General features: G+C 59.2%; 63 protein-coding genes, 2 tRNA genes and 1 riboswitch (1 of these 66 running past the window's edge). Of the genes, 32 read left to right on the top strand and 33 right to left on the bottom strand.

Features of this window, described 5'->3' with window-relative positions; all coding sequences use genetic code 11:
- Window positions 1-179: 179 nt before the first annotated feature.
- Complete coding sequence (locus tag HY36_RS13935; RefSeq protein ID WP_035554143.1) at window positions 180-500, bottom strand: YkgJ family cysteine cluster protein; 321 nt, start codon at window positions 498-500, stop codon at window positions 180-182.
- Between the two features lie 180 nt (window positions 501-680).
- On the opposite strand from HY36_RS13935, the gene HY36_RS13940 reads away from it, so the two are divergent.
- The 8 genes from HY36_RS13940 (at window position 681) to HY36_RS13970 (ending at window position 4,769) form a co-directional block, all read left to right on the top strand.
- Window positions 681-899, top strand: a complete 219-nt coding sequence (locus tag HY36_RS13940) for a hypothetical protein (RefSeq protein WP_035554145.1) — start codon at window positions 681-683, stop codon at window positions 897-899.
- An 88-nt stretch (window positions 900-987) separates the two neighbouring features.
- Window positions 988-1,626, top strand: a complete 639-nt coding sequence (locus HY36_RS13945; protein WP_051602817.1) for a fasciclin domain-containing protein — start codon at window positions 988-990, stop codon at window positions 1,624-1,626.
- Window positions 1,627-1,707: 81 nt separating this feature from the next.
- The gene (ruvC, locus tag HY36_RS13950) at window positions 1,708-2,211 is read left to right on the top strand and encodes a crossover junction endodeoxyribonuclease RuvC (RefSeq protein ID WP_035554146.1); all 504 of its coding nucleotides are present in this window, start codon (window positions 1,708-1,710) and stop codon (window positions 2,209-2,211) included.
- The gene (gene ruvA, locus HY36_RS13955) at window positions 2,211-2,831 is read left to right on the top strand and encodes a Holliday junction branch migration protein RuvA (protein WP_035554528.1); all 621 of its coding nucleotides are present in this window, start codon (window positions 2,211-2,213) and stop codon (window positions 2,829-2,831) included. Before ruvC ends, ruvA begins: the two co-directional genes overlap by 1 nt.
- Complete coding sequence (ruvB, locus tag HY36_RS13960; RefSeq protein ID WP_035554147.1) at window positions 2,828-3,856, top strand: Holliday junction branch migration DNA helicase RuvB; 1,029 nt, start codon at window positions 2,828-2,830, stop codon at window positions 3,854-3,856. Before ruvA ends, ruvB begins: the two co-directional genes overlap by 4 nt.
- Window positions 3,857-3,961: 105 nt before the next feature.
- On the top strand, window positions 3,962-4,204 hold the full coding sequence (locus HY36_RS13965; RefSeq protein WP_035554149.1) for a YdcH family protein: 243 nt from the start codon (window positions 3,962-3,964) through the stop codon (window positions 4,202-4,204).
- Window positions 4,205-4,226: 22 nt separating this feature from the next.
- Window positions 4,227-4,355: a hypothetical protein gene (locus tag HY36_RS18830; protein ID WP_272982692.1), complete on the top strand. Its 129-nt coding sequence runs from the start codon at window positions 4,227-4,229 to the stop codon at window positions 4,353-4,355.
- A gap of 102 nt (window positions 4,356-4,457) precedes the next feature.
- Window positions 4,458-4,769, top strand: coding sequence for a hypothetical protein (locus HY36_RS13970; protein ID WP_035554151.1), 312 nt, complete (start codon window positions 4,458-4,460; stop codon window positions 4,767-4,769).
- A 78-nt stretch (window positions 4,770-4,847) separates the two neighbouring features.
- On the opposite strand, the gene HY36_RS13975 is transcribed toward HY36_RS13970, so the two are convergent.
- The 3 genes from HY36_RS13975 to HY36_RS13985 all read right to left on the bottom strand — a co-directional run bounded on the left by HY36_RS13975 (window position 4,848) and on the right by HY36_RS13985 (window position 6,352).
- Entirely contained in the window at window positions 4,848-5,207 is a 360-nt protein-coding gene (locus tag HY36_RS13975; protein ID WP_035554153.1) for a hypothetical protein, read from the bottom strand.
- 48 nt (window positions 5,208-5,255) lie between these two features.
- Complete coding sequence (locus HY36_RS13980; protein WP_035554155.1) at window positions 5,256-5,717, bottom strand: phage tail protein; 462 nt, start codon at window positions 5,715-5,717, stop codon at window positions 5,256-5,258.
- 413 nt (window positions 5,718-6,130) lie between these two features.
- The gene (locus HY36_RS13985; protein ID WP_035554157.1) at window positions 6,131-6,352 is read right to left on the bottom strand and encodes a SlyX family protein; all 222 of its coding nucleotides are present in this window, start codon (window positions 6,350-6,352) and stop codon (window positions 6,131-6,133) included.
- Window positions 6,353-6,555: 203 nt separating this feature from the next.
- Between HY36_RS13985 and HY36_RS13990 the strand changes: the two genes are divergently transcribed.
- Entirely contained in the window at window positions 6,556-7,365 is an 810-nt protein-coding gene (locus HY36_RS13990; RefSeq protein WP_155841940.1) for a hypothetical protein, read from the top strand.
- Between the two features lie 10 nt (window positions 7,366-7,375).
- Here HY36_RS13990 and HY36_RS13995 read toward each other — a convergent pair whose 3' ends face one another.
- The 3 genes from HY36_RS13995 to HY36_RS14005 all read right to left on the bottom strand — a co-directional run bounded on the left by HY36_RS13995 (window position 7,376) and on the right by HY36_RS14005 (window position 10,811).
- Window positions 7,376-7,627 (bottom strand): hypothetical protein, encoded by a 252-nt coding sequence (locus HY36_RS13995; RefSeq protein WP_155841942.1) that lies wholly within the window; start codon window positions 7,625-7,627, stop codon window positions 7,376-7,378.
- Window positions 7,628-7,696: 69 nt separating this feature from the next.
- Window positions 7,697-9,574, bottom strand: a complete 1,878-nt coding sequence (thiC, locus tag HY36_RS14000; RefSeq protein ID WP_035554163.1) for a phosphomethylpyrimidine synthase ThiC — start codon at window positions 9,572-9,574, stop codon at window positions 7,697-7,699.
- A gap of 63 nt (window positions 9,575-9,637) precedes the next feature.
- Window positions 9,638-9,749, bottom strand: a riboswitch (TPP riboswitch).
- A gap of 63 nt (window positions 9,750-9,812) precedes the next feature.
- Window positions 9,813-10,811, bottom strand: a complete 999-nt coding sequence (locus HY36_RS14005; RefSeq protein WP_035554165.1) for a hypothetical protein — start codon at window positions 10,809-10,811, stop codon at window positions 9,813-9,815.
- A gap of 167 nt (window positions 10,812-10,978) precedes the next feature.
- Here HY36_RS14005 and HY36_RS14010 point away from each other — a divergent pair, with 167 nt between their 5' ends.
- The 4 genes from HY36_RS14010 to HY36_RS14025 all read left to right on the top strand — a co-directional run bounded on the left by HY36_RS14010 (window position 10,979) and on the right by HY36_RS14025 (window position 13,538).
- Entirely contained in the window at window positions 10,979-11,332 is a 354-nt protein-coding gene (locus HY36_RS14010) for an ArsR/SmtB family transcription factor (RefSeq protein ID WP_035554168.1), read from the top strand.
- Window position 11,333: 1 nt separating this feature from the next.
- A complete protein-coding gene (locus HY36_RS14015; protein ID WP_035554170.1) occupies window positions 11,334-11,795 on the top strand; it encodes an SRPBCC domain-containing protein in 462 nt (153 codons plus the stop codon).
- Between the two features lie 66 nt (window positions 11,796-11,861).
- Complete coding sequence (locus HY36_RS14020; protein ID WP_035554172.1) at window positions 11,862-12,620, top strand: SDR family NAD(P)-dependent oxidoreductase; 759 nt, start codon at window positions 11,862-11,864, stop codon at window positions 12,618-12,620.
- A gap of 114 nt (window positions 12,621-12,734) precedes the next feature.
- Entirely contained in the window at window positions 12,735-13,538 is an 804-nt protein-coding gene (locus HY36_RS14025; RefSeq protein WP_155841944.1) for a hypothetical protein, read from the top strand.
- A gap of 4 nt (window positions 13,539-13,542) precedes the next feature.
- Here HY36_RS14025 and HY36_RS14030 read toward each other — a convergent pair whose 3' ends face one another.
- The 5 genes from HY36_RS14030 to HY36_RS14050 all read right to left on the bottom strand — a co-directional run bounded on the left by HY36_RS14030 (window position 13,543) and on the right by HY36_RS14050 (window position 16,256).
- Complete coding sequence (locus HY36_RS14030) at window positions 13,543-14,253, bottom strand: hypothetical protein (RefSeq protein ID WP_035554175.1); 711 nt, start codon at window positions 14,251-14,253, stop codon at window positions 13,543-13,545.
- 67 nt (window positions 14,254-14,320) lie between these two features.
- Entirely contained in the window at window positions 14,321-14,683 is a 363-nt protein-coding gene (locus HY36_RS14035) for an MmcQ/YjbR family DNA-binding protein (RefSeq protein ID WP_035554176.1), read from the bottom strand.
- Entirely contained in the window at window positions 14,680-15,036 is a 357-nt protein-coding gene (locus HY36_RS14040; protein WP_035554179.1) for an ArsC/Spx/MgsR family protein, read from the bottom strand. Before HY36_RS14040 ends, HY36_RS14035 begins: the two co-directional genes overlap by 4 nt.
- 33 nt (window positions 15,037-15,069) lie before the next feature.
- Complete coding sequence (locus HY36_RS14045; RefSeq protein ID WP_035554181.1) at window positions 15,070-15,450, bottom strand: hypothetical protein; 381 nt, start codon at window positions 15,448-15,450, stop codon at window positions 15,070-15,072.
- Between the two features lie 53 nt (window positions 15,451-15,503).
- Window positions 15,504-16,256: a phosphodiester glycosidase family protein gene (locus HY36_RS14050; protein ID WP_035554183.1), complete on the bottom strand. Its 753-nt coding sequence runs from the start codon at window positions 16,254-16,256 to the stop codon at window positions 15,504-15,506.
- A 228-nt stretch (window positions 16,257-16,484) separates the two neighbouring features.
- On the opposite strand from HY36_RS14050, the gene HY36_RS18225 reads away from it, so the two are divergent.
- A complete protein-coding gene (locus tag HY36_RS18225) occupies window positions 16,485-16,994 on the top strand; it encodes a PadR family transcriptional regulator (protein WP_162176004.1) in 510 nt (169 codons plus the stop codon).
- Between the two features lie 48 nt (window positions 16,995-17,042).
- Here HY36_RS18225 and rlmN read toward each other — a convergent pair whose 3' ends face one another.
- The gene (rlmN, locus tag HY36_RS14060) at window positions 17,043-18,203 is read right to left on the bottom strand and encodes a 23S rRNA (adenine(2503)-C(2))-methyltransferase RlmN (RefSeq protein WP_035554185.1); all 1,161 of its coding nucleotides are present in this window, start codon (window positions 18,201-18,203) and stop codon (window positions 17,043-17,045) included.
- A gap of 174 nt (window positions 18,204-18,377) precedes the next feature.
- On the opposite strand from rlmN, the gene HY36_RS18835 reads away from it, so the two are divergent.
- A complete protein-coding gene (locus tag HY36_RS18835; RefSeq protein WP_035554187.1) occupies window positions 18,378-19,022 on the top strand; it encodes an OmpA family protein in 645 nt (214 codons plus the stop codon).
- A gap of 86 nt (window positions 19,023-19,108) precedes the next feature.
- Here the strand turns inward: HY36_RS18835 and HY36_RS14070 are convergent, their stop codons facing one another.
- On the bottom strand, window positions 19,109-19,624 hold the full coding sequence (locus HY36_RS14070; RefSeq protein ID WP_035554190.1) for an invasion associated locus B family protein: 516 nt from the start codon (window positions 19,622-19,624) through the stop codon (window positions 19,109-19,111).
- Window positions 19,625-19,861: 237 nt separating this feature from the next.
- Here HY36_RS14070 and HY36_RS14075 point away from each other — a divergent pair, with 237 nt between their 5' ends.
- Window positions 19,862-20,392 (top strand): sigma-70 family RNA polymerase sigma factor, encoded by a 531-nt coding sequence (locus HY36_RS14075; protein WP_035554192.1) that lies wholly within the window; start codon window positions 19,862-19,864, stop codon window positions 20,390-20,392.
- A 9-nt stretch (window positions 20,393-20,401) separates the two neighbouring features.
- A complete protein-coding gene (locus HY36_RS17905) occupies window positions 20,402-21,076 on the top strand; it encodes a cupin domain-containing protein (RefSeq protein WP_051602820.1) in 675 nt (224 codons plus the stop codon).
- Here HY36_RS17905 and HY36_RS14085 read toward each other — a convergent pair whose 3' ends face one another.
- The 3 genes from HY36_RS14085 to HY36_RS14095 are packed head-to-tail and all read right to left on the bottom strand — an operon-like array spanning window position 21,077 to window position 22,795.
- Window positions 21,077-21,601, bottom strand: coding sequence for an RNA methyltransferase (locus HY36_RS14085; RefSeq protein ID WP_035554193.1), 525 nt, complete (start codon window positions 21,599-21,601; stop codon window positions 21,077-21,079).
- 1 nt (window position 21,602) lies between these two features.
- Window positions 21,603-21,923, bottom strand: coding sequence for a hypothetical protein (locus HY36_RS14090; RefSeq protein ID WP_035554195.1), 321 nt, complete (start codon window positions 21,921-21,923; stop codon window positions 21,603-21,605).
- Window positions 21,923-22,795 (bottom strand): isoaspartyl peptidase/L-asparaginase family protein, encoded by an 873-nt coding sequence (locus HY36_RS14095; RefSeq protein WP_035554197.1) that lies wholly within the window; start codon window positions 22,793-22,795, stop codon window positions 21,923-21,925. Before HY36_RS14095 ends, HY36_RS14090 begins: the two co-directional genes overlap by 1 nt.
- Window positions 22,796-22,894: 99 nt before the next feature.
- Between HY36_RS14095 and HY36_RS14100 the strand changes: the two genes are divergently transcribed.
- Window positions 22,895-23,884: an NADPH:quinone oxidoreductase family protein gene (locus HY36_RS14100; RefSeq protein ID WP_035554199.1), complete on the top strand. Its 990-nt coding sequence runs from the start codon at window positions 22,895-22,897 to the stop codon at window positions 23,882-23,884.
- A gap of 70 nt (window positions 23,885-23,954) precedes the next feature.
- Window positions 23,955-24,248, top strand: a complete 294-nt coding sequence (locus HY36_RS14105; RefSeq protein WP_051602821.1) for a PilZ domain-containing protein — start codon at window positions 23,955-23,957, stop codon at window positions 24,246-24,248.
- Window positions 24,249-24,336: 88 nt separating this feature from the next.
- Here the strand turns inward: HY36_RS14105 and dnaK are convergent, their stop codons facing one another.
- Entirely contained in the window at window positions 24,337-26,250 is a 1,914-nt protein-coding gene (gene dnaK / locus HY36_RS14110; RefSeq protein ID WP_035554202.1) for a molecular chaperone DnaK, read from the bottom strand.
- 304 nt (window positions 26,251-26,554) lie between these two features.
- Here dnaK and HY36_RS14115 point away from each other — a divergent pair, with 304 nt between their 5' ends.
- Window positions 26,555-26,767, top strand: a complete 213-nt coding sequence (locus HY36_RS14115) for a DUF2061 domain-containing protein (RefSeq protein ID WP_035554539.1) — start codon at window positions 26,555-26,557, stop codon at window positions 26,765-26,767.
- 78 nt (window positions 26,768-26,845) lie between these two features.
- Complete coding sequence (locus HY36_RS17910) at window positions 26,846-27,691, top strand: hypothetical protein (RefSeq protein WP_051602822.1); 846 nt, start codon at window positions 26,846-26,848, stop codon at window positions 27,689-27,691.
- Here the strand turns inward: HY36_RS17910 and HY36_RS14125 are convergent.
- The 3 genes from HY36_RS14125 to HY36_RS14135 form a co-directional block, all read right to left on the bottom strand.
- A complete protein-coding gene (locus HY36_RS14125) occupies window positions 27,688-28,296 on the bottom strand; it encodes a nucleotide exchange factor GrpE (protein ID WP_035554204.1) in 609 nt (202 codons plus the stop codon). The genes HY36_RS17910 and HY36_RS14125 overlap by 4 nt on opposite strands.
- Entirely contained in the window at window positions 28,293-29,384 is a 1,092-nt protein-coding gene (hrcA, locus tag HY36_RS14130) for a heat-inducible transcriptional repressor HrcA (RefSeq protein WP_035554205.1), read from the bottom strand. The genes HY36_RS14125 and hrcA overlap by 4 nt, the downstream gene beginning before the upstream one ends.
- A 63-nt stretch (window positions 29,385-29,447) precedes the next feature.
- On the bottom strand, window positions 29,448-31,118 hold the full coding sequence (locus HY36_RS14135; protein WP_035554207.1) for a formate--tetrahydrofolate ligase: 1,671 nt from the start codon (window positions 31,116-31,118) through the stop codon (window positions 29,448-29,450).
- 90 nt (window positions 31,119-31,208) lie between these two features.
- Here HY36_RS14135 and rph point away from each other — a divergent pair, with 90 nt between their 5' ends.
- Window positions 31,209-31,934, top strand: a complete 726-nt coding sequence (rph, locus tag HY36_RS14140) for a ribonuclease PH (protein WP_206741208.1) — start codon at window positions 31,209-31,211, stop codon at window positions 31,932-31,934.
- Here the strand turns inward: rph and HY36_RS14145 are convergent.
- The 5 genes from HY36_RS14145 to HY36_RS14165 are packed head-to-tail and all read right to left on the bottom strand — an operon-like array spanning window position 31,931 to window position 34,117.
- Window positions 31,931-32,359 (bottom strand): group III truncated hemoglobin, encoded by a 429-nt coding sequence (locus HY36_RS14145; protein ID WP_035554210.1) that lies wholly within the window; start codon window positions 32,357-32,359, stop codon window positions 31,931-31,933. The two genes, rph and HY36_RS14145, sit on opposite strands and share 4 nt — an antisense overlap.
- A 57-nt stretch (window positions 32,360-32,416) precedes the next feature.
- A complete protein-coding gene (locus tag HY36_RS14150) occupies window positions 32,417-32,914 on the bottom strand; it encodes a CreA family protein (protein WP_035554211.1) in 498 nt (165 codons plus the stop codon).
- Window positions 32,915-32,957: 43 nt separating this feature from the next.
- A complete protein-coding gene (locus HY36_RS14155) occupies window positions 32,958-33,344 on the bottom strand; it encodes a hypothetical protein (protein WP_035554213.1) in 387 nt (128 codons plus the stop codon).
- A complete protein-coding gene (locus HY36_RS14160) occupies window positions 33,345-33,584 on the bottom strand; it encodes a helix-turn-helix domain-containing protein (RefSeq protein ID WP_035554215.1) in 240 nt (79 codons plus the stop codon).
- Window positions 33,585-33,595: 11 nt separating this feature from the next.
- Complete coding sequence (locus HY36_RS14165) at window positions 33,596-34,117, bottom strand: DUF2975 domain-containing protein (protein WP_241764216.1); 522 nt, start codon at window positions 34,115-34,117, stop codon at window positions 33,596-33,598.
- 140 nt (window positions 34,118-34,257) lie between these two features.
- Here HY36_RS14165 and rdgB point away from each other — a divergent pair, with 140 nt between their 5' ends.
- Window positions 34,258-34,860: an RdgB/HAM1 family non-canonical purine NTP pyrophosphatase gene (gene rdgB, locus HY36_RS14170; protein WP_081806222.1), complete on the top strand. Its 603-nt coding sequence runs from the start codon at window positions 34,258-34,260 to the stop codon at window positions 34,858-34,860.
- Window positions 34,857-36,029, top strand: a complete 1,173-nt coding sequence (gene hemW, locus HY36_RS14175) for a radical SAM family heme chaperone HemW (protein WP_051602823.1) — start codon at window positions 34,857-34,859, stop codon at window positions 36,027-36,029. Before rdgB ends, hemW begins: the two co-directional genes overlap by 4 nt.
- Here hemW and HY36_RS14180 read toward each other — a convergent pair.
- On the bottom strand, window positions 36,018-36,620 hold the full coding sequence (locus HY36_RS14180) for a thymidine kinase (RefSeq protein WP_035554219.1): 603 nt from the start codon (window positions 36,618-36,620) through the stop codon (window positions 36,018-36,020). The genes hemW and HY36_RS14180 overlap by 12 nt on opposite strands.
- Before the next feature lie 5 nt (window positions 36,621-36,625).
- The gene (gene ggt, locus HY36_RS14185) at window positions 36,626-38,446 is read right to left on the bottom strand and encodes a gamma-glutamyltransferase (RefSeq protein ID WP_035554221.1); all 1,821 of its coding nucleotides are present in this window, start codon (window positions 38,444-38,446) and stop codon (window positions 36,626-36,628) included.
- Between the two features lie 47 nt (window positions 38,447-38,493).
- Here ggt and HY36_RS14190 point away from each other — a divergent pair, with 47 nt between their 5' ends.
- From HY36_RS14190 to HY36_RS14200, 3 genes are all read left to right on the top strand, one after another.
- A complete protein-coding gene (locus tag HY36_RS14190) occupies window positions 38,494-39,507 on the top strand; it encodes a P1 family peptidase (protein WP_241764217.1) in 1,014 nt (337 codons plus the stop codon).
- Between the two features lie 167 nt (window positions 39,508-39,674).
- A tRNA-Arg gene (locus tag HY36_RS14195) sits at window positions 39,675-39,751 on the top strand.
- A gap of 119 nt (window positions 39,752-39,870) precedes the next feature.
- Complete coding sequence (locus HY36_RS14200; protein WP_035554225.1) at window positions 39,871-41,160, top strand: hypothetical protein; 1,290 nt, start codon at window positions 39,871-39,873, stop codon at window positions 41,158-41,160.
- A 19-nt stretch (window positions 41,161-41,179) separates the two neighbouring features.
- Here the strand turns inward: HY36_RS14200 and HY36_RS14205 are convergent, their stop codons facing one another.
- Window positions 41,180-42,814, bottom strand: a complete 1,635-nt coding sequence (locus HY36_RS14205) for a BCCT family transporter (RefSeq protein WP_081806207.1) — start codon at window positions 42,812-42,814, stop codon at window positions 41,180-41,182.
- Between the two features lie 250 nt (window positions 42,815-43,064).
- Here HY36_RS14205 and HY36_RS14215 point away from each other — a divergent pair, with 250 nt between their 5' ends.
- The 4 genes from HY36_RS14215 to HY36_RS14230 all read left to right on the top strand — a co-directional run bounded on the left by HY36_RS14215 (window position 43,065) and on the right by HY36_RS14230 (window position 49,343).
- The gene (locus tag HY36_RS14215; RefSeq protein ID WP_035554230.1) at window positions 43,065-45,635 is read left to right on the top strand and encodes a TonB-dependent receptor; all 2,571 of its coding nucleotides are present in this window, start codon (window positions 43,065-43,067) and stop codon (window positions 45,633-45,635) included.
- Between the two features lie 84 nt (window positions 45,636-45,719).
- A complete protein-coding gene (locus HY36_RS14220; protein ID WP_035554232.1) occupies window positions 45,720-47,717 on the top strand; it encodes a tetratricopeptide repeat-containing sulfotransferase family protein in 1,998 nt (665 codons plus the stop codon).
- A 4-nt stretch (window positions 47,718-47,721) separates the two neighbouring features.
- On the top strand, window positions 47,722-48,192 hold the full coding sequence (locus HY36_RS14225; protein WP_035554234.1) for a MarR family winged helix-turn-helix transcriptional regulator: 471 nt from the start codon (window positions 47,722-47,724) through the stop codon (window positions 48,190-48,192).
- Window positions 48,193-48,284: 92 nt separating this feature from the next.
- A complete protein-coding gene (locus HY36_RS14230; protein WP_155841946.1) occupies window positions 48,285-49,343 on the top strand; it encodes a DUF6607 family protein in 1,059 nt (352 codons plus the stop codon).
- A 19-nt stretch (window positions 49,344-49,362) separates the two neighbouring features.
- Here the strand turns inward: HY36_RS14230 and arsH are convergent, their stop codons facing one another.
- Both arsH and HY36_RS14240 read right to left on the bottom strand, forming a co-directional pair.
- Window positions 49,363-50,082 carry an arsenical resistance protein ArsH gene (gene arsH / locus HY36_RS14235; RefSeq protein ID WP_035554236.1) on the bottom strand — a complete coding sequence of 240 codons (720 nt, stop codon included), beginning with the start codon at window positions 50,080-50,082 and terminating at the stop codon, window positions 49,363-49,365.
- A gap of 141 nt (window positions 50,083-50,223) precedes the next feature.
- Window positions 50,224-50,300 (bottom strand) — tRNA-Arg (locus tag HY36_RS14240).
- Between the two features lie 131 nt (window positions 50,301-50,431).
- On the opposite strand from HY36_RS14240, the gene HY36_RS14245 reads away from it, so the two are divergent.
- Window positions 50,432-51,433, top strand: a complete 1,002-nt coding sequence (locus HY36_RS14245) for a TraB/GumN family protein (protein WP_081806208.1) — start codon at window positions 50,432-50,434, stop codon at window positions 51,431-51,433.
- A gap of 3 nt (window positions 51,434-51,436) precedes the next feature.
- On the opposite strand, the gene hisN is transcribed toward HY36_RS14245, so the two are convergent.
- Window positions 51,437-52,252, bottom strand: a complete 816-nt coding sequence (gene hisN, locus HY36_RS14250; RefSeq protein ID WP_035554238.1) for a histidinol-phosphatase — start codon at window positions 52,250-52,252, stop codon at window positions 51,437-51,439.
- A 33-nt stretch (window positions 52,253-52,285) separates the two neighbouring features.
- Window positions 52,286-52,616: the 3' portion of a helix-turn-helix domain-containing protein gene (locus tag HY36_RS14255; protein ID WP_035554240.1), read on the bottom strand. 65 nt of this gene lie beyond the right edge of the window; the window shows 331 of its 396 coding nt (coding positions 66-396); its start codon lies beyond the right edge, outside the window — the gene reads right to left on this strand; its stop codon occupies window positions 52,286-52,288.

The following is a 52,616-nucleotide window of genomic DNA, read 5'->3' on the forward strand; positions in this document are numbered from 1 at the left end:
AAATCATCAGGCGGAGCGCCACGGCGCCCGCTGCGCCAGGCTCTTTGAGCCAAAAAGAGATACCCGGATGGTTTCGGCCAGTCCGGATGTTTGTGCTGGAGGGAACATCGCAGGCCCCCACCTGTCCTCCCCCTTGCAAAGGGGGAGCTAGAGGGGGATCGCGATGGCATGGCCATCGCCTAGGCCGCGACGAGGCGGACGCGTTCGCCCATGATGCCATTGGCGCGGCGGGCCTTGACGCATTCAAAGCTCCCCGCACGGAAGGCCCGGCAGGCTTCCGGCCGGTCTTCATAGATTCCGCAGGCCGCCTTGCCGTTCGACAGGTCCAGATGCACGCAATGGCCGCACTCGAACTTTACAAAGGTCTGGCCCTGTTCGGAAAACAGGCTGTCCGCGGGCAGGCTGCGCCCGGCATCCCACGGCAGCAGGGAGAGATAGCGGGGGTTCCGGCTGAAACAGCAGGCGCCGCAGGACACACAGTCGAACGACGAATCTGACATGGAATATTTCTGGCTCCACCGCCTGGCCCGCGCCTGTCGCAGCTCCCGGCGGCGGCGCGATATGCGCCCGAATGCGGCGTCTGGCAAGCGGGAATTTTTTGCGCGTGGGAGGCTCGCGCCGCGCAACCTTTGTCGCGCGCTGGCGTTTGTCTCACAACTCAATCCTGAAAGTCTCAACCCATGTTCACCCAGCTCAATCCGCCCATCCCCCTGACTGTGAAAGATCGCGGTGAGGGCTATGCCATCGGCGTCATCGATTATGGCCAGGAGCACAATCTCATCTGGGTCACGATCATTACCGAAACGGGCGAGATCTGGTGCGCGCCCAATCCTTCTGTGCGCGGCGTGGTCAACTGGACCATGAACCGCCCGCGTCCGGCCATGGAAAGTCCTCATTGAGCGCGTGAATTGCGTCTCGCCCTGATGAACCAAATCGCAAGGTACGCGTTATCTGAAGACTGCTTGCCGGAGGAAAGGATCCCCGCTGATGAAACGTCAATTGATTGTCCCTGCTGTTGCCGCCCTCATGCTCGCCGCCTGTTCGGGTGACGCGCCAGATACACCAACGCCGCAAGACCCAGTGCAGCCCTATGCGGATGATGTCGATATTACGCCGCCCGTAGAGGCTGACTCCGATATGGATGACAGCGAGAGCTATACCGAGACAATGGACCGGGACCAGATGGTGACCTCCGGCCCGAACGTCGTGGACACGCTGGCCGCAGATCCGCGTCTGTCTACGCTCTATGGTGCGGTTGAAGCCGCGGGCCTGGACGAGACGCTCGCAACCGGCGGGCCCTATACCGTGTTCGCGCCTACCAATGAGGCCTTCGACGCGCTGCCCGAAGGCCAGCTGGAGGATTATCTCCGCCCTGAGAAAGTCGATCGTCTGGTCCGCATGCTGGAATATCATATTGTGGACGGCGATCTCCGCGCCTCCAACGTGCCCGCAGAGGAAGACGGCGTGCCGACGCCCAGCCTGAACGGGCTCGACCTGTCCCTGCGCGACATGGGCGGCGGCGAGCTGATGATCAATCAGGCAAGCATACTGGAAAGCGATATCGAGGGCGGCAACGGCGTCGTTCACGTGATCGACTCCGTGCTGGTTCCCCGGGAAAGCGAATAGGGAAACGCCATTGCAGCGGATGTGAACAAATAGCGAAAACGCAAGCTGTTCTTAACCCTCCATCCTGATAGGGTGGAGGGCATGACAGCGACGATTCGAATTCTGGGGATTGATCCCGGCCTGCGCCATACGGGCTGGGGCGTTATCGAGCAGACCGGCGCACGGCTTGCCCATATCGCACATGGGGTGATCTCGGTGGACCCGAGTCTTGCCATGTCAGAACGGCTTGGCGGCATATTCGAGGCCGTCGGCGAACTGGCCCGGCATTATGGTCCTCATGCCTCCGGCGTTGAGGAAACGCTCGTCAACGCCAACCCGCGCTCGGCGCTGAAACTTGGCCAGGCGCGCGGCGCGGCAATGGCGGCGCTGTCCATGGCGGGGGTGCCGGTCGCGGAATTCGCCCCACGCAAGATCAAGCTGGCGATTGTCGGCACGGGCACGGCAGACAAGGATCAGGTGGCCTTCATGGTCAAGCGCCTGTTGCCCCGGGCGGGGGAGATGAAATCGGATTCGGCGGATGCGCTGGCCTGTGCGATCTGCACGGCGCACCATCTGCCGCTGGATGTGAAGCGGGGCGCGGCATGATTATTGGCAGGTTGACTGGCACCGTCGCCGCCCTCGGCGCGGATCATGTTCTGATTGATGTAAATGGTGTCGGCTATGTCTGCATGGCCGGCGCGCGACTCCTGTCGAAACTGCACGCAGGCGACGATACGGTGCTGCATGTCGAGACCAAGGTGAGCGAAGCGGCAATCACGCTGTATGGTTTCGGTACGGATGAGGAGCGCGCCTGGTTTGTCCGGCTGCAGGATGTGCACGGCGTTGCAGGCAAGGCGGCGATGGCAATTCTTGATGCGATCACGCCGGCCGAGCTCATGGATGCAATCGCGCTTGGTGATGCGTCTGTGCTGACGCGTGCAAAGGGCGTGGGCAAGAAACTGGCTGAGCGCATCACGGGCGAATTGGCCGGGAAGCCACCACCAATGGGGCGGTTCGGTCAGTTCGAAACGGCCAGGGTGGCCGGACTTGCGAGTACGCCAGTGGCCGCTGCGACAGGTGCGCGCAGCGAAGCGATCTCGGCGCTGGTCAATCTTGGTTATGCCCAGGCTGATGCCGCGCGCGCAGTGGCCAGTGCGGCAAAGGATGCGGGCGATGAGGATGTCAGCCAGCTGATCAAGGCGGCACTGAAGGAGCTCGCGAAATGAGCCGCGAGGGCGCTCTGTCTGATCCGAACGCGCAAGGCGGCGACGCGCTGGACCGCGCGCTGCGACCGCAAGCGTTTGACGATTATGTCGGCCAGCGCAAGGCGAAGTCGAACCTAAAAGTCTATGTTGATGCGGCGAAGAAACGCGAAGAGGCGCTTGATCATGTGCTTCTGTTCGGGCCGCCGGGGCTGGGGAAAACAACGCTTGCGCAGATACTTGCCAAGGAAATGGGCGTAGGCTTTCGTGCGACGTCAGGCCCAGTCATTGCCAAGGCCGGTGATCTTGCGGCGATCCTGACAAATCTTGAGCCGAACGATGTTCTGTTCATTGACGAAATCCATCGCCTGCCGCCGGTTGTCGAGGAGATTCTCTATCCGGCAATGGAGGATTACGCGCTGGACATCGTGATCGGCGAGGGGCCGTCGGCAAGGTCTGTGCGTCTTGATCTTGCGCCCTTCACACTCGTGGGCGCAACGACCCGGGCGGGACTGTTGGCGACACCTTTACGCGACCGGTTTGGCATTCCGCTCAGGCTTGAGTTTTATGAACCCGAAGAACTCGCGCGCATCGTCATGGCGGCGGCGCGTAAATTGACGGCTCCGATCACAGAGGATGGCGCGATCGAAATCGCCAGCCGCGCGCGTGGCACGCCGCGCATCGCGCTGCGCCTGCTGCGCCGGGTGCGTGACTTTGCCGAAGCAGATGGCGGCACGATCACCAAGGAAGCGGCTGCGAGCGCGCTGAAACGACTTGAGATCGATTCAGACGGCCTGGATGCGCTGGACCGTCGCTATCTGCACGCGCTGGTGAAGACGTATGCGGGCGGGCCTGTAGGCGTGGAGACGCTGGCGGCGGCCCTGTCTGAAGCGCGTGACGCGGTGGAAGACGTGATTGAGCCCTATTTGATGCAGAAAGGCTATGTCGCCCGCACGCCGAGGGGCCGGGTTGCAGCGCCGCTGGCCTATGAGAGGCTTGGCCTGCCCAATCCCGGCGGGCAGCAGTCTGGGCTATTCGGCGAAAAATAGTCGATCCCGGGCGTGCGCAGCCACTACGTATTTCCCCCGATTCCGATGTAGCGGGCGTCATGAGCACATGATTGGCAGACACAGCCAATCAGGGAGAATTTCTCTATGTCTCATACGCCGCACGAGCTCGCCGAGGAATTTCCGGACGCCGCCGACCGAATTCATGAGCTGAAGCAGACGGATGCGCATTTCGCCCGTCTGGCGGATGAATACCATGAGCTGAATCGCCAGATTCACCGCATCGAAACCGATATTGAGCCCGCCAGTGATGCGTTCCAGACGCGGCTGCGCAAACAGCGGATGACGATCAAGGACGAGATCAACCGCATTCTGGGCGCAACGGCCTGAACAGCACGGAGAGGAGCGGGCAATGGGAAACCTCAGCGTTGATGCCCTGGCCATTGCGGCGCTGGTCGGATTCGCCACCTTGCTGCTGATCGGAGCGGGCCTGACGGCTTGGCTCTGGAAGCAATCGGGCAAGTCCGAAGGCGACCTTTAAGCCATCAAACTGCTATTTTTCCCCTTATTTGCGAATTAGGGGAAGACTCTTCAACCTAATGGTGTTACTAGAAATGCAATCGATTGTAGTGGGGACTAGCAATTGGCACATTCATTTGCAGGACTGGCAGGCGAATTTCCCGATGTCATCGCGGAAATCTTCGAACTGACCTCAACCGATCCGGAATTCCGTCGCCTTGCCGAGGAGTTCGAAGACGTGACGCACGCCCTGGCGGAGGCGGAATCCAGTATCGAGGATGACGCGTTCAGCAATCGCGAGGCGTTGCAGGCGCGGCGGGATGAGCTGCGCGAGACGTTGTGCGCCATTCTGTGTGACATGACCGGCGATGCGCAATGGTGCGACCAGGTTCCGCTGGAATCCCCCGCGCGTCGTTCCCGCCGGTCTGCCGCCTGACATTTGACGCAGCACGTGCGGCCGGCATGGCGGGGCCATCCGGGCGCAAAAAGGCAAATTCCGATCAGTTCGGGCGATTCAGGGCGGGGCGCGGGCAATGCGCGCGGCGCCGGGCAGGGGGCGTTCCCCTTTGGCATGGCCCGCCCATGACGCATCCACGGCCAACCGCGAGGGGCATGGCAGCAACGCCGCAAGGCAGGCGGGCAGGTCGCTGGCGAGGCTGGGCCGTTCCCAGCGCGCGGACCATTCCGGCAGAACACGCCGCACCGGCGCATCAGCAATATAGCGAACGCGGATTTGCCCGGTCCGCGTAACCGTCACCCATATGTTCCGCTTCACCTTCCGCTGCACGGCGGCAAGGCGCATAAGGTTCCACCACAGAATGGGCCAGCAAAAGGCCCAGACATGCTGGTAAAAGGGGCGGTAGCGCGGGTCCATGAGCCAAGCATGGCATACCCGCTTATCAGACGGATTGGCGCAGCGCGATCAGTTTCGTGAAGGGAAGATGCCCTGTGTCACGACGCATTGTTTGAGGGCGAGATAGGGCTGCATGTTGTTGCCCACGGAGGAGTCGGCCAGCGCATCGCCATCTCCCGTATCGGCCAGCGCCGGGGCGGCCACGTCAGTCTCAACGCCGCCGCGCTCACCCAGACGGCGCTCTGTCAGGCCGGGGCCCTGGCCTGCGCCGACGACAACCCGCCCGCGCAGATCGGGCAGGGCAAATGTGGTGCGCCCATCCCCGCCATACATGGTGCCGAGCAGGGAGAAGAGGGCGGTGTTCTGCGAAATCGGCAGCAGGCGGCCATCCGCCTCCAGCGTGCCGCGCGGGCAGAAATTGAAGCCGACGGTCAGGATCTCGCCGAGATATTCGTCCGGGCCGGCCTGCGCCGATGGCGCGGCCAGTGTCGCCGTGATGATCGCTGCCGTGAAAATGGAAAGCCGGGCCATGTCGTCTCCTCCCCTTTATGGATGGAAATCAGTCTACGCAGCTTTGGGGGCACGGCAAGGGGGGGCGTCGATTGCCATCAACACCGCATCCCCGGCGGACGCCGGGGTCTCCCGCGGTGAGGGCGGGGCGCCAGCCGCAGGGGACTTCGCGCCCTGCGCTTGCGCTTGGGCCTGCTGCGGGGCGAATGCAGTGCATTCGCTTCATCCCTTCGCAGCGCCGGAGATGCGGAGAGAGGGAAGTTTGTCATCCCGGAAAGCGCGCAGCGCTTATCCGGGACCCATCCTGCCGAAAATCACCCATGCTGCTGAGTCCCGGATATTTGCTGCCGCAAATTCCGGGATGACAAGATTGAGACGTGGAGGGAGTGGCGGGTTACGCTTCGCTAACCCGCCCTACGGGGGGTGGCGAGGCGCTAGTAATGCGGGGGCGGCCGGTCCACGGGGGCGGCCTGGCCAGCGGATTGCTCGGCGTCCGCTACGCGCTCGGCAAGGCGCGCCACCTGTCGCTCCAGCCGCTCGATCAGCTTCCATTGCGCCGTGATGGCGGCGTTGAGATCCTCAATCGTCTGGTCCTGATGGACCACACGCATTTCAAGCTCGTCGAGGCGGGATGAGGTGTTGGATGTGTCTGACATGATGGCGGGACTAGCTTCGGCGCCGGTTTGAGGCAAGGATATTTGAAGGTTACGAGACCGTTAGGCCCTCTGTCCCGATTCCAACGGCCCGACATCGCTCCCAAGGTTCGATTTGCGGGCGCGTAAGTGAGCTTAGGCGGGATTGGAGGGCTAAACATAGACAGAAGTTTAAAGATTCTTGGCGCGCGAATCATAACCGGACCGTGCTACGCAGCCGTATGATCTTAATGTTGATTGACCTATTAAAGTACCGGCTGCGCATTGATCGTTACGGCAACGATCCTTACAAAAATCATATGTCAGCGGGGTTTGATAGCGGCATTCCTCAAAGTGTGATTGAGCAGCTAGATGTCGGTGACATGATATTCACGCAGAAACGCAACAGCATATTGTCTTGGGGCGTTATGTATTTCACCAAATCCGACTGTGATCACTGTGTCCTGTACGCTGGCGATAACAAAATAATGCATATGACTCTGGGAGGCATGAGGCACAGCAGGATCGATGTGTTATTCAACAACACATTACTGCTACCGATAAAGCTTACTATGCCCGATGGTGGTCCGCCTTACGGAATGCGCGAACCCGATCGTGACTACGCTACTGAAGAGCGGAAAAGCCCGATTCCCAAGTTTAAGCACGTTAAGCACTCGCAAGCTGCTGCTAAATTTCGCCTAGTTTTGGCGGGTATAAAAATTCATCTCGGATTCGACCCAAGCATATTTCGGTGGAGTATGTTGATAGACAACGTCCTCGTTGCTTCTCTCTTGGCTCTAACGCTTTATTTTACTGTGCCATCAATTTGGAAATGGCTACCCATCGGCCTTATCTCGGCCTTTCCGTTTGTCATGGTCGGCTCCCACTTTGCGTTGAGCAAACTTGGCGTCTCATTTCGGAGGGGAACAAGGCTTGAACGCGAAAAATGGAATCTTCTTCGTCACGGAGCTTTAGCCGTGTACGATATAAATCGCGTTCCTAGGGCATGGATAAACGCAATCTATCGAAGAGACTAATTTGCTAAATTTAGCGTTTAACGGCAAAGTTCGCCGTCAGCGCACCAAACGCTGCTCCGACTACAAGTTTCATTAAATCAAGTAGCGCTGCAAACAGTGATGTTATACGGTCACCACCCGTGTGGTCCGCCCAAATTGAGGTGAAGATAAGCGCAATAAGAAAAATAAGCGTCAGGACCAAATAGGCATTAACGACCGGCGGAAAGCCAAACAGAGTAAGTCGCCAACTTTTTGAATTCTTATTTTTTTTCTCTTCAAACATTATCGTGAGCTTCCAAAACCTTCGAATAAGGGATGCCTGCATACTGTAGAGGAAAACACGGGCGCGCTTTCACTTCTGCTCCAAATAAATCTCTCCACCCTTCTCCATAAATTCCCGGCTCTTCTCTTCCATTCCCTTACGCGCCTCAGCGGCCTGCTTCTCCAGGTCGTTCCGCTCGTTCTCCGACATCCCTGCTGCATACTCCCGCACTTCGGCGGTGATCTTCATCGAGCAGAATTTGGGGCCGCACATGGAGCAGAAATGGGCGACCTTGTGGGCGTCCTTGGGGAGGGTCTGGTCGTGGAAGTCGCGGGCGGTTTCGGGGTCCAGGGAGAGATTGAACTGGTCTTCCCAGCGGAATTCGAAGCGTGCGCGGGAAAGGGCGTCGTCGCGGATCTGCGCGGCGGGGTGGCCCTTGGCGAGGTCGGCGGCGTGGGCGGCGAGCTTGTAGGTGACGACGCCGACTTTCACATCGTCCCGGTCCGGTAGGCCGAGATGCTCCTTGGGCGTCACATAGCAGAGCATGGCCGTGCCATACCAGCCGATCATCGCCGCGCCGATGCCGGAGGTGATATGGTCATAGCCGGGCGCGATGTCCGTGGTGAGCGGCCCCAGCGTATAGAAGGGGGCCTCGCCGCATTCGCGCAGCTGTTTCTCCATGTTCACCTTGATCTTGTGCATGGGCACATGGCCCGGCCCCTCAATCATCACTTGGCAGCCCTTGTCCCAGGCGACCTTTGTCAGCTCACCAAGGGTTTCCAGCTCAGCGAACTGGGCCGCGTCATTGGCGTCTGCAATCGCGCCGGGGCGCAGGCCGTCGCCGAGGGAGAAGCTGACATCATAGGCGCGCATGATGTCGCAGATGTCCTCGAAATGTTCGTAGAGGAAGCTTTCCTTGTGGTGGGCCAGCATCCATTTCGCCATGATCGAGCCGCCGCGCGAGACGATGCCGCACACGCGGTCTGCCGTCAGGTGGATATAGGCGAGGCGCACGCCGGCATGGATGGTGAAATAGTCGACGCCCTGTTCGCACTGTTCGATCAGCGTGTCGCGATAGACTTCCCAGGTTAGGTCTTCGGCGACACCGTCCACCTTTTCCAGCGCCTGATAGATCGGCACCGTGCCGATCGGGACGGGGCTGTTGCGGATGATCCATTCGCGCGTGTTGTGAATGTTGCGGCCGGTGGACAGGTCCATCACATTATCGGCGCCCCAGCGGATGGCCCAGACCATCTTGTCGACTTCTTCCTCAACCGAGGAGGCGACGGCGGAATTGCCGATATTGGCATTGATCTTTACAAGGAAGTTCCGGCCAATGATCTGCGGCTCCAGCTCGGCATGGTTGATATTGGCCGGGATGATGGCGCGGCCGGCGGCGATTTCCTGGCGGACGAATTCCGGCGTGATGAATTCCGGGATGTGCGCGCCAAAGCTTTCGCCCTGTGCGATCTGCTCTGCGGCGCCCTCTGCGGCTTTCGCGCGGCCAATGTTCTCGCGCGTGGCGACATAGATCATCTCTTTCGTGATGATGCCTGCCTTGGCGAATTCGTATTGCGTCACCTTGTGACCTGGCAAGCCGCGCAGGGGCTTGTGCTTCACGGGGAATTCGCGGGCCAGATATTTGCCGGTGGCGCCGCCATTGTCTTCCGGCTTCACATCGCGGCCGTCATATTCCTCGACGCCGCCGCGCTCCAGCACCCAGGCGCGCCGGTCGCGGGCGAGGCCTTTTTCGACATCAATGGTGACGGACGGATCGGTATAGGGGCCGGACGTGTCATAGACGGGCACGGCAGGCTCGTTCGCGGAGGGGTGAAGGTTAATCTCGCGGTGCGGCACGGCGATGTCCGGCGCATCGGCGGGATGGGAGTAGACCTTGCGGCTGGCGGGCAGGGGACCGGTGGTGACTTTGGGGGTCTCGAACTGGCTTTGATCGGCGGGCTTGTTCATGGGGCATCCTCGCGAGCGTTGAGGCCTGCACCATTCGGCATGGGGGGAATCCGGGCAGATTTGCCCATTGTCGCATTCCGTCCCTACGCCGGCGCAAACCGGATCAGGTTCAAAGGGTGCTCGGGCGGCATCAGCCCAATCTCAGCGCTTACCAGACGCGCCCCTCGGATGCGGTGCAAACTAGTCCAATCACGTGGCGATTGAAAGAGGGCTTTCTGCCGATGGCGGTCTGGCGGCTTTACGGGGTCTTCGACCAGCCCGTCACATCAATATATGTTTGCTCGTCACCAAGACGGAATTCGAGATGCGAGTCCGTCTTCGCCTTCGAGGCGTAGAACGCGTTGTAGGCCTCAGCCGCGTCGCGGGCGCGCGCATTGCGCTGATCGAGCAAGTCTTCGCGCAGCTGGGTCACGATATCACGCCGGTCGCGGTCCACCCGGAAGTCCTCAATTGCCAGTTTGATCTGATTGGCCTGACGGTCAGAATACTGCGCCCACTGGCCCATGACTCTCGCGCGATCATAGAGGAATTGGGTTTCACTTGCGGGGCAGGCTTTCGCGAGCGACGAAAGGCGATTCTTCGCAAACTCGACCCGCCGATCATAGACGGCGAGATTCTGGTCGTAGAATTTCAGATCGTCCTCGGCTCCCAAGCCAGCGGTTCCGAATTTCGAAGAAGCCTCCAGCAGCGTGACCCAGAATCGGCCTTCCACCTCGTCTGACAAACGCGGCGTCTCTCCATAGGGGCATACAGCGGGGGCGCCTCCGGTCAGGCTTGGCTCGACAAGACCGGACTCCGCAAGCAAGATCAGGTGGGGCAGGAACGTCAGGCCCAGGGCGTTGCGCGCATGGCCCCACGCCCAGAAGCTTTGCTCAGCGCCGCTTTCGTCTGTGTAGGTGAAAGGCTGCATCTTGGAATCATATGTGTCGGAGGCCTGGCGCAGCATTTCGAACGCGAAGTTGATCTGCTCCATCTTCGCAACGGGGTCGGTTTCGCGTGCCACAGCCGATGTCATCAGATGGATAGACATTGCGATGCCCTGATAGTCGTTGGGGCAATTCGCGAAGTCAGCTTTCAGATCCTGGTATACGGCGCCGGTGTCCACGTTTTCGCCTGCAGCCTGAAGGGATTGCAGCTTGCGCACCAATTGCTGGTGATGGTCAGCCGGGCAATCGGCCAGCGCGGCTGGAATGAAGCAGGCGGTCGCGGCCAGCAGGGCGGCAAGTTTCAGGCGCATAAATCCTCCGGGAAAGCGTGGGTCGGGAGAATCTAGCCGGTGTGCTGCGCTTTGCGAATACCTTGTTTTGCCGGGGTGTTGTGGGTGGCACTCACTGTGGCGACAAAATAGTTAGCAGAATTACTAAGTGACTTGACGCCTCTGCGCGCTTCGAGATAGATAGCTGTATGGCTAACTATTCTTCTTCCGATTCATCCGCCCTCAACCGGGCCTTCCACGCCCTCGGGGATGCCACACGGCGCGGAGTTCTGGCGCAACTGGCGCTTGGCGAGGCGCCGGTGTCGAAACTGGCCGAACCCTATGACATGGCCCTGCCGACCTTCTTGCAGCACCTCAAAGTGCTGGAGGCTGGCGGTCTGGTGTCCAGCCGCAAGAAGGGACGGGTCCGGCTTTGCCGACTGGAAGCCGCCCGTCTTGCGGAGCTGAAGAACTGGATCACGCAATATGAACAGGCCTGGTCTGCACGGCTCGACCGGCTTGATGATTTCCTGAACGAGAACGACCCCAACAAGGACACCTGACATGACCCATCACACCGCTCAGCATGGAACTGCTACGCTTGAAAAAGGCCTGTCGGCCTCACCCGCGCGCGTCTTCGCCGCCTGGGCCGATCCAGACCAGCGCAAGGTCTGGGGATCGCCTTCGGATGAGATCGACATGCGTATCGATGCAGCTGACTTTACCGTAGGCGGAGAAGATGTGACGACCTGCCTTGCGGGTGGTGAGGCCGTCGCTGTGGTGCGCGGGCGGTATCACGATATCGTGCCGGACAAGCGGATTGTCTATACGGAGATCATTTCTTCCATGGATGCGCTGGAAGGAGCCTGCCTTGTTACTGCAGAGTTCCTGGCCGAAGGGGCGGGCACGCGTCTGGTTGTGACCCTGCAAACCGTCGCTTTGGACGGATCAACCTTGCTGGAAGAGGCTCAAGAAGGTTGGGGCAGCGCATTGATCCGGTTGGAGGAATTGCTGCAGGCAGGATGACAGGGAGTGGAACCGCGTTGGTCCCCAATCATTGGCTTACAAGACAAAGCCAGATTGGAGACCAGCATGTCAGACGCCCCAACAGTTATTATCACCGGCGCCGGATCGGGCATCGGCGCGGCAACCGCAAAGCGCTTTGCTCGCGATGGCTACAATACGGTTCTCAATGGTCGGACCCGGGAGAAACTGGAGTCAATCGCCAGCGAGATTGAGGGTGACCGGGTAAAAATAGTCGCTGGAGATGTGTCGAAGGTTGAAGACGTCGATTCTTTGGTTGCCGAGACCCTTGATGGGTTTGGTCGCCTGGACGTGCTGGTCAACAATGCGGGCATTGCGCGTGGGGGGCGACCGGGAAAACTGTCACGCGACGACTTTCAGAAGATGCAGGACATCAATGTCGGCGGAATCTTCAACACCGTTACAGCGGCGCTTCCACACCTGAAAAAGTCGAAGGGCAACATCGTAAATGTGTCGTCTGTCTCCGGTCTGGGAGGGGATTGGGGCATGTTCGGATACAACACGTCGAAAGGCGGTGTCAGCCTGATGACCAAGGGTATGGCGCTGGACCTTGCTGGTGAGGGTGTCCGCGTCAATGCGGTCGCGCCAAGCCTGACCAGGACGGACATGGCCGATGGCATCATGGATGATGATGGATTGCTGGAGCGCTTCCTGCAGCGAATACCAATGGGGCGGCCCGGCGAACCTGAAGACGTTGCGGACGTCATCGCCTTCTTGGCAAGCCGGGATGCGCGTTTTGTGACAGGTGTCGTCCTGCCGGTGGATGGCGGCGTATCGGCGTCAAACGGCCAGCCGCAATTGGGGTAGGGGCCTGGCCACTGCGGAAACTGCAGTTGTTTAATGCCTGAGGGCGATTTGTTAACCTTATGGCGACACCGAATCGCCATGTTGGGCGCGAACCCGATGACGGAGACGTGCCCAATGGCTTTTACCGCGACGTTCGGTCCTGCCGAGGAGACCAAGGCGAAGTCGAAATACAAGACGTTCAAGGTGGACCTCTGGGCAACGGATCTGAATCCGACCGAGATTGGCATCATGAAGCGGACCCAGCACGAGGCTGCGTCTGATCAGTTCACCAAGGACATGGAAATTTTCGGGCAGGTCAAGGATGGCCGCGAGCGGACGGGGATTCTCGCCTACCGGAAGGAATTGTGGAAAACCGAAGAGGGCATGAAGCGCCGTCTTGTGCTGAAGCTTTTCTCTGAAGGCATGCATTGGCGCGGGACCGCCGAACTGCTGATGGGGCGCTCACTCCAATTGAGCATTGGGGCGAAGGGCGTTCCGGTCCCGGCTTATTCCGTCAATATCAGTCGCCACGACCAGATCATTCAATTGGAGCGTTCGGCGCATAAATGGCCCTTGTTTCCGGAGAAATTTTCCTTCTTCATCGATACGAAGAATGGGCCGCGTTTCTACCGTCTCCGCCGCAATGTGATCGGCATTGGCGCGGATTACAGCCTCTATGATGACCGGGGCCGGAAGATCGGCAGCCTTGACCACCGGATCATCAATCTGGGTGGTTCCTGGATCGTGAAGCTGGATGCGGCCGAGAGCTACGCAAAGCTGGAGGCCGTGCTGCAGATATTCTGTGCCCTGCTGAAATTCAATGGATCTGCGCGCAGGCATGTCGCGAGAGAGGTCGAGCAACTTCACATGGGGCGGGCCGTGCGTGAACTTGATACACAGGAACGTAATCTTTATCTCAACCCGCGCCGCAGGCGCTGATCGCTCAGGCGACTGCCGGTTTCAGTTCGATCCACAATTGCTCTGATTGTGCCAGCAGGCGTCCGTCGCGGGTGAACAGACCGGTCGCGGCGCCATGCTTGCGCCCATCATCGAACAGAGACCATCCGACCACGATCAACTCATCGCCAGGGGCGGGCCGGTCATGGATGTGCGCGGCGATCTTGGCGAGCACCATCGGATTGTCTTGAAAGCCGATCGCGAACGCGCCGGGGCAATCCAGCGCGGCCCAGAGGATTTCCGGGCGGATCAGGGCGTCTTTGCCCGCAAGGCTGGCATCGGGTTTCCAGACATCTGTCACGCCGTCATAGCCGTCAGGTTTCCCGGTGAACAGGCACAAGCCGTCCTCGGTGCGTTCCGGCCCGCAGACATAGCAGCCAGGAAAAGCGTGCGTTTCGACCGGCGGGAAATGGTCCGGGCCGGATTTGGCAATCTCGAAGCCTGGCGCAGCAGGGGGCGGAACAAGGGCCTCGGTCGGGCGCACCAGCATGACGGTTTGCTCGTCATGGCGGACTTCATACCCGTCATCTGTCTTGATCACCTGCATCGGTGTTTCCAGCGGCGGTGGCGCACGCAGGGAAACCTCGGCCGGGCCGTCGATCTGGCTGGCGGCAAGTCCGGCAGAGATACCACCATTGGCGGAGCCCGGCGGGCCGTTGAACATGGCGGGGACGGAAATCGTGAAAGCGGTGGACATAGCTGGCTCCTGTCCTGCGCGCATGGCCCAGTCACAGCCTTGGCGTCAATGCGACACGCGGGTTGGTTTAGTCGATCAGGCCAAGTTCACGCTGCTTTTTCTTGCTGAGCGCGCTGCCGATCAGCCGGAAGGATTCGGTGAGATATTCCTTGAGGTCCTCATCCGACAGGGTTTCTTCGGAGAAGCGCTGAATCCATTTCATGCCGCGTGAGGCGAGATAGGGCGCACCTTGGCACCCGGGTTGTTCCTTCAGGATGTGAAAGCTGATCGGGCGCACCTTGAATGTGCATGCCGCCAGCTGTTCCCCATCGGGTGTTCCAATGGCGAAGACCTTGTTGCCAATCTTCCACACATGGGACCCGCCCCATTGTACCACATGTTCGGTCTGGCCAAGCCCATCGCAAAAGGAATTGTATTCCTCCAGGGTCATTGCGTCAGGGCCTGCTGCGCGCCACTGTCCCACCCAACAAGAATATCTGCGCCGGTATCAATGACGGGTCGCTTGATCAGGGTTGGATTGGCCTTGAGCAAGGCTGCTGCGCCATCGCCCAGCGCGCCGGATTTCTCCTCGTCCGACAAGGTGCGCCATGTGGTCGAACGGCGATTGACCAGCTTCTCCGCGCCAACGGCCTTGAGCCAGGCGGGCACAAGCCGATCAAGGTCGGCCTCTTCGCGTATGTCCACGAAGGCGGTGTCCCTGTCGGCAGCGTCCAAGGCTTTCAGCGCCTTCTTGCATGTATCGCAATTCTTCAATCCGTAGAGAGTCACCGGTCCAGCCGACATGTCTTTTCCTTTCGATTCTTCTGTGTGACGAGCCTAAAGCGCGCCGAGCGCAAACACCACGGCCCCGATAGCGAGCGCAACAACCCCGAAGCCGCGCAGATGGTCGTCATCCGGCATCATCCAGTGGGCAATCGCCCATATCGGCTTTGGCCAGGCGACCAACAACAGGCCTTCGATCAGTGCGCCAGCCAGCAGCAGCGTCGCCACCCCGTCAGAGATGTTGGTGAAACTGTTCTGGAGCGACAAGGTTCCGCCCGCGGAAAACAGCATCACAGCGCCGCAAAGGAAGCCGATCGCCGGGCTGGCCTCGAGGTCGTCGATCATCTTGGCGACGCGCAAGGGATCGGTCAGCAGACCAGCGCCCGCCGCCATAAAGTAGAGGCCGAAGAGAAGCAGGATCGTGTCGGTCAGCATGGGTCATTCCTCCCGTCGACAGAAATCCATACTAGCATGCAGGCGGTTTCGGGTCAGTCGCTTTTGGTCGGGCGCGCGACGCCGATGATGGGGCCCATGTCGAGCCCTGTCTCGTTTCGACCAATACCAGGCGCATAGAGTTTCGAGATGAAGCCGTCGAGGAACAGCGCGTTTGGCGCTCCCAACTCGTCGCGGAACAGTGTCGCAAAGCTATGGAAATTCACGGGCACATCGCTGATTGCGAAATACAAGGTGCCGTCCTTGCCGACGCCGACCCCATTCCGGCGTTTCTTGCTTGGGCCGTCCTGATTGAAGTTCGGGTGCAGGTCGCCATCGATCACCAGCATCGGGCCGGACTGGGTGGCGTGGATTGCGTCTGGCGAAAGCGCATCGAAGGCGCGACTTTCGGTGACATGCGCGGCGCCGGCGCTATCGATCCAGAACACGCCATTGGGCAGCATTCCGAAATTGCCAGGCCCTTCACGCGTGACAATCGGGGCAGTCTGAACCCCGTCTTCGATGTAGAGGCCAACGGGCCGGCGATCCTGATGATACATGCCCGCATTCATGGCGAAGACGAGCGTTTGATCCTGTGTGGCCAGGTGCGCTGAAAGCCGGTCAAACTGTCCGAATGGCGCGCCATCCGGACCGGACAGCCAGAGACGTACCGGCGTTTCGGCGGCGAATGTGCAGACCGTATAGGGCTGATCCAGGTGGATGCGTTGTTCGCACTCAGTTTGTGGCTGAGCGCGGGCGCAGGCGTGTATCAGACAGGCGCAGAGCAAGGTGAAAATCAGGAATCTCATTTCGCCAGATTAGCCGGTGGAAAGAGGTTGCGCCACGTACATCTCAGCAAGGTTGAGATGGAATCTGATATTATCGATATAACGAAACTTGAATTTCGATATATCGATACAATATACAATTCAGATATATCGAAAGGACAACAAATGAGATATCGAGAAAACCAACAAAACGCCCGCCGCCACAAAGGCGCCGGAGACAGAGGTGATGGATTTGGGAGACGGATGAGAATGCGACACGGACGAAAACACGGACATGGCCCACGAGGTCGGCGACGCCGCCCCCTAAATCATGGTGACCTGCGCGTGTTGATCCTGGATCTGCTCACCAGCGAGCCGCGTCATGGATATGACCTGATCCGCGAGATCGAAAGCCGGACGGGTGGCGCATACGTGCCCAGCCCCGGCGTCATCTATCCTGCACTTGAAGCGCTGCTGGACCTCGGTTTGGTCAAGGTAGAACTGGATGGTCAGCGCCGGATGTTCCAATTGACCAAAGCTGGCCAAACCGAACACGAGGCAAACACCGAGACCTTGCAGGCGATCGCCGAACGCCTCGCGGCACTGCAGGAAAGTGAGCGACCGGAAGATCCGGAAGATGTACGCGGTGCAATGTACAGGCTACGACACACCGTACGCGATACAGTCAGGTCTGACCCTGACAATGCTGCAAACCGCAAGGCTATTGCCGATATCCTGGCGGACGCCCAGCAGCGGATTGGAAAGCTGACCGCAAGCTAAGTGCTTGAAAATCTGAAACGGGAGGGGAGGGCGTACGCGCCCTCTTTCTTATTCTGCAGCAGCAGCCAATGCTTCGCGGCGTTTCTCGGCGGCGGATTTCTTGACGCTTTCAGAGCGCAATTGTCCGCAGGCGGCGAGGATGTCCCGGCCGCGTGGCGTGCGGATCGGAGAGGCATAGCCAGCCCGGTTGAGGACTTCCGCGAACTCTTCGATCGTTTCCCAGTCCGAGCACTCGTAGGGGCTGCCGGGCCAGGGGTTGAACGGGATGAGGTTGATCTTGGATGGCACGCCTCTCAGCAGGCGGACGAGATCACGCGCTTCCGCCAAACTGTCATTGACGCCCTTCAGCATGACATATTCAAAGGTCACACGCTTGGAATTGCCCAGATCCGGATAAGCTCGGATGGCTTCAAACAGCGTCTGCAGATCGTATTTGCGGTTGATTGGCACAATTTCGTTGCGCAGATCGTCATGTGTCGCGTGGAGCGAGATGGCGAGCGCGGCGCTGGTGCGGTGGCCGAGCTCTGGAATCTTCGGCGCGACACCAGCCGTCGAGACCGTGATCCGGCGGCGACCAATCGCAATGCCGTCGCCATCCGAAATCGTGTCGATGGCTTCTGCGACATTGTCCAGATTGTAGAGCGGCTCGCCCATGCCCATGAAGACGATGTTCGTCAGCTTCCGGTTCTCTGTGGAGGTTGGCCACTCGCCGAGCCCATCGCGCGCGATCAGGACCTGCGCCACAATTTCCTGAGCAGTCAGATTGCGGACCAGTTTCTGTGTGCCTGTGTGGCAGAATGTGCAGTTCAGCGTGCAGCCAACCTGGCTGGACACACACAGGGCTCCCGCTTTGCCAACGTCAGGAATGTAGACGCTTTCGCCTTCGATGCCCGGTCCGAAACGTGTCAGCCATTTCTGCGTCCCATCGCGGGAAATCTGATGATCCGTGATTTCAGGCCGCGTCAGATCGAATGTTTCGTCCAGCCGAGCGCGTAAATCTTTCGCGATGTCCGTCATCGCGGAAAAATCCTGAGAGCCGAAATGGTGCAACCAGCGGCGCAGCTGTTTCGCGCGCATGCCCGCTTTTTTCGGGTCCAGGCCGAGCGCTTCCATTTCTGCCTTCAGGGCAGGCAGGGACATACCCGCAAGAGAGCGAGGGGCAGCGGGCGCGGCGTCAGCGCGGCGCGAAAGGTCGAGTTCAATCTTCATGGTCCCGCGCCTATAACATGTTGAAGGCTTTCAAGGAATTACTCCCTGCAGGCGGAGTCTTACCATGAGTTAATATTCCTGCCCTTGTTTTGCCATTGAAGGAACCGACACACTGCGCCACGCGTTGATAAGCGTGCCCAATTCCGGGCTGTCCTTTCCAAAGGAGCTGATGAAATGAAACGTCTTTCCTATGCGCTGCTTGCGCTTCCCCTGATCGCCCTTCCGGCCTGTGAAACTGGCCCAAGCCAACGAGTCCTGACGGGTGCAGGCGTGGGAGCCATTCTTGGCGCAGGCGCCGGTACGCTGGCAGGCGGCGACGATGGTCGCAATGCTGCAATTGGCGCTGCAGTTGGCGCAATCGCAGGCGCTGCTGTCGGCGACTATATGGACAAGCAAGAGCGCCAGCTGCGCGAGCAGACCGCCGGTACCGGCATCGGTGTTGAGCGCCAGGGTGACCAGATCGCGCTGACCATGCCGTCGAACATCACATTCTCTGTGAACAGCGCCACGATCCAGCCGAACTTCTATGGTGCGCTGAATGATGTGGGCGCAACACTGGTCGACTATCCGTCGACAGCTGTCGACATTATTGGTCATGCCAGCTCTGACGGCCCGGACGACTACAATATGGAACTGTCTCAGCGCCGCGCAGAGTCTGTACGGTCCTATCTGGTAAATCAGGGCGTGACGCCGGTACGCTTGGCGGCCGTGGGCATGGGTGAAACCCAGCCGATTGCCGACAATGCGACAGCCGAAGGCCGCGCAGCCAACCGCCGCGTCGAGATCATCCTGACGCCGATCACGCAGGAAAGCTACTAATCGCGACTAAGCCGGTTTGAATGGCTAAAGGAAAAGGCCAGCTGCACATGAGCGCAGCTGGCCTTTTTGCATTCGGCTTTGAGGCATTAGCGACAGATCGCAGACGCCTTGTCGATCGCTGCGGCCGAGCCGCTCAGCGAGAAATGATACGCGACTTGCGTGTTGCGCTTGGAAACAGCTTCGACGCGCAATTCGCTACCCTTGCGCAGGGCGGACACGATGCGGGAATCGTCGGAATCGTCTGCGAAGGCTTCGCGTCCCACGCCAAACAACGCCCAGGAGGAACGGCCGACGCTTGCCTTGGGGGCGAGGTCTTCACGCAATTCATAGCCGACCTTCATGCTCGGCTGGTTGCGTGCCCGGCCAGATTTCCAGTTCGTCACATAAAACCAGACATCGCCATGATCGGCCGCGCGAGGCGCCTTGTCGGTTGCTTGTGTTGCAGCGTAGCAGATGGTTTCGCCATTGGCCGTATCAGTAAAGACTGACCAGTCCTTGTAGCGCCCGATCGCTGTCGGGCTCGCCGATGCCAAGGGGGCCGCGAGAGCGGCGGCCACGGCAAGCGAAATGAGTGATTTGCGGCTGAGTCTCAGTGTGTGCATTTTCTATACATGTCCCTTGGCTCGAAGCGGTGCCGGCACCATAGAGACAACAGGGTTAAGGCTAAACTACGGCAAATGGTTTACGGTGTGCTTCACGCTGGCGTGTTCGGCCCAATGGTTGCCTTTGTGGTCTGACACAAGGATAGTGGTGGTTCGTCCCAGTATGAGAGTTCGCGTGTGAACGACACTGTAACAACATCAATTTCCCCCAGTGTCAGGGCACACCATGCAGATTGCATGGCGCTGATCGCGGCGAAGAAGTGCCGGGAGTCTTTCTCGGAACTGTTCGATTTCTATGCCCCGCGCGTGAAGAGCTACATGCTGCGACTGGGCGCAAGCGACAATGAGGCCGAGGATCTGGCCCAGGATGTGTTGGTCACAGTCTGGCGCAAGGCTGACATGTATGACCGGAAGCAGGCATCGGTTTCGACCTGGATCTTTCGTATCGCGCGCAACCGTCGGATTGATAGATTTCGCAAGGCGTCGCGCCCGGAACTCGACGCCGATGAACCCATGCTGCGCCCACCGGATATCGAGCAGCCGGACGAGGCGCTGGATCGCGCCCAGATCGAGGAAAGCGTGCGGGCGGAGCTGGCAAAGCTTCCGCACGAGCAACTCGAATTGCTGCAAGCAGCATTCTATGAGGGCTTGTCACATTCTGAAATTGCCACAAGATTCGGATTGCCGCTCGGTACGGTCAAATCCCGCATCAGGTTGGCGTTTGGCCGATTGCGCGGTCAGTTGGAGCCGGGAGGCACTGATGCCTGACCCGAAGCAATGGAATTTGTCATGATGCAGGAAACGTCACCTCCATCTTTCAGCGAACTGTATTCCGCCTATGCCGCGGGCCAGCTGGATCCGGGATTTTCGCTGTTGCTTGAAACGCAGAGCATGCTGCGCAGTGATGTGCGGGGCGCGCTGGCGGTGAGCGAGACCATTTCCGGAATCATGTTCGAAACTGCCACTCCGGTGGCCATGTCTGCGGGGGCAGGGGCCCGCGCGCTGGATCTGATTGATGCGCTGGAACGAGAAGAAGACCTCCCGGCACGATCCGCGCCATCCGATGCCGAACTGGCAGAGTTGCCCGAGCCGCTGCGGGATGCAGCCTTTGAGGCATTTGACCTTGCAGGTTGGCAGGGCACTGCGCCCGGCATCCGCCGTATGAAGCTGGACGTGAAAAGTGAACTCGAAGTCGAGCTGTATCGCATCCAGCCGAATGCCAGAGTGCCGCGTCACTCGCATGGTGGCACGGAGTTCACGCTGGTTGTCGCCGGTGGGTTTACCGATGAAACGGGCAGCTACGGGCCTGGAGATCTGGCCGTCAAAGGGCCGGATGACACCCACCAGCCTGTCGGTGATGCCGGTGAAGTATGCTTCGCACTGGCGGTCCGTGATGCCGGTCTGAAATTTACCGGCGTCATGGGCATGATCCAGCGCGTACTCGGCCGCTGACTATTTTCTGTCTTTGCCCGGAACATGGGTGTTTGCGAGTCCGTCCCCAGCCGTACCACCCGGCATGATTGGTCGCGGGGCGTAGCCACCCATCGACAGGTGCCGGTCATACATGACGAGCGCACCCGCCAGGCTGACATTGATACAGAACTTGGTCGGGATCTTCACGACATGATCGCATCTGGCGAGAATTTCCGGCGACAGGTCCCCCTTTTCCGGCCCGAGAATGTAGGCCGCCTGCGGAGGATGTCGGAAGGTGGGAAGCATCACGGCGTCATCGGTCAATTCAATGCCGACCATCTGACAGCCGCGCGGTAGTTGCATCTCGTCAACATTGTCCCATTGGTAATAGGGCACTTGCCCAGCCGTCTTCGATGTATCCGCCTGATAGGCTGCACGAAGCCTGTGCTCGGCATTGATCGAGAAGACAAAGCTTGCCCCGAACGCATTTGCCGTGCGCATCAGGGCGCCAAGGTTCATGGGTTTTGAAATCCGTTCGGATCCGATGGCGAAATAGCCGCGCATGTCAGAAGGCCTCCAGGCCGAATCTCAGGACAACCAGCAAGGCGATGATCAAGGGAAGCGTATAGATCGACACACGCCGTGCGAGGCGCAAATGGCCAAGCTGGTTGGGGTAGGTTGTATTGAGGTGTTCGGAAACGTCGTTGTGCGACACCCGGCGACCCGCATCGACAACGCCTTGCCGGTAGGCGACATCTGACGGCAGGCCGCCGAACTTTTCAGACAAGGCGCGACGCAAGGCGACAGATATCATCCATCGCATCTGCAGGGCCAGCAGAAGCGCAAAGACGGTGAAACCGAGCAGGATGAACAGGATGATCGTCATCAGCCAAACGTTCCCACTTCGAAGCGGCCATTGGAGTCCACCATGCCACGTTTCAGGCCTGAGGAGTTCCAGAGCATGGAAATCTCGCCCGATGCGGAAATAGCGATCATGCCGCCCTGACCGCCAAGCATGCGTACATCGTCCAGTGCACCCTGAACTGCATCCTCCAGCTTGGCGCCGCCATAGCGGATGCGTGCGGATACGTCAGCGGCGGCGGCGGCGCGGATGAAGTATTCCCCAAGACCCGTGCAGGACACAGCGCAGCGCTCGTCTGCCCAGGTGCCTGATCCGATCAGGGGCGTATCGCCCAGCCGTCCCGGCGTTTTGCCACGAATGCCGGCCGTGGACGTGGCGGCCGAAAGGTCCCCATAAATGTCCAGCACAACGGCTCCGACGGTGCCGGTGGAGTTGATCATGTCTTGGGTCGTGAGTTCATCGACCGGATCGTAATAGGAAGCCGGGTCTTCGATCACTTCCAATCCGGAATCTGCAAGCAGCTTGCGCGCCCCATCTGCGATCAACAGCACGTTCGGGGTACGCTCCATGACCGCACGTGCACAGGAAACAGGGTTGAGATAACCCTGCAGTGCGCCGACGGCTCCGGCTGTGCGATTGCGACCATCCATGATGGCGGCGTCCAATTCATAGGCTCCGTCCAGATTTGGCGCAGCGCCCTTGCCTGCGAGGTAGAGGCCGGATTCCTCCAGTCCCTGGACCATCACTTCGACCACGTCCAAAGCTGCTTCCCCATCCTGCAGACGGGTCGCACCATTCTTCAACAGGGTCGCCAGATGGGCTTCCTGCAGGGAATAGTCATTGCCTGGTATCGGACCGGCCCCACCGTGCAGGGCGAGTGCCCATTTCTTTGCCATTGGATCGCTACCTCTCCGCTACGTCAGGCTTGGACTTTTATTCGGCACACCGCTACCGTCTGGCAGCAGAAACAACAAGACGGGAAGGAAGTTGCAGGCATGAAAGCAGTGCTCTCCAAGGAAGTAGGCGGACCGGATACTCTGGTGATCGAAGACGCCCCGATGCCGGAATGCGGCAAGGACCAGGTTCTGATCGAGGTGAAGGCGTGCGGGGTGAATTTCCCGGACTCGCTCATTATCCAGGACATGTACCAGTTCAAACCACCCCGCCCATTCTCTCCCGGCGGTGAAATTGCCGGATTCGTGAAGGAAGTTGGCGAAGGCGTCAGCCACGTCAAAGAAGGTGACCGCGTGCTTGCGTCAATTGGCAATGGCGGAATGGCAGAATATGCCGTGGCCGCTCAACACGCTGTCATGCCCATTCCGGACGGGATGCCGTTCGAGGAGGCTGCCGCCTTCCTGATGACCTATGGCACCAGCTATTATGCGCTCAAGGATCGCGGAGATCCGAAGCCTGGCGAGAAGCTTCTCGTGCTCGGCGCGGCTGGCGGTGTGGGTATCGCGGCGGTTGAGCTGGGCAAGGCAATGGGCCTCGAAGTCATCGCCGCCTGTTCAACACAGGAGAAAGTGGACTTCTGCCTCTCCAAGGGCGCCGACAAAGGCCTTGTCTATGCGCGCGATCTCGACCGCGTTGGTCAAAAGGCTTTCTCCAACGATATCAAGGAAGTTTCCGGTGGCGGTGTCGACATCATCTATGACGGTGTTGGCGGAAACTACGCGGAACCATCGCTCCGCGCCATGAACTGGGAAGGGCGGTTCCTCGTGATCGGCTTCCCCGCAGGCATTCCGAAATTGCCACTCAACCTGACCTTGCTGAAAAGCTGCGATGTGCGCGGTGTCTTCTGGGGCGCAGCGGTTGCGCGTGACCCGAAAGCGCATGCGCAGAATGTGGCGGAGCTGTTCAAGCTATACAGTGAAGGCAAGATCCGCCCGCATATTTCCAATACGTATCCGCTGGAAAAATCCGCAGATGCGATTCAGGAACTGATGGACCGGAAAGCGCAGGGCAAGGTGGTGGTTGTCGTCTAGACGATGCCGAGCTGTAACCGCAATTACAGTTAACGTCTGAACCAAACTCCCGCTCGCGCATAGTTCCGGTATGACGGAAGAGCGCAAGGTTCAGGAAAATGACGGCCGCGGCGGCAAACGGATGCGTTTGTTGCGTCGCGGTCGTATTGTACTGAATCAGCGTCATAGCTCATTCGATGTCGGAATCCGGGACTTGTCTGCCACGGGCGCCAAGCTGAAGCTCAGCGAGATCTGGGCCGTGCCTGATGCCTTCGAGCTACAGATATTGAAATCTGACGGTTCTGTGGAGCTGATCGTACCGTGTGCGAAGCGATGGCAGAGCGGTATTCTGGTCGGCGCGCAGTTCGTCCGCCCGCCACGCTAGTCCGCCGTTCGCCTCGTTCTGCAAGACCATCCACGAAAAAGCCCGCCAGATCGCTCTGGCGGGCTTTTCTTGTGAAGGAAGGCGTTGACTAGGCGGATTTCTGGTCGCCGTCGACTTCCTCGAAGTCTGCGTCCACGACATCATCGCCGTCTGCCGCAGCATCTGCAGCGGCATCAGCGCTGGCAGTTTCTTCCTGCTGGCTGGCATAGATGGCCTCGCCAAGTTTCATGGCGGCGGTCATCAGAGCCTGATGCTTGGCCTGAATATCGGCGATGTTGTCGCCTTCACGGGCCTCTTTCAGCTCATCGGACGCTGTCTTGATCTCGGCTTTCACCTCGTCAGACACCTTGTCGCCATGCTCCTCGACCTGCTTTTCGGTCTGGTGCACGAGGGCTTCAGCCTGGTTCTTGGCTTCGACCAGCTCGCGGCGAGCCTTGTCTGCGCCAGCATTGGCTTCGGCGTCGGCCATCATGTTCTTGATGTCGTCTTCCGACAGGCCGCCATCTGCCTGGATGGTGATGACCTGTTCCTTGCCGGTCGCCTTGTCCTTGGCGGACACGGACACGATGCCGTTGGCGTCGATGTCGAAGGTCACTTCGATCTGAGGCACGCCGCGCGGGGCCGGCGGAATGCCTTCGAGGTTGAACTGGCCGAGCATCTTGTTATCGGCGGCCATTTCGCGCTCGCCCTGGAAGACCTTGATCGTCACGGCAGGCTGGTTGTCGTCAGCCGTCGAGAAGACCTGGGACTTCTTGGTTGGGATCGTGGTGTTGCGGTCGATCAAGCGAGTGAACACGCCGCCCAGCGTTTCAATTCCCAGCGACAGCGGGGTAACGTCGAGAAGCACAACGTCTTTCACGTCGCCTTGCAGAACGCCGCCCTGAATGGCCGCGCCGATGGCAACCACTTCGTCCGGGTTCACACCCTTGTGCGGATCGCGGCCGAAGAACTTCTTCACGGCTTCCTGAACTGCCGGCATACGGGTCATGCCGCCAACGAGGACGACTTCGTCAATGTCGGAGGCGGACTTGCCCGCATCAGCAAGCGCTTTCTTGCACGGTTCGATGGTCCGCTTGACGAGGTCTTCGACAAGGCTCTCGAACTTGGCGCGGGTCAGCTTGATATTCAGGTGTTTTGGGCCTGTTGCGTCTGCTGTGATGAAGGGAAGGTTTACTTCATACTGGCTGGCAGAAGACAGCTCCTTCTTCGCCTTCTCGGCTTCTTCCTTCAGGCGCTGGAGGGCCAGCTTGTCGGCCTTCAGGTCAATGCCCTGATCCTTTTTGAATTCTTCCGCAAGGAAGTCGACGATGCGCAGGTCGAAATCTTCACCGCCGAGGAACGTGTCGCCATTCGTCGACAGAACTTCGAATACGCCGTCACCAATTTCCAGCAGGGACACGTCGAACGTACCACCGCCAAGGTCATAAACCGCGATGGTCTTGGACTGGTCGCCCTTGTCGAGACCATAGGCGAGTGCGGCCGCGGTCGGCTCGTTGATGATGCGCAGCACTTCGAGGCCGGCAATCTTGCCTGCGTCTTTCGTAGCTTGGCGCTGGGCGTCGTTGAAGTAAGCCGGAACGGTAATGACCGCTTGGGTAACTTCACTGCCCAGATAGGCTTCTGCGGTTTCTTTCATCTTGGTCAGGATGAAGGCAGAGATTTCCTGCGGGGCGTAGTCTTTGTCGTGGCCTTTCACCCATGCGTCGCCAGAAGGGCCTTTGACGATCTCAAATGGAGAAATCGCCTTGTCCTTCTGCGCGGTCGGATCGTCGAACTGGCGACCGATCAAGCGCTTGATGGCGTAGAAGGTGAAGTCCGGGTTGGTGACCGCTTGACGACGGGCCGGCATGCCGATCAGGCGTTCGCCACCTTCTGTAAAGGCGACAACGGATGGAGTTGTGCGCTGGCCTTCAGCGTTTTCGATAACCTTTGCCTGCCCGCCTTCCATGACGGCGACACAGGAGTTGGTCGTACCAAGGTCAATACCAATGATTTTGCTCATGTTGCATCTCTCTTTTTATCAAGCCGCCACGGGCCGTGTTCTGTTGCGGTCTGCTCAGCAGCCCCGGACAGCCAGTGGCTCTCTCCAAGGGTTCAAATGAGGTGGCGGAAGCGGTTTTAATCCGCGCGCCGGTTCGACTTGCGATATGGGAAGGGTTTAGCGCGTCTCAAGGGGGGAACAATACGTAGCTGTACAGGTTTTTGGCGCTTCACTGCGATAGGTAACCTCTATGGCAGGGAGTTCATCAATTTATTTGATAATGGTTCTCACTCGCAATATCTCTATTGGTGTGAAAGGAAATTCCATGCCCCGCCAACTGATCAAGACGCTGACTTATAGCCTGATGCACCTGACCGTGGCTGTTGCCGTGGCATTCGCCCTGACGCGCAACTGGCACGCCGCTCTTGCCATCGGCTTGATTGAGCCTGCCGTGCAGACAATCGCCTATACTTTCCATGAGCGTCTGTGGGAGCGTTTGCCGCTCCGCCGGACACCTGAGGTCGAACCAGTGGTTTGATACAGGCTCGGAAAAGCTGGACGCATCGGCAGCCCCCTTGGCATAGTGGCGAAAACACATGCCGGGGAGGCTTCAAATATGTTCCGTTCGCTCGTAATCTCATCCTCATCCATTGTTCTTGCGGCTTGCGCGGCAACCGTGACCGAAACGGTTGCGGAGCCTGTAGCGGTCGCCAGCATCGAACAGGTCTGGGTGTCTGAAGGCTTTGAAAGCCCCGAAGGCGCGGCCGAAGCGCCGAACGGCGGATACTTCATCTCCAATGTGGTCGGGGAGGGGCGCGACAAGGACGGTAATGGATACATCGCCCATATTGGTCCAGACGGCTCCATCATTGAGCAACATTGGGCGGCGAAGCTGGACGCGCCCAAGGGTATGGCCGTTCTCGACGGCGTGCTGCATGCGACCGATATAGACTCGGTCGTGTCGTTTGACATCGCCAACGGCAAGCGGCTCGGCAAGGTGCGAATCGAGGGCGCCCAATTCCTCAATGATGCGACAGAATGGGGCGGGTCGATCTATGTCTCTGACTCCGGCGATGCGGCAATTTACAAGATAGTGGACGGCGCAGCTGAGCTTTGGCTGCAGGACGAGCGGCTGGCAGGCGTAAACGGCCTGCTCGGCGATGGTGAGCGGATGCTGGTCTCCACCATGACGACCGGCAGCCTGTATAGCGTGACCGCAGACGGCGAACTGACAGAGATTGCCAACGGAATGGAGAATGCCGACGGGATCGGGCTGGTGCCCGGCGGTGGCTATCTCGTGTCATCCTGGCCGGGTCAGATCCACTATGTCGGCGAGGATGGCGCGGTAACCACCCTGTTTGATAAGCCGGTCTCGCAGAACGATCTGACCGTTATCGGCGACGCCGTTATCGTGCCGAACTGGCGGCAGAACACGGTCACGATGTGGAAGGTGCGGCGCTAGTTCGCTGCGCCGGCACTGACGGCCACCATGGCGGCGCGCAGGGTGCGCTCGCCGATTTTCCAGCCGGGCTGGAAGCAGGAGGCGATTGTACCGTTCGGCTGGTCGGACGGAATGTTCGCGACCGCCTGGTGCTGGTTCGGATCGAATGTGTCGCCGGGGAGGGCAGCAATCACCGTAACGCCATGCCGGGCGAGGGCCGTGTGCAGCTCCTTTTCCGTCATCTCGATGCCTTCAAACAGGTTCCGGCCGGGCTCTGACAGCGCTGCGCGGTCTTCTTCAGACAGGGCCGTCAATGCGCGGGAAAGATTGTCGGACACGCTCAGAAGGTCGCCCGCAAATTTCTCGATTGCGTAGATGCGTGCGTCTGCCACCTGACGCTCAGCGCGCTTGCGCGTGTTCTCGAGATCAGCCAGCGTGCGCAGCAATTGTTCGCGCAATTCCTCTTTCTCGATTTCCAGCTTTTGGACTGGATCCATCTCTTCTTCTGGCGCCGCTTCTTCAGCAGGCGCAGATTTGAGGATATCGTCCGCGGCGGCTTTCAGCTCTGCCTTGGATGCGTTGGAATCGATCTCAGCGGTTTCGCTGTTCTTGGGTTCGTCGCTCATCCTTGCGTATCCTTCTTGCGGCGGGCGGAGAGGATTTGCCCCACCACTTTCGCCGTATAATCCACCATGGGTATGACGCGGGCATAGTTCAGCCGGGTCGGGCCAATCACGCCAAGCGCGCCGATAACCTGTTTTTCGCCTCCCATATAGGGAGCCACAATCACACTTGAACCCGACAGCGGGAAAAGCTGGTTCTCCGCGCCGATGAACAGACGCACGCCGTCCGCTTCCCGGGTTGTATCCAGGATATCAAGCAGGCTTTGCTGGCGTTCAAGTTCATTGAACAGCTGTCGCACCCGGTCGAGGTCCTCGGCGGCCTGTGCATCCTCCAGTAGGTTGGCGCGTCCGCGAACGATCAGCGACCGTCCCCGGCCTGGCGCATCCCCGCCCCATTGGGCAAGCCCCTGTTCCACGAGAGACGAGGCTGCCTGATCCAGCGCGGCGCGGCGGTTACGCAATTCGTCGCGAATATCGTTTGCGACTTCGGACAAGGTGCGTCCCCGCACGCGCGTGGAGAGGTAATTTCCGGCCTCCATCAATGTGGTCGATGGCAAGCCTTCCGGCACTTCCACGATCCGGTTCTCGACATCGCCATCTTCGGTCACGATGACGCATAAGGCTTCGCGCCCGCCCAGGGGAACGAACTCAGCGTGTCGCACGACGGCGTCCCGGGTAGGGGAGGACACCAGTCCTGCACCGCCGGTGAGGCCGGAAAGAATGTTCGAGGCCTCGCCCATGACCGCCTCGATATCGGTACCAGCCGATTTCAACCGATCGTCAATTTCCATCCGGTCGCCGCGGCTCGGCTCCCCGATCTCAAGGAAGCCGTCTACGAAGAGGCGCAAGCCCGTATGCGTGGGCGCACGCCCCGCCGAGATATGGGGTGACTCAAGCAGCCCAAGCTCGGTCAGATCGGCCATCACATTGCGGATCGATGCGGGTGACAGCGCTATCCCGCCCTTTGACAAAGTGCGGGAGCCGACTGGCTCGCCTGTGGTCAGATAGCCTTCGACGATTTCCCGGAAAATGTCGCGAGAGCGCTGGTCGAGGCGCTGCAACAGGGATTGCGTGTCGAGAGGCGGGATCATGTTTTATTGATTAGGCGCGGCCCGGCCTCTGTTCAATAGGCATCGCGCCGCGACGAGCTTGTTTCAGGAGAGGTTCTGGATAAGGCCCAAATGGTCCAGATGCATGTCTTCGGCGGCGGGGCGACGAGGCAGGCCGGGCATGGTGACGAGGTCGCCGCAAATGCCGACCACAAACCCTGCGCCAGCCGAGAGGCGCACTTCCCGCAGTTGCAGGGCATGGCCTTCAGGCGCGCCAACAAGCTTCGCATCGCTTGAAAAGCTGTAAGGTGTTTTCGCCATGCAAACCGGAAAGTTGCCGTACCCATCCTGTTCCCAGCGTTCCAGTTGCTTGTGAACTGAGGCGGGCGCATCGACATGGCTTGCGCGATAGATGCGCTTGGCCACGGTTTCGATCTTTTCGAACAGGGGCATATCGGATGGGTAGAGGGGTTGAAAGTCGATTGGCGTGTCGCTGGCGATCCGGGTGACTTTCCGGGCGAGGTCTTCTGCGCCATGACCGCCCTCTGCCCAGTGTGTACAAATCGACACCTGGACGCCTCGCTCTGCACAATAGGCTTCGATGGCGGCGATTTCCCGAGATGTATCCGACGTGAACCGGTTGATCGCTACGACGACCGGGACATTGAACTGCTTCAAATTCTCGATATGCCGGCCGAGATTTGCGAGGCCTCTCTCCAGCGCATCGTAGCTCACCGTTCCGGCATCTTCCTTGGAAATGCCGCCATGCATTTTCAGCGCGCGCACAGTGGCAACAAGGACTGCCGCACTTGGCATCAATCCGGCTTGGCGACATTTGATGTTGAAGAATTTCTCGGCGCCCAGATCTGCGCCAAAGCCTGCTTCGGTGATCACATAATCTGCCATCTTGAGCGCAGCTTTCGTGGCGATCACGCTGCTGCAACCATGCGCAATGTTGGCAAACGGTCCGCCATGCACAAGCGCCGGATTGCCCTCCAGCGTCTGGACCAGGTTTGGCAGCATTGCGTCTTTCAACAGCGCCATCATCGCGCCAACGGCTTTCATGTCCTTGGCCGTTACAGGAATGCGACCACGGCGATACCCGATCACCATGCGCTCCAATCGTTCCTGAAGGTCATGCGCATCCCTGGCCAGGCAGAGGATCGCCATGATCTCCGATGCGACCGTGATATCGAAGCCGGTTTCCATGGGTGTGCCGTTGGGGCTGCCGCCCAGGCCGGTCACGACATTGCGCAGGTTGCGATCATTCATGTCCATGACGCGTCGCCAGGTGATCCGCGTCGGTTCCAGACCGCTGTCTCCGCCCCAGTGCACATGATTGTCGATCATTGCAGCGAGCAGATTGTGAGCGGACGTGATGGCGTGGAAATCACCGGTGAAATGCAAATTGATATCTTCCATCGGAACGACTTGGGCTTGTCCGCCGCCCGTCGCACCGCCCTTCATCCCGAAGCAGGGGCCAAGAGACGGTTCGCGCAAGCAGAGCAGAGTGCGTTCACCAATCCGGTTCATCGCATCGGTCAGGCCAACGCTGGTGGTTGTCTTGCCTTCGCCAGCGGGCGTCGGGTTGATCGCCGTAACGAGGATCAGCTTGCCGTCGGATTTGGCTTTCAGGGAAGATAGATGGCCGGGCGCGATCTTCGCCTTGTCATGGCCGTAGGGGATAATGTCGGCAGCATCGATCTGAAGCGCGTCGGCAAGCTCACTCATCGGGCGCTTCTTCGCGCTTCTGGCGATCTCGATATCTGTCGGCATATGTCCCCCTGATCGTCTCTAAACGTGTTCCCGGTGTAGACAGGCGCGGCAAAACCCGCAATCAGGCTCGGCAGAAAAGAGGATTTCGCCATGAGCACGCTAATTCGGCCTTCCGGTCGCACCTTCGACCAGCTTCGTGACGTTTCGCTGGAGACCAATGTCACCCGTTATGCAGAGGGCTCCTGCCTGGCGAAGTTCGGCAACACCCATGTATTGTGTACTGCCAGTTGGGAAAAGAGCGTGCCGCCTTGGCTCAAAGGGCAGGGCAAGGGCTGGGTCACCGGCGAGTATGGCATGCTGCCGCGCGCCACCCATACGCGTGGTCGCCGGGAGGCTGCTTCGGGAAAACAGTCTGGTCGGACGCAAGAGATCCAGCGCCTGATCGGCCGTTCGCTGCGGTCAGTTTGCGACCTGTCCGCATTGGGGGAGAACCAGATCACGATTGATTGTGACGTGCTTCAGGCCGATGGCGGCACTCGCACGGCGTCGATCACTGGCGGCTTCGTCGCGCTTGCAATGGCATGCCGTTACCTGAAGGCGGAAGGCGTGATCTCAGCCGACCCGATTACCAAGCAGGCTGCCGCGATTTCAGTCGGCGTGTATCAGGACCACCCGGTGCTGGATGTTGATTACCCGGAAGATTCGCGCGGCGAAGCAGACATGAATGTCGTGATGAGTTCGGATGGCGGCTTCATTGAAGTGCAGGGCACGGGTGAAGAACGCCCAATGACCCGCGCTGAGCTCGACGAAATGCTCCGCCTTGCTGAAAAGGGATGTATGGAATTGTTTGAAGCGCAGCGCGCGGCGCTCGGCTAAAGGCCAAGCTCGAACATACCAAGCTGAAAGCTGCGGGCAATTCGGTTGGCGCGTTCCATGAAGTACTCGACCGTCTCTGCAGAGTCGCTGAGCTCTTCGAGCGTTAGTCGAAACAGGGCAAGCCAGATGTTGAAATGGGCGGGCGTAATGCCCGTCAATTTCATATGCGCCGGGAACGGCTTTCCGGAGTAGCGTCCTGTATTCATGGCGACGGACGACCAGAAATCCTTCATTGTCGCCAAGTGGGGCGTCCAATGGTCACCGATCTCCGTTTCGAAGACCGGGCCGAGCAGGGGGTGGGCACGTACCCGCGTGTAGAAATTCTCGACTAGGTCAGAAATGAAGGCTTCGTCGATGCCCAAGCGGGCCGCATTTTCCTGGATTTCGCGGCGGCGGTCTTCAGCGGATCGAATTCGTACGGTCATGGCAGACCAAATGGGCAGCCTTCTGAGGCGTGTCCATAGGTAGAAGTCCTTGGTCGGTCAGTTTGCCGATGCGGGCTTGCCGTTCTGCCAGGTCACGTCCCGTCCGAACAGCGGTACGGTCGACAGGCTCATCTTGGCGGATCCGTCCACGATCTTGCGGCTATAGGAGACATACATCAGGCTGTCAGAGTCGGCATCATAGATGCGGCGCACAGCGAGTTGTTTGAAGATCAGGCTCTGGTTCTGATCGAAGACTTCCTCGCCCGATTTGTCGAGATCGATCCGTCCGATGCGAATTGGTCCTGATTGCAGGCAGGAAATGGAGGAGTTGGACGGGTTTTCAAACCAGTTTCCCTTTCCCAGCCGGTCCCACACGCCGCGATCAAAGAAGGATAGATGGCAGACCACGCCTTCGATTTTCGGGTCAGTCAATTGCTTGATCTTGATCTCATTGCCGAGCCAGTCATTCTTGAACTCGCCAACTTCCTTGTCGCCTCCACAGGCGGCGATTGGCAGGGCGAGCGCGAGCAGGGCGAGAGAAAGTTTCCGCTTCATGAGACATGCTACGCCGCCCGGAGGCATGCGTTCCCGAACTGGATCAGTAAAACTTGCGCCGAGCCGACAACATGTCGCCGAGCGCGCGCACCGTCGCTGCGCCGATCTGCATCGGCGTCGGCTTGCGGCGGTGGGCGTGCCGGACGAGATGACCGCAATTGGAGCCGAAGAGATCATAGTCGCGGCCCAGCTGCCGGCGGGCGCGGTTTTCGACGAGATGCGCGTCGAGCGAGCTGTAGCGGCGGTGTCGCCGTATGTCGCGCCCTGTCGCAAATTCCTCAGGGGTTTGCTCAATCACGCCATCATGAAGACGCGAATTGCTGATGATGGTTCCGCGCGACGTGACAACGCCATAATGCGACAAGACCACACCAAACCGCACAGACACGACGTCGCCTGGCTCGAATGGGAATTTGTCGCGATAGCTCATCTACTCGGCCGCCACCTGTTCATGGTCGGCTGAATCCTCGTCATCGAAAACGAGCAAATCTCCCGGCTGGCATTCCAGCTCACGACAGAGGGCTTCCAATGTCGAAAAGCGCACGGCCTTGGCCTTGCCGGTTTTCAGAATGGACAAATTGGCGAGTGTCACGCCCACACGCTCTGACAGTTCGGTCAGGGACATGCGACGATCCAGAAGCACACGGTCGAGGGTCACGCGAATGGACATTTCCTGTGCTCCTATATGGTCATCTTCTCTTCATCGCGAAGGCGGGTGCCCTCCCGGAAGACTTGGGAAAGAATGAAGAGCGCCGCAACCGATGCCCATGCGATAAGGTCGAAGGAAAGCTGTATTCTCGTGCCGTCAACGACCAGGCCGACCACGATGGCGATGGCATAGCGCAGCAGTTGCGTCACGGCGATGGCGATGGCGATCCGGGTCAATCTGACGGCATTTTCCGGAACGAACGGGTCGCCTGCTGTCAGGGTTGCCAGAATTTTGCGCAATTCGAGACATACGAAAATCACGGCAACCACAACGACGAGCGCGCCGAGCAGGCCAGCGCTCAATTCCTGCAGCGTTATGTCGTGGTCGTCGATCTTGATGGCGCCGATACTGATGGGGGTGCCCGACAGTATTGAGATCAATTCTACCCCGCCGGCCAGAATGACGATTGCGCCGATCAAGGCAGTCATCCACATGACAATCGTCACCAGTACGGTCATGACCGCTGCCATGGAGTTTCCCGCATTTGTGCTCATGTGTCTCTGTTTACCTTCCGGCGATTGTTGACATGATGCTCGAGGATGAAGTTGCTCGAGGCGGTGGGCTTACCGAATAACGATATATACATTTATGTCAAAAGCAAGAATAGGGCCATTACAGAATGGGTGAAAATAAAATGATTCGAAGGCTTTCGCCCGGTCGACTGGTCGCAGCGACCCATAACAAGGGTAAGGTCTCCGAGCTTAAGGATTTGTTCGAGCCGCTAGGATTTGATGTCGTCTCCGCCATCGAACTGGACCTTCCTGAGCCGGAAGAGACCGAAGCCACCTTTGCCGGAAATGCGATCCTGAAGGCGCGTGCGGCTGCTGAAGCCACCGGCGCACCGGCGCTTTCCGACGATTCCGGGCTCGCCGTGACAGCTTTGGGCGGCGCGCCGGGTATCTATTCTGCTCGCTGGGCAGGTGAGCCGCGCGACTTCGGAAAGGCGATGGAGAAAGTGCAGCGGGAGCTGGATGAGATTGGCGCAACGGACCGGTCAGCCAAGTTTGTCTGCGCGTTGGCCGTTGTATGGCCTGATGGTCATGCGGAAGTCTATGAGGGCGAAGTGCATGGTGAATTGACCTGGCCGCCGCGCGGGGACAAGGGCTTTGGATATGATCCGGTCTTTGTGGCCAAGGGCGAAACCATCACGTTCGGTGAAATGGATCCGGACCGGAAGCATGCCATGAGCCATCGTGCAAATGCCGTTGCCAAGCTGAAGGCGGCTTTGCTGGCATGAGCGAGGGGGCGCCCCCTTTCGGTCCAGAATATGGATTTGGAATCTACATTCATTGGCCGTACTGTGCGAAAGTCTGTCCCTACTGCGACTTTAATGTGTACGCAGCCAAGGATCGAGATCCGACCTCTTTGTTGGAAGCGATCAAGAAAGACCTTCAGATCCATCGGCCCAGACTGCCTGAGCATGGCCGGGCGGGCAGTCTCTACTTCGGGGGAGGGACGCCTTCCCTGTTGAAGCCGACTGAAATCGCCGGATTGGTGCGCGCGGCTGAAGAGAGTTTCGGGCTGGAGGCGGATGCCGAGATCACGCTGGAGGCAAATCCTAACGACATCCTGCGGATGGATTTGCAGGGTGTGAAGGCTGCCGGGGTTAACCGGCTCTCTCTTGGGGTCCAGTCACTTCGCGATGATGCGCTTGCATTTCTGGGGCGTGACCATCATGGCAGTGCGGCGCGCATTGCCATGAGCCGCGCTTTGGATGTGTTTCCAAATACATCCGTTGATTTGATTTATGCGCGACCTGGACAGTTGGCGGAGGAGTGGCAATCAGAACTCAGTGATGTTCTCGCTTTCGGTGCACCGCATATTTCCTTGTACGAACTCACCATTGAGGAGCGTACGGCCTTTGGAAAAGCGGCGGCGCGTGGCGAGCTGTTGCCAATGGAAGATGATGATCAGGCGGACCTTTATGAACTTACACAGGAAATCCTGACCTCTGCGGGTCTGCCGGGCTATGAGGTTTCAAACCATGCACGAGCGGAGGAGTTCCGGTCACGGCACAATATGACATATTGGAATGGAGGCGACTGGATTGGCGTGGGGCCAGGGGCGCATGGGCGGCTCAGTGTTGGCGGGAACCGCTACGCATCCGAGGCTGAGCGCCGACCGGAGGCCTATATCGCAAATGTGCAGGCACTTGCTTCCGGATGGTCTGACGCATCAAAACTGTACCCGCTGGACAACGCTCGTGAATTGCTCGCTATGGGATTGCGTTCCGAGATGGGAATTGACCGGACCCGGATCGAGACGGTCTCGGGCCGCGCGCTGCCACAGAACAAGATTGATGTCTTTGTCGAAGAGGGATGGATGCGCGAAGAAGGCGCGCGCATCGCCCTGACGCCGAAGGGACGCCTGCTGGCTGATGCGCTTACAGCAGAGCTATCCCCCTGAGGGCAATTTGGGTGGGAAGCGGCCCATGCGCTCTTCCCAATGCCGCCGACACAAGGAGAGATAGGTCGCTTTTGCGATGCTGACTTGTTCTCCCTCGGTCAAGGCTTCCCCATCAGGGCCGAGCCGGATGACCATTGTCGCCTTGCGTCCGCACTCGCAGATTGTCCGGATTTCCCGCAAGGAATCGGCGATGGCAAGCAGCGCCGCAGAGCCTTCGAACAACTCCCCCTGAAAATCTGTCCGCAGGCCATAGGCCAGGACGGGCAGGTTCAGATGATCCGCTGCCCTGGCCAATTGCCAGACCTGCTCCTTGGACAGGAACTGTGCTTCATCGACAAACACGGCGCTGAGGGCGTGGGTGTCGAGTTCATCCGCGATTAGGCCAAAAATGTCAGTGTCCTTATCATACAGGACTGCGTCAGCTCCGATGCCGATGCGAGACGAGATGTGCCCGTCCTCATCATCCTTGTAGAGCGCAGATGTCAGGAGCAGGACTTCCATTCCTCGCTCCCGATAATTGTAGGCTGCTTGCAGCAGGATCGTCGACTTGCCCGCATTCATGGCGGCATAGGAAAAGTAGAGCTTTGCCATCAGAGCTATTCCAGCGCTTTGGCAATACCTTCGCGGCGCGGATCTGCCCCGCCCTCAAGGCCATCTTCGCGGACGATGATCACGTGAAGGCCGGAGTTTTCTCCTTCGCGCTCTTCAACATTGTAGCCGAGTTCCCGCAGCGCATCCGCGGCCTCCATACCGCCGGGGCGGTCAATTTCCACGCCAACCGTGTCACCGCGCGCGATGATGTTCGGCAGGTCGATCGCTTCCTGGGCTGACTTTCCCCACTCCAGCACACCGACCAGTGTCTTCGATACATACGCCACAATGGAGTTCCCCCCAGGTGACCCGGTGACCATGAACAAGTCTCCTGCCGGATCAAAGACGAGCGTTGGCGACATGGAACTGCGCGGGCGTTTTTTCGGGCCGGGGGCGTTGGCGACAGGTTTGGTGCCCTTGGCGGGCTGCCGAGAGAAATCGGTCAGTTCATTGTTCAGCATGAAGCCTTTCACCATAATAGAGGAGCCAAACGCAGCCTCGACTGTCGCCGTCATGGAAACCGCATTTCCGTCCGCATCCACAATCGAGATATGCGTGGTGCCCGGACCATGTTCTGTTGCATCTTCACCCCATAGCGGGCGGACAGGATCCCGGCCGAGCGCGAGGCCAGGGTCGCCCGGATGGGTCGTCGCGTCGGGTGCAAATGCTTCCTTGGCGCGCACACGCAGATAGGCTGGATTGATCAAGTCCGTTGCCGGAACGGTGACAAAATCAGAATCGGCGACATAGTGGTCGCGGTCTGCATAGGCGAGGCGCTGGGCGTCAATGAAGGCCTTGAGGTAATTCTCTTCCGTCATATCGGCTTCTTCGGTTGGCTCCAGAAGGTCATAGAGTCCCATGATCATGTTTTGCGTCACGCCGCCGGAAGAGGGGGGCGGTGCAGAGCAAATCCGATAGCCGTCAGCGCGGTCACCGCAGAGTGCTGGGCGGATCTTCACGCTGTAGTCGGCAAGGTCTTCAAGGTTCATGGCGCCGGGATTGGCGTCACTGTTCACAGCGTCCACAATCGCTTGCGCGATTTCGCCCTCGTAGAAGGCGGATGGGCCGGATTCCGCAATTGCTGACAGCGTGGCGGCATAGTCCGGATTGGTGCGGATGAAGCCAACCGGCAGGGGCTCGCCATTCGGATAGAAATAATCTGCCGATGCGGGCAGGTCGTCCAGTCTCACAGCACCCCGCAGACGTGGATTCGCCAGAAGGCCGGCAAGGCGCGGCGAGACCTCGAACCCATCTTCCGCCAGTTTGATGGCGGGCTGGAACAGAGTTGCCCAATCAAGCTTGCCTGCAGCCTCATGCGAGGTTTTGTAGAGGGCGATCTGGCCGGGAACGCCGACAGCTTTCCCGGATTGCCACGCTTCGAGGAAACCGAGCGGCTTGCCACCCTTCATGAAATGGTTCGGCGTCGTGGAGGCGGGCGCAACTTCGCGTCCATCGAACACGGTGATCTCATCGGCGTCGCGATCATAATAGACCATGAAGGCGCCGCCGCCGATGCCTGAGCTTTGAGGCTCCACCAGGCCTAGAACGGCATGCACCGCAATTGCGGCGTCGATCGCGCTGCCGCCCTGACGCAGCATTTCAAGGCCAGCCTCCACGGCGCGGGGATCTGCTGCGGCGACCATCGCGCCCTTCGTCCAGGCGTCGACCTCTGCTTCGGTAGCAATCGCGTCCGTTTCCGACGTTGCCGTTTGCTGAGCTGCATCTGCGGCGCGACGGGCTTCTTCAGTCGCGTTGAATGGGCGGTCGTCCCCGGGTGCGCAGCTGGCGAGCGCCATGCAGGTGAGAAGGATCGGCAAACGTCTCATAAGGTGCCCCTTTGGCTTGGCGAGTGTTGCGGCTGACCTTATGAAACATGGCTCACAAGGGAAAGGCAGGGCGACAGCTTATGGCAAAACCAGGCGCAAGAAACACCATCACTGACGTGCCCGGCTTCAAGGTCGGTCAGACCGAAGACGCGAAAGTGCGCACCGGAGTCAGTGTCATCGTGCCGGACGCGCCAGCCATCGCGGCCGTTGCCGTGTCCGGTGGAGGGCCCGGCACGCGCGAGACGGACCTCTTGTCTGCGGGCATGCTGGTGGATGGAATCGACGCCATCTGTCTGTCTGGCGGCAGCGCCTTTGGGCTCGCTGCAGCGGATGGCGTTGCGTCGGGATTGAAGCAGGAGGGGCGGGGCTTTGCGCTCGTACCGCTAACGGGTGTGCCGCGCACGCCGATCGTGCCCGCGGCTATCTTGTACGACTTGGCGAATGGGGGCGACAAATCCTGGGGAGATGTTTCCCCCTACGCCGCGTTGGGACTGGAAGCCTATAGAGCGCGTGGGCTGGGCGTTGAGCTTGGTCAGGCAGGCGCTGGCTTTGGCGCCAAGGCAGGCGCATTTGCAGGAGGCACAGGCTCTGCCAGCATCGTGACACATGACGGCATTACGGTCGGCGCGTTGGCAGGCGTGAACTGTTTTGGGTCAGTCTTCATGCCCGGCACGGACGCCTATTGGGCCTGGCCCTACGAGATTGATGGGGAGTTCGGCGGCAAGCGACCACCTGAAGACTATGCTGCCGATGCAGAGGATTGGGGCGCTGCGAAGGCCAACCCTGCACTTGGGCAGAATACGACCATTGCCTGTATTGCAACAGATGTGGCGCTGACGGCCAGCGAAGCGAAGCGCGTGGCGCAGATGGCCCTGTCCGGCTTCTCACGGGCCATTCGGCCTGTGTTTGCGCCGTTTGATGGCGATGCGCTGTTTGTCATGTCATCTGCAAAGGTGGAATCGGGTGAAGAGCGCGCGATTCTTGTCGCACGAATTGGCGAATTGGCGGCGTCAACACTGTCGCGTGCCATCGCCAGAGGCGTGTATGAGGCCAATCGCTGACTGTATCGTGTGAAGCAGGTGGCGAGATTTTGTCGTCATTTGTCGCGCAATGTCTATTGGCCGCATGAGGCCTCAGATGGGGCACTGCACAGGAATGACAGTTGGATGGCAAACAGGCTTGCATCCCCCGATTCCTCGCTGTATGTGTCCGCCTTCAATAAAGGCAGGCACCCGTAGCTCAGCTGGATAGAGCACCAGACTACGAATCTGGGGGTCGGGCGTTCGAATCGCTCCGGGTGTGCCATTATTCTTTTCCACGCACTTCGAAACTTTCATTTCCGGTTTTTCCGGGCGGTCGGGTTGACCCTGTTCGCGCGGGCGTTGAACAATGAGAGCGCATTCAGTTTAAGTGTGGGGACTCTTATGCGTTCGTTTTTTGTCGCGGCTGGAATGGCCGTGGTCGCCAGCCTGTTGCCAGCCGCCCATGCGCAGGACATTCCAATGGCCGGATGGACGGTCAAAGTCTCCCCCAACAGCGTTTATCTCACACGGCCTGACCTGCCGGGGATCAATATCGGCATCGTCAGCGATGTCCGGCCGGACCTGACACAGCAAGAGAAGTTTGAATATGTGAAAGGCTTTTTCGCCGGGCGGGCCGCGTGTCCATCCCTGGCGAGCGCGGAGACTGTAACTTCGTTTGCAGGCTTTTCCGCGAAGAGTGGCGGACCTGTTGCCCGGTGCACCCTCATCTCAATGGGGCATTGGGAGGAGGGCGGACTGCAAAGTGCGCTGATCCTCGATGAGCTTGTGGAGGAGAACAAGATTTTGGGCGGCGTGCCGGCCGGCCCAACGGCGATGAGTGTAACCGCGCTGTCCGAAAAGATTCAGCAGGAGGTCACGGAGTATCTGATGGGTCGCTATCAGGTCGCCGAAGCGGGCATGACGGCCGATCAGGTGCGGGCCGCCATGAGCGCGCAGGGGCTGGCAAAGCGTGTTTCGCCGGACCGCAAGCCGGTCGGCATGGTGCGCATGATCGACAGCGGCGGCTTCGACTCGGTCAGCTTTGCGGGCAAGGAAGAAACCCAGACCCTGTTGCTGTTCGCGAAACGTCCGCAAGACTCTGCGGCGAGCGCCATCACCTGCATGAATTGGGACGCAGCACTGTTTGACCCTTACTATTATGAGTCGCCATGGAAGGTCGCGCTCGGATGCGACCGGTACTTCTGGCGCGGCTCCGTCGATGACTTGGATTTGAAAGACCTCGACGCTCGCATGGACTGGTCCGGCGCGTCCCTCAAGTTGGGAAAATTCACCTTCAGGAAGGCCGAGACATACCGGAAATTCGCGAGAGGCGCGGCGCTGGACGTGCGGGTCGGCATCGGCCGTTCTCATTTCGACGATGTGCTGGCCGGCAATCGCTCGCTTTCTGAAATGCAGCCCCGGGACATCCTTTTCCTGCCGGATGGTCGGTTCATGGCTGGGCACGTGCGCGCATCATCTCTAGCAGGTGGTGGCACAGAGGGGCCCGTTGCGGGACAATACTATTTCGATGGTCATGTTGTGACCCTGCTGCTGGACAGCGGTGAGGTTGTGTACGGACATGCCGGCTGGTTCCCCGGAGCGGGGTCTTCGGACCTCGACCACAAGGCCGTCGTGAACATCAATGGCTGGGTCTATACCAGCTATTGCCGGGACGAGTGGGACAATTGCTGAGCGATCCGCGACCGCGGTCTCAGAGTCCGGCGGCGTCGCCCTGGTTCATGCTGCGATATTCGTCCCGCATGCCGATATAGAGACTGAGGCAGCAGGTCAGCAGGATCAATGTAAAGGGCAGGGCAGCGGTGATCGTGCCAGCCTGAAGTGACTGAAGAACATCCGTCCCGCCGCCATACAACAGGGCAGACGCGGTCAACCCAATCAGGCACGCCCAGAAGACGCGTTGCCGCCGGGGAGAATCCGTCTTGCCTCCGCTGGTAATCGTGTCGACGACGAGTGCCCCGGAATCTGCAGATGTCACGATGAACACGACCAGTAGCATGATGGCTGCCGTTGAAGTGATCGCGGACGCCGGCAGGTCAGCCAGCATCTGGAACAGGACGAGAGAAGCGCTGCTCATCCCTTCGCCAAGCTCTCCAGTGCCGGATTTGAACTGGGCGATGGCTGTCTTGCCGAAGGCTGTGAACCAGATAACGCCGATTGTTACCGGAGCGAACAGCACAACCGCGAAGTATTCGCGGACAGTGCGCCCTTTCGAAATACGGGCAATGAACATGCCGACAAAAGGTGACCAGGAAATCCACCACGCCCAATAAAAGATCGTCCAGTCATGGAACCAGGCGATGTCCGGCCTGCGTACCCAATTCGTCAAGGCGGGCATGTCTGTGATGTAGGCCAGGAGGTTCTGACCCATGCCTGTGAAGATCAGGATGGTCGGGCCGGCAATGATCACAAAGATGAGCAGGGCGAAGGCGATTCCCATATTGATGTTGCTGAGCAGTTTGACGCCGCCATCAAGCCCTCGAAGAACAGACAGGACAGCCAGACCGGTCATCGCCACGATCAGCAGGATCTGGATGTACACGTTGGGTTCAAAACCGAGCAAATAGCCGAGCCCGCTTGCAGCTTGGGTCGCGCCAATGCCGATTGTTGTGGCCAGCCCGAACACGGTTGAGACGACAGCAAAGAGGTCGATGATGTGCCCCGGCCAGCCCCAGACATGCTCTCCCAAAATGGGATAGAAAGCCGACCGGATGCTGAGGGGGAGGCCTTTGTTGTGCGCGAAGAAGCCGAGCGACAGGCCGACGATCGCATAGATGCACCAAGGCGCCAGGCCCCAATGGAAGATGGTGGCGCTGTAGGCAAGGCGTTCGGCCTCGGCCGTAAGCGGCTCGGCATTGAGCGGCATGCCGTACCAGTCGGTGTAATAGGCTAGCGGCTCGGCTGCGCCGTAGAACATGAAGCCGACGCCCACTCCGGCGGCAAACAGCATCGCGACCCAGGAAACGATCGAAAAGTCCGGTGTCGCCGAGGGGCCGCCAAGGCGGATTTTGCCCAGCGGACTGATGGTCAATGCGATGCAGAAGCCGAACACCAGCACCGCCGTCAGGGCGAAGAGCCAGTCCGCGCTTTGAAGGGTCCAGGTCTTGGCGGCGGTCAGGTATTGAGATGACACCGTCGGAAACAGAAGCGTCAGCCCGGAAAACAGGATGATGAGGCCCGCACTGAGAAAGAAGACGGGGTTGTGGATATCCAATCCGGCGACTTCGATATTGTCCTGCCCGATTTCATAGTCCGTTTCGTAAACGAAAAGCGCCTCTTCATCTTCCTGGATGAGGTCGGCGGGCGTGTCGGAAGTATCTGTGTCCATGTCTGGCTTGTGCCGCAAATCCGTAGATTATCAAAGCATCGATGTGAGGAAAATGTCTCGCCTAGACAACGAAGTGCGCCATTGATGCAACACTTGTGAGGCGATTCCCATCCTTTGCAGGCGAATAGCTGGGCAAAACCTTTCTATCATCGAAATAAACCTGTACCTCGGACGCATCGAGCAGCCATTTGTTCCGAGCTGCGCCTGCTTTTGGCGCGCCATGGCTGGAGACGACCCAAAGGGAATACATATGAAGAAGCTAAAGTACGGAGCCTCGCTGTTTGCGATGGCCAGTCTGGTCGCGCCAGTTGCACTGGCACAGGATGCACCAGCTGAAGCTACCAGCGCCAAACGCCTGCAGACGGTGACCATCACCGCGACGAAGCGGACAGAAAGCGCGCAGGATGTGCCGGTTGCTGTAACTGCGCTCGGTGAGCAGCAGCTCAAGGAACTCGGCGTCAAGAATTTCTCCGACTATCTGGTTCAGCTGCCAGGGGTGACGGCAGGTGGGTCCGGCCCCGGCCAGAACACGATCTATATCCGCGGTCTGGCTTCGACCACGCCGAATTTGACGGTTGCCGGTGTGGCTGGCCTTGCGCCGAACGTCAGCTTCTATCTCGACGAGCAGCCGCTGGCCCAGCCGGGTCGTAACCTGGATGTCTACGCAGCTGATATCGAACGCGTTGAGGTTCTGTCCGGTCCGCAAGGCACGCTATTCGGCTCCAGCTCCCAGGCTGGTACAGTTCGCATGATCACGAACAAGCCTTCGCTGAGCGGTTTTGATGCCGGGTTCAATGCGTCGACGTCTTTCACCGATGGCGGTGAGATGAGCAACAGTGTTGAAGCGATGGTCAACGTTCCGGTCAGCGACAAGCTTGCGCTGCGCGGCGTCATCTATACGGACACTCAGGGCGGCTTCATCGACAATGTCGGCGGCACATTGTCTGTTCGTGACTCGGCCCGTTTCCGCGCTGAAGGTACGGTCCGCGACAATGGTGTGCCAGTGAATGCCAACCGCGAAGGCTTCCAGGCTGGTGCTGATCTGTCGGGTGTTACCTTCGTCGACGCCAACAACGGCAACATCGTCGAGAATGACATCAACGATGTTACCTATCAGGGCTTCCGTCTCAGCGGTCTCTACGAGATCAACGAAGACTGGGATTTGCTGATCACGCACGCCCAGCAGCAGATCGAGGCCGATGGCGTTTTCGCCGCCGACCCGGATCTGGACGATTATGACATCGTTCGCTTCACGCCAGAGAACATTGAGGACAAGTTCCACAACACGTCCTGGACGCTGGAAGGCCGCCTCGGTGCGTTGGAAGCTCTGTACACCGGTGCGTATACTGACCGGACGACGGACCAGACAGTTGACTATTCCGACTACCTCTTTGTCGGTCAGTACCTGCCTTACTATATCTGTGACTACTCGGTCACTTATCCGGCAGGCGCACCGACCGGCACGTGCTATGCGCCGAACCTGTTCGTGAATTCGCACAGCGAAACCAAGGTTCAGACGCACGAGCTGCGTTTCAACACGCCAAGCGAGCATCGCTGGCGCGCGACCTTTGGGGCCTTCTACAGCGACCTTGAGCTGGCTGAGCGCAATGACTTTGTCTATCCGGGGTCCACACAGGTGGCCTATACGGATGGTTCGATCGGCTTTGCGCCGAACTATCCTCTGACCCAGACGGACGTGACCGGCGAGATCGGAAGCGCGTCTCCGGGCTATTACAGCGTCGCCGGACCGTTCCCGGAAGGCGTGATCTTCCGTAACGACGTGCTGCGGACCGACCAGCAAATTGGTCTGTTTGGTGAGACGACGTTCGACCTGACCGACCAGTTCGCCGTCACGGTTGGGGCTCGCTATTATGATGTTGAAGTTGACCTTGAAGGCAGCGCCAACTCGTCCTTCTTCAACCTGTTTGCTGACACCGATCAGCAAGTGTTCGGTACGAACATTTCGGCCATCTACGGTCCGAATGGCCCCGCCGATGCGCCAGACAAGGCCGCGACGGATGGCATGATCTACAAGATGACCGGCGAGTGGACGCCGACAGATGATGTCATGTTCTACGCGACCTATTCCGAAGGCTTCCGCGCAGGCCTGCTCAACCGTCCGGGCGGTGCATCCGGTCCGGGTGGCTACACGGTTCCATATGCGGTCGATACGGATGAAGTGAAAAATTACGAACTGGGCTGGAAAACAGAACTGTTCGACAATTCGCTTCGCTTCAATGGTTCCGCCTTCTTCGTCGACATTGAGGGCCTGCAGACCACGATCTTTGATCCGTCTATCGTGAACCTGTTCTTCTCGGACAATGCGGCGAATGCTGAAATTCAGGGTCTCGAAGGCGACTTCACCTGGGCGCCGGCCTCTGTCGATGGTTTGACCGTTGCGGGCGCATTCTCGCTGCTCGATACGGAGATCACCGAAGTCCTCGTGCCGACAGATGATGTTCAGGAAGGTTCCGACCTTGCGTTTGCGCCAGCCTATCAAGGCAATCTGCGTGTGCGTTATGAGTGGGACCTTGAGCAAGAAGTCGCGGGTCAGCGCCTGACGGCGCATGTGATGCCACAGGTTGTTTTCTCGGATGATTCTGTCAGCGACGTGATCGAGATCAACAAGATGGAGCTTGATGGCTATGTCACGCTTGGCGGTACGCTTGGCGTCACGGGCGACAATTGGGGCGCGGAGATCTTCGCCACCAATCTGACGAACGAATATGCCGAGCTTAGCGGCAGCTTTGTCTACGACCGTGAGCGCATCACGCCGATGCGTCCGCGCACGATCGGCATCCGTGTGTCTTACGACTACTAAGACCGGCGCCAATTTGGTACCAAAGCAGCGCCCTGACACGTTCAGGGCGCTGTTTTCATTTTTGCGAGAGATACTTGCCACGCCATGACGACTACAGCTGATCCGGAAGCTTCCCTGAGAGATGCGCAAAAGGCCATACAGTCAGGAAATTTTGCTGCGGCGGCCGCGATTGCGGACGCAATTCTGGCAGAACACCCTGAACACAAGGATGCGCTTTACATGGCCGCTGTCAGCGCGCGGTATGTGGGGCGTCATGAGGATGCCGCTCAGCATCTGTCGGCGTTGAAATCAGTGTCGCCGGATTTCGGCCGGGCGTATCAGGAAGAGGGGCATCTGAAGCGCAAGCTTGGGGATATGGCGGGCGCGATCTCTGCCTTCGAGCGGGCGACGCGGTACAACCCCTCGCTTGTGGCAAGCTGGACAGCCCTTGCGGAGTTGTATGGGCAATCCGGAAATACAACAGCAGCGGTGAATGCACGCGCTCAAGCAGATCGTGTTCGAGCGTTGCCCCGTGAGTTGCTGGCAGTGACCAACCATATCCATGAGGGGCGCATCTTCCGCGCAGAAGAGATCGCGCGGGCCTTTCTTCAACGGAACCCGACCCATGTGGAGGGGATGCGTTTGCTTGCCGATATCGGGTCGAGACTGGGCGTGCAGGAAGATGCGGATTTTCTTCTTGAGAGCGCTGTTGGTCTTGATCCGGACAATATTCAGCTACGGCTCGACTATATTCAGGTGTTGCGGAAGCGTCAGAAGTTTTCCGAGGCGCTGGAGCAAGCCAAAACGCTGATGGCGCGCGACCCGGACAACCCTGTGTTCCAATCCCATTTTGCCATCGAAAGCATGCAGGCCGGTGACTATGAAACTGCGTTGGACCAGTTCGAGAAGGTCTTGCAAAAACTTCCTGACGATGCAGCAACGCTGGTGTCCCGTGGGCATGCGCTGAAGACATATGGCCGGACGGAGGATGCGATTGCGTCATATCGCGCCGCAAGGGATGTCGCGCCGGGGCAGGGGGATGCCTGGTATGGACTTGCCAATCTGAAGACGTACAAATTTGACGACGAAGAGCTGGCGAGGCTGCAGGCGCAATTCTCAGCACCTGACATTGATCATATGTCACGCATTCACATCGCCTTCGCGTTGGGCAAGGCCCAGGAAGATCGCGGAAATCATGATGCAGCGTTCGCCGCATATGCGCAGGGAAATGCGCTGAAGCATCAGACTGTTCGGTACACGACTGAACAGATGCATGAAGAGTTTGATGCGCAGAAGGCGATTTGTACGAAAGACCTGTTCGATGCCCAATCCGGAAAAGGCTGTGACGCGCCGGATCCGATCTTCATCCTGGGATTGCCGCGCGCGGGTTCAACGCTGATTGAGCAAATCCTTGCGTCCCATCCGGACGTAGATGGAACGCTGGAGCTGCCCAATATCCTGTCGCTGGCCCATCGGCTTCGCGGGCGCAAGCAGTTGACGGATCGGGAGCGGTATCCGCGCATACTGCATGAACTAGGCGCAGACGATCTTCAGGCGCTGGGCGAGGAGTATGTTGAAACTACGCGCATCCATCGTCAGGGAGCGGCCTTCTTTACTGACAAGATGCCGAACAATTTCCGCCATATTGGCCTGATCCATTTGATCCTGCCCAATGCGAAGATCATTGATGCGCGGCGACATCCGATGGATTGCTGCTGGTCCGGCTTCAAGCAACTTTTCGCGGAAGGACAGGAGTTTACCTACAGCCTGGAAGACATCGGGAATTATTATCGCGGCTATGTTGACCTGATGGCGCATTGGGAGCGCGTCCTGCCCGAAGGACGCATCTTGCGCGTTCAGCATGAAGACGTGCTCGACGATCTGGGGGGGCAGGTGCGGCGCATCCTCGACTATTGTGGGCTGCCTTTCGATCAGGCCTGTGTCGACTTTCACAAAACAGACCGCGCTGTGCGCACAGCCAGTTCAGAGCAGGTTCGCAAGCCCATTAACAAAAGCGGGGTTGAGCAGTGGCGGCCTTATGAGGCACATCTCGAGCCATTGAAAACGGCGCTGGGGCCTGCCCTGACGCACTATCGGGACTAGGCTGATGAGTACGCGATCTGATGATGCCCTGATTGCACTTCGAAAGATCCAGCGCATGACGGAGTTGGCGTCGAAACGGCTCGCCCAGACAGCCGGTTTGACTCCTTCGCAGATGACAGTGCTGCGTATGCTGGAAGAACAAGGCGAGCTCTCAGCAGGACACGTTGCAGAAATCACGCAATTGAAACACGCGACGATAACAAGCCTTGTGGACAAGCTGGAAGCGCGCGGACTGATTGCACGTCGTCGCTGTGATACTGATCGCCGGAAGGTCTGGCTCAGCCTGCTGCCAGCGGGCAAGACCGCGCTGTCTGTGGCACCAGACCCGTTGCACGAAACTTTTGCCACTCGCTTCGACAAATTGCCGGATTGGCAGCAATCCATGCTGGTTGCAGCGCTGGAGAGATCGGCACGCCTGCTCGATGCAGAGGAGCTTGATGCGGCGCCATTCCTTGATATCGGGGATCTTGGCTAGCAGCCGCATTATATGCAATTGCAAATCATTATCATTGATGCTAGAGCGCCCTCTCACCCGTTCCGGGGAGGCAAGTATTAAGAGGGCTACCAATGGCTGCGATGAGTCGGATCGTTTTCTCCTTTTCCCTTCTGGCGAGCGCCGGGCTGGCTGGTTGTGCGACAGCACCCGTGGCTGCAGAGACAGCACCGATGCCAGTCTCCGAGTTCGTCGCAGACACGCCGGATAGCCAGTTTCAGGCAGACCGCGAAGCCATCTTGTCCATGGCCGGAAACTTCAAGGTAAAGTTCGACTTCAACGAGACCGTGTCTTTCCCCGATGATTACTATCTGAAGCCGCGCAAGGTCTCTGGCGGTGATGAAGTTGTGCTGGTGGTCGAAGACCGCGGAGACTTCATCAGTCTGCAGCACATTCTCGTGGTGGGCGGTGAACACAAGATGGCCATCAAGCATTGGCGTCAGGATTGGCAGTATGAGCCAGCGCGTGTGCTGACCTTTGTCGGCGGCAACGCCTGGGAGTGGCGTGATGTGCCTGCAGAAGAGCGAGCCGGAACCTGGTCGCAAACCGTCTATCAGGTGGATGATGCCCCGCGCTATGGCGCAGTTGCGGCTTGGTCGCACGAGAATGGTGTCGCCGAATGGCAGCCTCCTCATGAATGGCGTCCATTGCCGCGCCGTGACATGACCACGCGCGATGACTATCACGCCATTAACGCCATGAACCGGCATGTCATCACGCCGTGGGGCTGGGTACATGAGCAAGACAACAGCAAAATCATACTGAGCGGTGATGCGCCTCAGATCCTGGCCCGTGAGATGGGGCTGAACACCTATCGCCGCGACGATGATTTCGAAACCGAGATCGCGACGGACTATTGGAGCGGCACCGCCGAATTCTGGGCTGGTGTGCGCGACCATTGGAGTCGAATCGAGGCGGAGAATGAGGCATTCGCGATCACCATCAAAGGCGAAACCGAGGCACTCTACATGCCGCTTCTCAGTCTCGCGGCCGAAGTGGCCGACGGCAGCAAGGACAATATGGAGGCGCAAGAAGAGGCCCGTAAGCTGATCAATAACTTTGTAACGAGCGATCTCGGAAGTCTGGAAGACCGACTTCGCCCGACCGGTCACTATTCAGAAGACGCCGAGTGATTGGTGCCAAGAGTTTTGATCAGATGCGCTGCTGATTGACTCGTCTCGAGAGCTTTTCAGGGCTCTCCTTTCGCTCTGAATACCTATCTACAAGATAGTCTGCGCGATCGCGTGTCAGCAGGATGAACTTCACGAGTTCCTCCATCACGTCGACGATCCGGTCATAATAGGGCGACGGCTTCATGCGGCCGTCGTCTTCAAACTCCAGAAAAGCCTTCGCGACCGAAGACTGGTTCGGGATCGTGATCAGGCGCATCCAGCGTCCAAGAATCCGCAACTGATTCACCGCATTGAAGCTCTGTGATCCGCCGCACACTTGCATGACGGCAAGCGTCTTTCCTTGCGTTGGCCTGACGCCTCCGAGCGAGAGGGGAATCCAGTCAATCTGTGTTTTCATGAGGCCGGACATCGCACCATGTCTCTCTGGTGAGCACCAGACCATGCCTTCGGACCACATCACAAGGTCCCTCAATTCCTGAACCTTGGGATGGGACTCATCGGCGCCATCCGCCAGGGGAAGGCCGGCTGGATCAAACGCACGCGTTTCGCAGCCAAGTTTCTGGAGGATGCGCGCAGCCTCCTCATTGGCAAGCCGGGAATAGCTCCGCTCGCGCAGAGATCCGTGCAACAGGAGGATGCGGGGCTTGTGATCACTCAGGGGCGGGGAAAGGAGCGCATCGCGGTCGACCTCCTGGAAGCTTGAGGCATCGAGGGCAGGCAAGGATCTATCAGATTTCATAAACGGCTTGGACCTTCGTGAGATGGGTGCGTTGCCGTGTATGTGGAGGCGCGTCATTAAATTTCAACAGATATTGAAATATCGGGGGCGCCACGCTTCAGGATGCAACCTCAAGCCAATTCCCCAACGAAGAAGCAGGAATGGCGCACCCAAGAGGATTCGAACCTCTGACCTCTGCCTTCGGAGGGCAGCGCTCTATCCAGCTGAGCTATGGGTGCGAGCCGAAGCCGGTGAATACGGCATGCACGGGCCGAGTGCAACGCCGGATTGCCGTTCTGGCCAAGCTTGGCGCTTGCGTACCGGAAGGATTGGGATAGGTCTGGATCAACGAGGATTTCAGGAGTGACATATGCGGAGTTTATCCACGGCAATGACTGGCGCCGCGCTCGCGCTGCTGCTCGGCGTTTCAGCCTGCGGTTCGGAAAAGAGCGCGCCAGATGCCCCTGTTCAGGACGAAGCGGCAGACCGCGCCGCTCAGCTGGAAGCTCAGAAAGCCGCCTATGCGGACGCGCTCGCGCAAGCGCAGGCATCCCGTGGGGCAGGGGAGCCCGCGCTCTGGACGCTCAGCGATGAGGATACGACGCTTCACATCTTCGGCACGGTTCATCTGTTGCGGCCGGGACTCGATTGGCGGAGTGATGCGCTGGACGCGGCTCTGACAGACGCTGACACCATCGTCTTCGAGGCAGATGTCACCAGCCAGGCCGCCGCGTCGGAGATGATGAAATTCATCTCGACCGAGGGCATGCTTGGCGGCGGGCAACAATTGTCGAACCTGCTCAGCGATCTGGAGAAAGCGGAGCTTCAAAAGGCGCTGGATCATGTCGGCCTGCCTTTGGGGGCGATTGAGCCGATGAAGCCCTGGTGGGCAGCGGTGAATCTGTCAGTGCTTCAGATCCAGAGCGAGGGATATGATCCCAACTCCGGGGTCGAAATGGTTATCGGCGCCGAGGCACGCGAAGCGGACAAGTCCTTCGAATATCTGGAAACGATTGATGAGCAACTTGGCCGGCTCGCCAACATGCCGACAGATGTTCAGGTCGATTTCCTGATCAGTTCGGCGGAATCCATCGAAGAGGGCGGCGACGTGCTGGACACGCTGGTTTCCGAATGGGTGGATGGCGATGTGAACGGGATCGGCCTTCTGATGTCCAACCCCGACATGATGGGATCGGATGAGGTCTATGACGCACTGCTCAAGGCGCGCAATGAAATCTGGGTCGGCAAGATCGAAGCGATGCTGGATGAACCGGGCACGAGCCTGATTGCCGTGGGCGCAGGTCATCTGGCCGGCGATGACAGCGTGATCAAGTTGCTTGAGGCGAAGGGCTACGAGGTGGAAGGCCCCTGAAGATCAGCTTTCGGCTGAGCGCCGCAAGGCGAGCAGGGCCTGATCCAGAATTTCCTGGCTTGCACAACAGACAATCTGGCCACCGAGCTTTGGCGGATTGCCGCGCCAATCAGTGGCGAGTCCGCCCGCGCCGCGCACAACGGGAATCAAGGCCGCGACATCCCATGCCTTCAGGCCACTTTCCGCGACAAGGTCAATTGTGCCTGCAGCGAGCCGGGCATAGGCATAGGCATCCAGACCGTAACGGCCGATGCGCGCGGTCGCGCGCAAATGCGTCCAGGCGCCTTCTTCGGCGGGTGTCAGGATGAACGGATCTGTCGTCGAGATAACAGCTTCGCGCAGATCCTTGCAGTCAGACACGCGGATCGGGGTTTGCTGGCCATCCTGTTCCAATGCCGCGCCGTCAGGCCATCCCAGATAGCGCTCATCCAGAACCGGCTGGTCAATCACGCCGATAATTGGCGTTCCGGATGCGTCACAGAGCGCGATCAGCGTGGTCCAGCTTGGCAGTCCCGCAACGAAGGCGCGGGTGCCGTCAATCGGGTCCAGCAACCAGGTAAAGCCGTTCTTTGACGGCTTTGCGGGGAATTCTTCTCCGGTGATGCCGTGGTCGGGTCTTTCCGCTTCGATCAGCGCGCGCATGGCCTCTTCGGCCGCGGTATCTGCTGCCGTGACAGGATCAAACGCGGATTGCGCCGCGCCCATCTTGTTGTCGACTGTATCCAGAGCGCGAAAATGCGGCCGGATCGCTGTCCAGGCCGCATCTGCGAGTCGCCTGGCAAAGGCGAGCTCATCTTCAAGGGAGAAGGTTTTTGTCATCGGAGCAGGGCTTGCCCCGCCCGGCGGCACCCGTCAAGCGACGCCGGAGCTGCTCGTGTCGCCTTCGAGCGCCTTGGCCAGTTCCAGCAGGCGTTTACGTGGGCGCTCACCCAGGCGGTAATAGGCGCGGACCAGTTCCAAAGTCTCTTTCTGTGAAAGAATGTCGCCTTCCATACGCTCCGCATCGTTTGCCGCGTCGGGGGCGTTGGGCGAAGGGATACCGTCGAAGAAATACTGGACAGAAACATTCATTGCCTTGGCCAGCTCAAAGAGGCGGGAAGCTGTGATGCGGTTTGCGCCACATTCGTATTTCTGGATCTGTTGGAAGCGCACGCCTACCTGACTTGCGAGGTCCTGCTGGGTC

It is taken from the genome of Hyphomonas atlantica corrig. (assembly GCF_000682715.1).
Classification (GTDB): domain Bacteria; phylum Pseudomonadota; class Alphaproteobacteria; order Caulobacterales; family Hyphomonadaceae; genus Hyphomonas; species Hyphomonas atlantica.

Coding starts and splice junctions, on each gene's coding strand:
- ggt (WP_035554221.1), bottom strand. CDS start 38,446: ATGAGACGTTTGCCGATCCTTCTCACCTGCATGGCGCTCGCCAGCTGC.
- rdgB (WP_081806222.1), top strand. CDS start 34,258: ATGATTCGAAGGCTTTCGCCCGGTCGACTGGTCGCAGCGACCCATAAC.
- HY36_RS14125 (WP_035554204.1), bottom strand. CDS start 28,296: ATGAGCGACGAACCCAAGAACAGCGAAACCGCTGAGATCGATTCCAAC.
- HY36_RS13940 (WP_035554145.1), top strand. CDS start 681: ATGTTCACCCAGCTCAATCCGCCCATCCCCCTGACTGTGAAAGATCGC.
- HY36_RS14070 (WP_035554190.1), bottom strand. CDS start 19,624: ATGCACACACTGAGACTCAGCCGCAAATCACTCATTTCGCTTGCCGTG.
- HY36_RS14025 (WP_155841944.1), top strand. CDS start 12,735: ATGGCTTTTACCGCGACGTTCGGTCCTGCCGAGGAGACCAAGGCGAAG.
- dnaK (WP_035554202.1), bottom strand. CDS start 26,250: ATGAGCAAAATCATTGGTATTGACCTTGGTACGACCAACTCCTGTGTC.
- HY36_RS14015 (WP_035554170.1), top strand. CDS start 11,334: ATGACCCATCACACCGCTCAGCATGGAACTGCTACGCTTGAAAAAGGC.
- HY36_RS14135 (WP_035554207.1), bottom strand. CDS start 31,118: ATGCCGACAGATATCGAGATCGCCAGAAGCGCGAAGAAGCGCCCGATG.
- HY36_RS14155 (WP_035554213.1), bottom strand. CDS start 33,344: ATGAGCTATCGCGACAAATTCCCATTCGAGCCAGGCGACGTCGTGTCT.
- HY36_RS14245 (WP_081806208.1), top strand. CDS start 50,432: ATGCGGAGTTTATCCACGGCAATGACTGGCGCCGCGCTCGCGCTGCTG.
- HY36_RS14075 (WP_035554192.1), top strand. CDS start 19,862: ATGGCGCTGATCGCGGCGAAGAAGTGCCGGGAGTCTTTCTCGGAACTG.
- rph (WP_206741208.1), top strand. CDS start 31,209: ATGAGCACGCTAATTCGGCCTTCCGGTCGCACCTTCGACCAGCTTCGT.
- HY36_RS17910 (WP_051602822.1), top strand. CDS start 26,846: ATGTTCCGTTCGCTCGTAATCTCATCCTCATCCATTGTTCTTGCGGCT.
- HY36_RS14200 (WP_035554225.1), top strand. CDS start 39,871: ATGCGTTCGTTTTTTGTCGCGGCTGGAATGGCCGTGGTCGCCAGCCTG.
- HY36_RS14030 (WP_035554175.1), bottom strand. CDS start 14,253: ATGTCCACCGCTTTCACGATTTCCGTCCCCGCCATGTTCAACGGCCCG.
- HY36_RS14005 (WP_035554165.1), bottom strand. CDS start 10,811: ATGCGCCTGAAACTTGCCGCCCTGCTGGCCGCGACCGCCTGCTTCATT.
- HY36_RS17905 (WP_051602820.1), top strand. CDS start 20,402: ATGGAATTTGTCATGATGCAGGAAACGTCACCTCCATCTTTCAGCGAA.
- HY36_RS14150 (WP_035554211.1), bottom strand. CDS start 32,914: ATGAAGCGGAAACTTTCTCTCGCCCTGCTCGCGCTCGCCCTGCCAATC.
- HY36_RS14020 (WP_035554172.1), top strand. CDS start 11,862: ATGTCAGACGCCCCAACAGTTATTATCACCGGCGCCGGATCGGGCATC.
- HY36_RS14205 (WP_081806207.1), bottom strand. CDS start 42,814: ATGGACACAGATACTTCCGACACGCCCGCCGACCTCATCCAGGAAGAT.
- HY36_RS14040 (WP_035554179.1), bottom strand. CDS start 15,036: ATGTCGGCTGGACCGGTGACTCTCTACGGATTGAAGAATTGCGATACA.
- HY36_RS14145 (WP_035554210.1), bottom strand. CDS start 32,359: ATGACCGTACGAATTCGATCCGCTGAAGACCGCCGCCGCGAAATCCAG.
- HY36_RS14085 (WP_035554193.1), bottom strand. CDS start 21,601: ATGCGCGGCTATTTCGCCATCGGATCCGAACGGATTTCAAAACCCATG.
- ruvB (WP_035554147.1), top strand. CDS start 2,828: ATGAGCCGCGAGGGCGCTCTGTCTGATCCGAACGCGCAAGGCGGCGAC.
- rlmN (WP_035554185.1), bottom strand. CDS start 18,203: ATGAAGATTGAACTCGACCTTTCGCGCCGCGCTGACGCCGCGCCCGCT.
- ruvC (WP_035554146.1), top strand. CDS start 1,708: ATGACAGCGACGATTCGAATTCTGGGGATTGATCCCGGCCTGCGCCAT.
- HY36_RS13985 (WP_035554157.1), bottom strand. CDS start 6,352: ATGTCAGACACATCCAACACCTCATCCCGCCTCGACGAGCTTGAAATG.
- HY36_RS14215 (WP_035554230.1), top strand. CDS start 43,065: ATGAAGAAGCTAAAGTACGGAGCCTCGCTGTTTGCGATGGCCAGTCTG.
- HY36_RS14095 (WP_035554197.1), bottom strand. CDS start 22,795: ATGGCAAAGAAATGGGCACTCGCCCTGCACGGTGGGGCCGGTCCGATA.
- hrcA (WP_035554205.1), bottom strand. CDS start 29,384: ATGATCCCGCCTCTCGACACGCAATCCCTGTTGCAGCGCCTCGACCAG.
- HY36_RS13935 (WP_035554143.1), bottom strand. CDS start 500: ATGTCAGATTCGTCGTTCGACTGTGTGTCCTGCGGCGCCTGCTGTTTC.
- arsH (WP_035554236.1), bottom strand. CDS start 50,082: ATGAAATCTGATAGATCCTTGCCTGCCCTCGATGCCTCAAGCTTCCAG.
- HY36_RS14180 (WP_035554219.1), bottom strand. CDS start 36,620: ATGGCAAAGCTCTACTTTTCCTATGCCGCCATGAATGCGGGCAAGTCG.
- HY36_RS14165 (WP_241764216.1), bottom strand. CDS start 34,117: ATGAGCACAAATGCGGGAAACTCCATGGCAGCGGTCATGACCGTACTG.
- HY36_RS13980 (WP_035554155.1), bottom strand. CDS start 5,717: ATGGCCCGGCTTTCCATTTTCACGGCAGCGATCATCACGGCGACACTG.
- HY36_RS18835 (WP_035554187.1), top strand. CDS start 18,378: ATGAAACGTCTTTCCTATGCGCTGCTTGCGCTTCCCCTGATCGCCCTT.
- HY36_RS18830 (WP_272982692.1), top strand. CDS start 4,227: ATGGGAAACCTCAGCGTTGATGCCCTGGCCATTGCGGCGCTGGTCGGA.
- HY36_RS14230 (WP_155841946.1), top strand. CDS start 48,285: ATGGCTGCGATGAGTCGGATCGTTTTCTCCTTTTCCCTTCTGGCGAGC.
- thiC (WP_035554163.1), bottom strand. CDS start 9,574: ATGAACAAGCCCGCCGATCAAAGCCAGTTCGAGACCCCCAAAGTCACC.
- HY36_RS14105 (WP_051602821.1), top strand. CDS start 23,955: ATGACGGAAGAGCGCAAGGTTCAGGAAAATGACGGCCGCGGCGGCAAA.
- HY36_RS14220 (WP_035554232.1), top strand. CDS start 45,720: ATGACGACTACAGCTGATCCGGAAGCTTCCCTGAGAGATGCGCAAAAG.
- HY36_RS14160 (WP_035554215.1), bottom strand. CDS start 33,584: ATGTCCATTCGCGTGACCCTCGACCGTGTGCTTCTGGATCGTCGCATG.
- hemW (WP_051602823.1), top strand. CDS start 34,857: ATGAGCGAGGGGGCGCCCCCTTTCGGTCCAGAATATGGATTTGGAATC.
- HY36_RS14225 (WP_035554234.1), top strand. CDS start 47,722: ATGAGTACGCGATCTGATGATGCCCTGATTGCACTTCGAAAGATCCAG.
- HY36_RS13945 (WP_051602817.1), top strand. CDS start 988: ATGAAACGTCAATTGATTGTCCCTGCTGTTGCCGCCCTCATGCTCGCC.
- HY36_RS13965 (WP_035554149.1), top strand. CDS start 3,962: ATGTCTCATACGCCGCACGAGCTCGCCGAGGAATTTCCGGACGCCGCC.
- HY36_RS14035 (WP_035554176.1), bottom strand. CDS start 14,683: ATGACCCTGGAGGAATACAATTCCTTTTGCGATGGGCTTGGCCAGACC.
- HY36_RS14010 (WP_035554168.1), top strand. CDS start 10,979: ATGGCTAACTATTCTTCTTCCGATTCATCCGCCCTCAACCGGGCCTTC.
- HY36_RS18225 (WP_162176004.1), top strand. CDS start 16,485: ATGCGACACGGACGAAAACACGGACATGGCCCACGAGGTCGGCGACGC.
- HY36_RS13975 (WP_035554153.1), bottom strand. CDS start 5,207: ATGGACCCGCGCTACCGCCCCTTTTACCAGCATGTCTGGGCCTTTTGC.
- HY36_RS14115 (WP_035554539.1), top strand. CDS start 26,555: ATGCCCCGCCAACTGATCAAGACGCTGACTTATAGCCTGATGCACCTG.
- HY36_RS14190 (WP_241764217.1), top strand. CDS start 38,494: ATGGCTCACAAGGGAAAGGCAGGGCGACAGCTTATGGCAAAACCAGGC.
- hisN (WP_035554238.1), bottom strand. CDS start 52,252: ATGACAAAAACCTTCTCCCTTGAAGATGAGCTCGCCTTTGCCAGGCGA.
- HY36_RS14050 (WP_035554183.1), bottom strand. CDS start 16,256: ATGAGATTCCTGATTTTCACCTTGCTCTGCGCCTGTCTGATACACGCC.
- HY36_RS13995 (WP_155841942.1), bottom strand. CDS start 7,627: ATGTTTGAAGAGAAAAAAAATAAGAATTCAAAAAGTTGGCGACTTACT.
- HY36_RS14045 (WP_035554181.1), bottom strand. CDS start 15,450: ATGCTGACCGACACGATCCTGCTTCTCTTCGGCCTCTACTTTATGGCG.
- HY36_RS14090 (WP_035554195.1), bottom strand. CDS start 21,923: ATGACGATCATCCTGTTCATCCTGCTCGGTTTCACCGTCTTTGCGCTT.
- HY36_RS14100 (WP_035554199.1), top strand. CDS start 22,895: ATGAAAGCAGTGCTCTCCAAGGAAGTAGGCGGACCGGATACTCTGGTG.